Origin of the sequence: Streptomyces chilikensis (assembly GCF_001642695.1) — a bacterium.
GTDB classification, from domain to species: Bacteria; Actinomycetota; Actinomycetes; order Streptomycetales; family Streptomycetaceae; genus Streptomyces; species Streptomyces chilikensis.
Window position 1 is genome coordinate 4,169,917 of sequence record NZ_LWCC02000005.1, and the last position, 55,814, is coordinate 4,225,730.

At 74.6% G+C, this 55,814-nt stretch carries 48 protein-coding genes, 5 pseudogenes and 1 riboswitch; of the genes and pseudogenes, 24 read left to right on the plus strand and 29 right to left on the minus strand.

All coding sequences use genetic code 11. From position 1 onward, the window contains the following. Positions 1-70 precede the first annotated feature (70 nt). The 3 genes and pseudogenes from A2U95_RS18690 to A2U95_RS18700 all read right to left on the minus strand — a co-directional run bounded on the left by A2U95_RS18690 (position 71) and on the right by A2U95_RS18700 (position 4,795). A complete protein-coding gene (locus A2U95_RS18690) occupies positions 71-1,762 on the minus strand; it encodes a DUF885 domain-containing protein (RefSeq protein WP_166024004.1) in 1,692 nt (563 codons plus the stop codon). A gap of 102 nt (positions 1,763-1,864) precedes the next feature. After that, positions 1,865-3,154 (minus strand): annotated as a pseudogene (locus tag A2U95_RS18695) (N-acetyltransferase family protein); the annotation flags it as partial. Positions 3,155-3,202: 48 nt separating this feature from the next. Beyond that, entirely contained in the window at positions 3,203-4,795 is a 1,593-nt protein-coding gene (locus A2U95_RS18700; protein WP_166024008.1) for an alkaline phosphatase D family protein, read from the minus strand. Positions 4,796-5,121: 326 nt separating this feature from the next. On the opposite strand from A2U95_RS18700, the gene A2U95_RS18705 reads away from it, so the two are divergent. Next, the gene (locus A2U95_RS18705; protein ID WP_166024010.1) at positions 5,122-6,033 is read left to right on the plus strand and encodes an RNA polymerase sigma-70 factor; all 912 of its coding nucleotides are present in this window, start codon (positions 5,122-5,124) and stop codon (positions 6,031-6,033) included. 231 nt (positions 6,034-6,264) lie between these two features. After that, positions 6,265-7,026 carry a GntR family transcriptional regulator gene (locus A2U95_RS18710; protein WP_166024012.1) on the plus strand — a complete coding sequence of 254 codons (762 nt, stop codon included), beginning with the start codon at positions 6,265-6,267 and terminating at the stop codon, positions 7,024-7,026. A 61-nt stretch (positions 7,027-7,087) separates the two neighbouring features. Here the strand turns inward: A2U95_RS18710 and A2U95_RS18715 are convergent, their stop codons facing one another. The 8 genes from A2U95_RS18715 to A2U95_RS18750 form a co-directional block, all read right to left on the minus strand. Beyond that, entirely contained in the window at positions 7,088-8,245 is a 1,158-nt protein-coding gene (locus tag A2U95_RS18715) for an ROK family transcriptional regulator (protein ID WP_166024014.1), read from the minus strand. A gap of 391 nt (positions 8,246-8,636) precedes the next feature. Continuing rightward, positions 8,637-9,188, minus strand: a complete 552-nt coding sequence (gene mug / locus A2U95_RS18720; protein ID WP_166024016.1) for a G/U mismatch-specific DNA glycosylase — start codon at positions 9,186-9,188, stop codon at positions 8,637-8,639. A gap of 33 nt (positions 9,189-9,221) precedes the next feature. Continuing rightward, positions 9,222-10,661 (minus strand): adenylosuccinate lyase, encoded by a 1,440-nt coding sequence (purB, locus tag A2U95_RS18725; RefSeq protein WP_166024018.1) that lies wholly within the window; start codon positions 10,659-10,661, stop codon positions 9,222-9,224. A gap of 82 nt (positions 10,662-10,743) precedes the next feature. Continuing rightward, positions 10,744-11,730, minus strand: coding sequence for an aldo/keto reductase (locus tag A2U95_RS18730; protein WP_166024020.1), 987 nt, complete (start codon positions 11,728-11,730; stop codon positions 10,744-10,746). A gap of 142 nt (positions 11,731-11,872) precedes the next feature. Next, positions 11,873-12,655: an SGNH/GDSL hydrolase family protein gene (locus A2U95_RS18735; RefSeq protein ID WP_166024022.1), complete on the minus strand. Its 783-nt coding sequence runs from the start codon at positions 12,653-12,655 to the stop codon at positions 11,873-11,875. A gap of 68 nt (positions 12,656-12,723) precedes the next feature. Further along, positions 12,724-13,740 carry a hemolysin family protein gene (locus tag A2U95_RS18740; RefSeq protein ID WP_166024024.1) on the minus strand — a complete coding sequence of 339 codons (1,017 nt, stop codon included), beginning with the start codon at positions 13,738-13,740 and terminating at the stop codon, positions 12,724-12,726. Then, positions 13,737-15,086 (minus strand): hemolysin family protein, encoded by a 1,350-nt coding sequence (locus tag A2U95_RS18745; RefSeq protein ID WP_166024026.1) that lies wholly within the window; start codon positions 15,084-15,086, stop codon positions 13,737-13,739. The genes A2U95_RS18740 and A2U95_RS18745 overlap by 4 nt, the downstream gene beginning before the upstream one ends. Before the next feature lie 296 nt (positions 15,087-15,382). Next, positions 15,383-15,856, minus strand: a complete 474-nt coding sequence (locus A2U95_RS18750; protein WP_166024027.1) for a C40 family peptidase — start codon at positions 15,854-15,856, stop codon at positions 15,383-15,385. Positions 15,857-15,858: 2 nt separating this feature from the next. Continuing rightward, a riboswitch (cyclic di-AMP (ydaO/yuaA leader) is annotated at positions 15,859-16,059 on the minus strand. Between the two features lie 453 nt (positions 16,060-16,512). On the opposite strand from A2U95_RS18750, the gene A2U95_RS18755 reads away from it, so the two are divergent. The 6 genes and pseudogenes from A2U95_RS18755 to A2U95_RS18780 all read left to right on the plus strand — a co-directional run. Next, positions 16,513-16,815, plus strand: a complete 303-nt coding sequence (locus tag A2U95_RS18755) for an urease subunit gamma (RefSeq protein ID WP_166024029.1) — start codon at positions 16,513-16,515, stop codon at positions 16,813-16,815. Positions 16,816-16,829: 14 nt separating this feature from the next. Next, positions 16,830-17,141, plus strand: coding sequence for an urease subunit beta (locus tag A2U95_RS18760; RefSeq protein WP_166024032.1), 312 nt, complete (start codon positions 16,830-16,832; stop codon positions 17,139-17,141). Further along, on the plus strand, positions 17,134-18,876 hold the full coding sequence (locus A2U95_RS18765; protein ID WP_420857003.1) for an urease subunit alpha: 1,743 nt from the start codon (positions 17,134-17,136) through the stop codon (positions 18,874-18,876). Before A2U95_RS18760 ends, A2U95_RS18765 begins: the two co-directional genes overlap by 8 nt. A gap of 13 nt (positions 18,877-18,889) precedes the next feature. Further along, entirely contained in the window at positions 18,890-19,564 is a 675-nt protein-coding gene (locus A2U95_RS18770; RefSeq protein ID WP_166025372.1) for an urease accessory protein UreF, read from the plus strand. A 37-nt stretch (positions 19,565-19,601) separates the two neighbouring features. Next, a complete protein-coding gene (ureG, locus tag A2U95_RS18775) occupies positions 19,602-20,288 on the plus strand; it encodes an urease accessory protein UreG (protein WP_166024034.1) in 687 nt (228 codons plus the stop codon). Next, positions 20,276-20,992 (plus strand): annotated as a pseudogene (locus A2U95_RS18780) (urease accessory protein UreD); the annotation flags it as partial. The gene ureG and the pseudogene A2U95_RS18780, both read left to right, overlap by 13 nt. A 6-nt stretch (positions 20,993-20,998) precedes the next feature. On the opposite strand, the gene rocD reads toward A2U95_RS18780, so the two are convergent. Both rocD and ddaH read right to left on the minus strand, forming a co-directional pair. Beyond that, the gene (gene rocD, locus A2U95_RS18785) at positions 20,999-22,297 is read right to left on the minus strand and encodes an ornithine--oxo-acid transaminase (RefSeq protein ID WP_166024036.1); all 1,299 of its coding nucleotides are present in this window, start codon (positions 22,295-22,297) and stop codon (positions 20,999-21,001) included. After that, positions 22,294-23,106, minus strand: a complete 813-nt coding sequence (gene ddaH / locus A2U95_RS18790; protein ID WP_166024038.1) for a dimethylargininase — start codon at positions 23,104-23,106, stop codon at positions 22,294-22,296. Before ddaH ends, rocD begins: the two co-directional genes overlap by 4 nt. 146 nt (positions 23,107-23,252) lie before the next feature. On the opposite strand from ddaH, the gene A2U95_RS18795 reads away from it, so the two are divergent. The 5 genes from A2U95_RS18795 (at position 23,253) to A2U95_RS18815 (ending at position 27,702) form a co-directional block, all read left to right on the plus strand. Beyond that, positions 23,253-24,002, plus strand: a complete 750-nt coding sequence (locus tag A2U95_RS18795; RefSeq protein ID WP_166024040.1) for a LytR/AlgR family response regulator transcription factor — start codon at positions 23,253-23,255, stop codon at positions 24,000-24,002. Positions 24,003-24,015: 13 nt separating this feature from the next. Then, the gene (locus A2U95_RS18800) at positions 24,016-24,402 is read left to right on the plus strand and encodes a hypothetical protein (protein WP_166024042.1); all 387 of its coding nucleotides are present in this window, start codon (positions 24,016-24,018) and stop codon (positions 24,400-24,402) included. A 91-nt stretch (positions 24,403-24,493) separates the two neighbouring features. Beyond that, positions 24,494-26,224 carry a sodium/solute symporter gene (locus A2U95_RS18805; RefSeq protein WP_166024044.1) on the plus strand — a complete coding sequence of 577 codons (1,731 nt, stop codon included), beginning with the start codon at positions 24,494-24,496 and terminating at the stop codon, positions 26,222-26,224. Continuing rightward, positions 26,221-27,459 carry a sensor histidine kinase gene (locus A2U95_RS18810; RefSeq protein ID WP_166024046.1) on the plus strand — a complete coding sequence of 413 codons (1,239 nt, stop codon included), beginning with the start codon at positions 26,221-26,223 and terminating at the stop codon, positions 27,457-27,459. The genes A2U95_RS18805 and A2U95_RS18810 overlap by 4 nt, the downstream gene beginning before the upstream one ends. A gap of 51 nt (positions 27,460-27,510) precedes the next feature. Further along, a complete protein-coding gene (locus A2U95_RS18815; protein WP_166024048.1) occupies positions 27,511-27,702 on the plus strand; it encodes a hypothetical protein in 192 nt (63 codons plus the stop codon). 57 nt (positions 27,703-27,759) lie between these two features. Here A2U95_RS18815 and A2U95_RS18820 read toward each other — a convergent pair whose 3' ends face one another. The 4 genes from A2U95_RS18820 to A2U95_RS18835 form a co-directional block, all read right to left on the minus strand. Next, complete coding sequence (locus A2U95_RS18820) at positions 27,760-28,716, minus strand: cytochrome c oxidase assembly protein (protein ID WP_166024050.1); 957 nt, start codon at positions 28,714-28,716, stop codon at positions 27,760-27,762. A 133-nt stretch (positions 28,717-28,849) separates the two neighbouring features. Then, positions 28,850-29,875 (minus strand): 6-phosphofructokinase, encoded by a 1,026-nt coding sequence (locus A2U95_RS18825; protein ID WP_166024052.1) that lies wholly within the window; start codon positions 29,873-29,875, stop codon positions 28,850-28,852. A 225-nt stretch (positions 29,876-30,100) separates the two neighbouring features. Then, on the minus strand, positions 30,101-30,829 hold the full coding sequence (locus tag A2U95_RS18830; RefSeq protein ID WP_166024054.1) for a type 1 glutamine amidotransferase: 729 nt from the start codon (positions 30,827-30,829) through the stop codon (positions 30,101-30,103). 47 nt (positions 30,830-30,876) lie between these two features. Further along, on the minus strand, positions 30,877-32,118 hold the full coding sequence (locus A2U95_RS18835; RefSeq protein WP_166024056.1) for a MurT ligase domain-containing protein: 1,242 nt from the start codon (positions 32,116-32,118) through the stop codon (positions 30,877-30,879). 180 nt (positions 32,119-32,298) lie between these two features. On the opposite strand from A2U95_RS18835, the gene def reads away from it, so the two are divergent. Continuing rightward, the gene (gene def, locus A2U95_RS18840; RefSeq protein WP_206282908.1) at positions 32,299-32,844 is read left to right on the plus strand and encodes a peptide deformylase; all 546 of its coding nucleotides are present in this window, start codon (positions 32,299-32,301) and stop codon (positions 32,842-32,844) included. Positions 32,845-32,909: 65 nt separating this feature from the next. Here def and A2U95_RS18845 read toward each other — a convergent pair whose 3' ends face one another. After that, entirely contained in the window at positions 32,910-33,560 is a 651-nt protein-coding gene (locus tag A2U95_RS18845; RefSeq protein ID WP_166024059.1) for a TetR/AcrR family transcriptional regulator, read from the minus strand. A gap of 223 nt (positions 33,561-33,783) precedes the next feature. On the opposite strand from A2U95_RS18845, the gene A2U95_RS18850 reads away from it, so the two are divergent. After that, positions 33,784-35,016: an acyl-CoA dehydrogenase family protein gene (locus A2U95_RS18850; protein WP_166024061.1), complete on the plus strand. Its 1,233-nt coding sequence runs from the start codon at positions 33,784-33,786 to the stop codon at positions 35,014-35,016. A gap of 45 nt (positions 35,017-35,061) precedes the next feature. On the opposite strand, the gene A2U95_RS18855 is transcribed toward A2U95_RS18850, so the two are convergent. Genes A2U95_RS18855 through A2U95_RS18865 form a run of 3 tightly spaced genes read right to left on the minus strand, consistent with a single transcriptional unit; the run spans position 35,062 to position 37,991 of the window. Continuing rightward, a complete protein-coding gene (locus A2U95_RS18855; RefSeq protein WP_166024063.1) occupies positions 35,062-35,610 on the minus strand; it encodes a cupin domain-containing protein in 549 nt (182 codons plus the stop codon). Positions 35,611-35,617: 7 nt separating this feature from the next. Next, positions 35,618-36,841: a cytochrome P450 gene (locus A2U95_RS18860; protein WP_166024065.1), complete on the minus strand. Its 1,224-nt coding sequence runs from the start codon at positions 36,839-36,841 to the stop codon at positions 35,618-35,620. 49 nt (positions 36,842-36,890) lie between these two features. After that, positions 36,891-37,991: a type III polyketide synthase gene (locus A2U95_RS18865; RefSeq protein WP_166024067.1), complete on the minus strand. Its 1,101-nt coding sequence runs from the start codon at positions 37,989-37,991 to the stop codon at positions 36,891-36,893. Between the two features lie 128 nt (positions 37,992-38,119). Between A2U95_RS18865 and A2U95_RS18870 the strand changes: the two genes are divergently transcribed. Beyond that, a complete protein-coding gene (locus A2U95_RS18870; RefSeq protein WP_166024069.1) occupies positions 38,120-38,896 on the plus strand; it encodes a transcriptional regulator in 777 nt (258 codons plus the stop codon). Between the two features lie 87 nt (positions 38,897-38,983). Here A2U95_RS18870 and A2U95_RS18875 read toward each other — a convergent pair whose 3' ends face one another. The 4 genes and pseudogenes from A2U95_RS18875 to A2U95_RS18890 all read right to left on the minus strand — a co-directional run bounded on the left by A2U95_RS18875 (position 38,984) and on the right by A2U95_RS18890 (position 42,721). Next, complete coding sequence (locus A2U95_RS18875; RefSeq protein WP_166024071.1) at positions 38,984-39,217, minus strand: DUF6213 family protein; 234 nt, start codon at positions 39,215-39,217, stop codon at positions 38,984-38,986. Between the two features lie 25 nt (positions 39,218-39,242). Beyond that, on the minus strand, positions 39,243-40,628 hold the full coding sequence (locus A2U95_RS18880) for an NADP-dependent succinic semialdehyde dehydrogenase (RefSeq protein ID WP_166024073.1): 1,386 nt from the start codon (positions 40,626-40,628) through the stop codon (positions 39,243-39,245). Positions 40,629-40,642: 14 nt separating this feature from the next. Then, a pseudogene (locus A2U95_RS18885) lies at positions 40,643-41,183 on the minus strand (NUDIX hydrolase). Beyond that, complete coding sequence (locus A2U95_RS18890) at positions 41,180-42,721, minus strand: ATP-dependent DNA ligase (protein WP_166024077.1); 1,542 nt, start codon at positions 42,719-42,721, stop codon at positions 41,180-41,182. Before A2U95_RS18890 ends, A2U95_RS18885 begins: the two are co-directional and overlap by 4 nt. Positions 42,722-42,886: 165 nt before the next feature. Between A2U95_RS18890 and A2U95_RS18895 the strand changes: the two genes are divergently transcribed. The 4 genes from A2U95_RS18895 (at position 42,887) to A2U95_RS18910 (ending at position 46,526) form a co-directional block, all read left to right on the plus strand. Next, positions 42,887-43,864: an NADPH:quinone oxidoreductase family protein gene (locus tag A2U95_RS18895; RefSeq protein ID WP_166024080.1), complete on the plus strand. Its 978-nt coding sequence runs from the start codon at positions 42,887-42,889 to the stop codon at positions 43,862-43,864. Beyond that, a complete protein-coding gene (locus A2U95_RS18900) occupies positions 43,861-45,042 on the plus strand; it encodes an acyl-CoA dehydrogenase family protein (RefSeq protein WP_166024082.1) in 1,182 nt (393 codons plus the stop codon). Before A2U95_RS18895 ends, A2U95_RS18900 begins: the two co-directional genes overlap by 4 nt. Continuing rightward, a complete protein-coding gene (locus tag A2U95_RS18905) occupies positions 45,039-46,169 on the plus strand; it encodes an acyl-CoA dehydrogenase family protein (RefSeq protein WP_166024083.1) in 1,131 nt (376 codons plus the stop codon). Before A2U95_RS18900 ends, A2U95_RS18905 begins: the two co-directional genes overlap by 4 nt. A gap of 162 nt (positions 46,170-46,331) precedes the next feature. Further along, positions 46,332-46,526, plus strand: coding sequence for a hypothetical protein (locus tag A2U95_RS18910; protein WP_166024085.1), 195 nt, complete (start codon positions 46,332-46,334; stop codon positions 46,524-46,526). A 48-nt stretch (positions 46,527-46,574) separates the two neighbouring features. On the opposite strand, the gene ppdK is transcribed toward A2U95_RS18910, so the two are convergent. Further along, on the minus strand, positions 46,575-49,280 hold the full coding sequence (gene ppdK, locus A2U95_RS18915; RefSeq protein WP_166024087.1) for a pyruvate, phosphate dikinase: 2,706 nt from the start codon (positions 49,278-49,280) through the stop codon (positions 46,575-46,577). A 137-nt stretch (positions 49,281-49,417) separates the two neighbouring features. Here ppdK and A2U95_RS18920 point away from each other — a divergent pair, with 137 nt between their 5' ends. After that, entirely contained in the window at positions 49,418-50,098 is a 681-nt protein-coding gene (locus A2U95_RS18920) for a response regulator (protein ID WP_166024089.1), read from the plus strand. 171 nt (positions 50,099-50,269) lie between these two features. Beyond that, positions 50,270-51,310 carry an alcohol dehydrogenase catalytic domain-containing protein gene (locus tag A2U95_RS18925; protein WP_166024091.1) on the plus strand — a complete coding sequence of 347 codons (1,041 nt, stop codon included), beginning with the start codon at positions 50,270-50,272 and terminating at the stop codon, positions 51,308-51,310. Between the two features lie 16 nt (positions 51,311-51,326). Here A2U95_RS18925 and A2U95_RS18930 read toward each other — a convergent pair. The 3 genes and pseudogenes from A2U95_RS18930 to A2U95_RS18940 form a co-directional block, all read right to left on the minus strand. Next, positions 51,327-52,016 (minus strand): annotated as a pseudogene (locus A2U95_RS18930) (hypothetical protein); the annotation flags it as partial. A gap of 77 nt (positions 52,017-52,093) precedes the next feature. Beyond that, a complete protein-coding gene (locus tag A2U95_RS18935; protein WP_420857027.1) occupies positions 52,094-52,378 on the minus strand; it encodes a hypothetical protein in 285 nt (94 codons plus the stop codon). A gap of 104 nt (positions 52,379-52,482) precedes the next feature. Further along, positions 52,483-53,136 carry a class I SAM-dependent methyltransferase gene (locus tag A2U95_RS18940; RefSeq protein WP_166024093.1) on the minus strand — a complete coding sequence of 218 codons (654 nt, stop codon included), beginning with the start codon at positions 53,134-53,136 and terminating at the stop codon, positions 52,483-52,485. Positions 53,137-53,274: 138 nt separating this feature from the next. Between A2U95_RS18940 and A2U95_RS18945 the strand changes: the two are divergent. Both A2U95_RS18945 and A2U95_RS18950 read left to right on the plus strand, forming a co-directional pair. After that, positions 53,275-54,021, plus strand: a pseudogene (locus A2U95_RS18945) (MHYT domain-containing protein); the annotation flags it as partial. Between the two features lie 166 nt (positions 54,022-54,187). Further along, positions 54,188-55,814, plus strand: a 1,627-nt coding sequence (locus A2U95_RS18950; RefSeq protein ID WP_206282909.1) for a nitrate- and nitrite sensing domain-containing protein, incomplete at its 3' end; no start/stop codon positions are given.

Genomic DNA, 55,814 nt, shown 5'->3' on the forward strand with positions numbered 1-55,814 from the left:
CCCACCCGCCCGCCCGCCCGCCGGCCGGCGGGCGGGCGGGCGGGCGGCGGCGGGCGCCGCCGGCCCGGGGTCACAGCTGGGACAGCTCGTCCACCAGGTCGTCCAGCCCCAGCGAGCCCTGGGAGAGGGCGGCCATGTGCCAGGCCTTGGCGTCGAAGGCCTCGCCGTGCCGCTCGCGGGCCTTCTCCCGGCCCAGCAGCCAGGCCCGCTCGCCCAGCTTGTAGCCGATGGCCTGGGCGGGCATCGACAGGTAGCGCGTCAGCTCGCTCTCCACGAAGTCCGCGGGACGGCTGCTGTGCGCGCCGAAGAACTCCTGGGCCAGGTCCGGCGTCCACCGCTCGCCCGGGCGGAAGGGCGAGTCCGCCGGGATCTCCAGCCCCAGGTGCATGCCGATGTCGACGATGACCCGCGCCGCGCGCATCATCTGGGCGTCGAGGTAGCCGAGCCGCTCCTCCGGGTCCGTCAGGAAACCCAGTTCGTCCATCAGCCGCTCCGCGTACAGCGCCCAGCCCTCCATGTTGGCGCTGACACCGCCCACCGTGGCCTGGTAGCGGGAGAGGTCCTTGGCCACGTACGTCCACTGCGCGAGCTGGAGGTGGTGGCCGGGAACGCCCTCGTGGTACCAGGTGGAGACCAGGTCGTAGACCGGGAACCGGGTCAGTCCCATGGTGGGCAGCCAGGTCCGGCCCGGCCGGGAGAAGTCCTCCGACGGGTTGGTGTAGTACGGCGCGGCGGCGCTGCCGGGCGGGGCGATGCAGGACTCCACCCGCTTCACCGGCTCGGCCAGCTCGAAGTGGGTGCCGTCCAGCTCGGAGACGGCACGGTCCATCAGGCCCTGGAGCCACTCCCGCACCTCGTCGACACCCTCGATGTGCCGGCCGTGCTCGTCCAGGTGGGCCAGCGCGACCCAGGGGGTGGCGGCGCCGGGGAGGATCCGCTCCGCCTCGGTCCGCATCTCGCCCAGGATGCGGTGGTACTCCGCCCAGCCGTACGCGTACGCCTCGTCGAGGTCCAGGTCGGTGCCGTTGAAGTAGCGGGCCCAACGGGCGTACCGCTCCCGGCCCACCGTGTCCGGGGCGCCGGCGACGGCCGCCGCGTACACGTCCCGCATCCAGTCCCGCAGCTCCACCAGGGCCGCGGTGGCACCGCGGGCGGCCTCGTCCAGCTCGGCCCGCAGCTTCTCCGGGCCGTCCGCCGCGAAGTCCTCGAACCAGCCGCGGCCGGTGCCGTGCGGGTCCGCCCACTCGGTGAGCTGTCCCACGAACGTCGCGGTGGGGCGCGGCCCGCCGTACAGCTTCCGCTCCAGACCCAGCGCCAGCGACTCCCGGTACCCGGCCAGCGCCGCCGGCACGGCCCGCAGCCGCCCGGCGATCGCCGCCCAGTCCTCCTCCGTCTCCGCCGGGGTGACGGTGAAGACCTCACGGATCGAGTGGACCGGGCTGTGGATGTTGCTGACCGCCCGCAGGCCCTCCTGCGCCTCGTGGACGGCGAGTTCGGCGGTCAGGCGCTCCCGCAGCAGGCGGGCGCAACGCCGTTCGATGCCGGCGTCCGCGCCGGGACGGCGCTCGGCCTCGTCGAGCCGGGCCAAGGTGGCCCGCTGCAGTCCGGCAAGGGCCTCCTGCCCGGCCGGCGAGGTGTCCGGCAGCCTGCTCGAACTCTCCTTGACGCCGAGGTAGGTGCCGGTGATCGGGTCGAGGGCGATCAGGTCGTCGACGTAGGCGTCGGCGACCTGACGGGGCAGCGCGTGGTTGATGTCTGACATGGGGGCCATCCTTTCCCAGGACGAGGGCCCGCGTCAGCACCGTCCGGACGTCCGGCGGTGACGGCGGCCGGAAAGCGCCCCCGCCGTCACCGCCGCCCTCCGTCAACTCCCGTCCACGTGCCCCTGACCGGGCACGGCGCCGCACTGCGGCAGGGCGGTCGGCAGGGGCTCCACCCGGGCGGTGATCACCAGGGTGCCCTCCTCGACCTGGTACTCCAGCGGCAGTTCCAGGCCGCGCATCGCCGCGAGCATCGCGGTGTTGGACGCCTGGGTCACCGCGTAGACGGCGCCGCAGCCAGCCTCGGCGGCCATCCGCACCAGCCGGTACAGCAGTTCCCCGCCGATGCCGCGCCGCTGCCAGGCGTCCTCGACCAGCAGCGCGACCTCGGTCTCGTCGCCGTCCCACAGGAGGTGGCCGAGTCCGACGACGTGACCGCGGCCGGTCTCCACCACCAGCGTGCGGCCGAAGTTGGGGCTGAGCAGGTGACGCAGGTAGCGGTCGGCGTCGCCCACCGGGCCGTGGTAGCGCCGCCGCAGGGTCTCCGCCGAGCAACGCGCGTGCAGCGCCTTCGCGGCCTCCAGGTCACGCGGCCCGGCCCGGCGGACCGTGAAGTGGCCGGCTCCCGGCACCGTCAGCAGGTCCTCCGACCTCGGCAGCCGCGGCCCCAGCCGGCCGTCCAGCTCCACCAGGGCGCGCGCCCGGGCGAACTCGGCGGGTGTGAAGGGAAGATGGGGCCGGTCCACGGTGATCACACCGCCCTCCGGCGTGCGCAGACGCATCACGGTGCCGGACGCCTCGTCGAGTTCCGCCGTCCCGGCCGGCCCCTCCCCGTACCCGCCGTCCGGCCGGGCCGGGACCTGGCGGATCGCGCAGCGTCCCAGCAACTGACGCAGGGCGAGCGGCAGCTCCGCGGGATCCAGGGCGGTGCGGGTGGCCAGGGCCACCGCGCGGGTCGGGGCGTCCACCAGGTCGTGCGCGTCGCCGCGCTCCGTCCAGACGTCCCGGCCGCCGGCCCCCTCCACCGCGGCGGTCAGCCCGGCGGCGGCCAGCCCGGCCGGTGCGCGGAGCAGGAACTCGTCCACCACGCCGTCGGCCAGCGGGTGGGTCTGCAGGCTGACGATGTCCACGCCGAGCCCGGCGAGCCGGGTGCAGAGCGCGGCCAGCGAGCCCGGCTCGTCGCGCACCGTGGCGCGCATCCGCCAGAGCTCGGACGGCGTCCCGCCCGCCGGCGCCAGAGGGTCGGGACCGGGCTGCCCGGTGGCTCCGCCGGCCGGTCCCCGGCGGAGCGGGCGCCGGGCCCGTAGGCCACGGACAGGCGCGGCGCCGGGCCCGCGGCGCCGCCCGTCCCGGCCGGCAGGGGCAGCGGCCGCGTGACGCGGGGGCGGCCACCGACGGCGGCCGTCACCCTCCCCCGCCTTTCCGGCCCCTTCCCGCGATCCCTACTGCCCGACGAGACCCGGCTGCAGGACCTTCGTGAAGAGCACCGCCCCGTCCTGCTCGCGCAGCCGCACCGTCATCTCCCCGCTGCCGCCGTCGATCTCCACCTCGCCGAAGAACTGGTACCCCTCGGCCGGCGAGACGTTGGAGGCGGTGGGCGCCTTCACGAACACCCGCTCCGGGCCGAAGGTGCCGTCCAGCGCGCTCGCCGGGAAGGCGCCCGCGTTGAGGGGGCCGGAGACGAACTCCCAGAACGGCTCGAAGTCGGCGAACGCCGCCCGCGACGGCTGGTAGTGCTGCGCCGAGGTGTGGTGGACGTCGGCGGTCAGCCAGACCGTGCCGGTGATCCGGCGGTGCTTGACGAACCGCAGCAGCTCCGCGATCTGCAGCTCACGGCCCAGCGGCGCGCCGGGATCGCCCTGGGCCACCGCCTCCACGTTGCGCCGGCCCTCGGTGGTGTCCGTCACCACCAGGCCCAGCGGCATGTCCGCGGCGATCACCTTCCACGTCGCGGTGGAACGGGACAATTCGCGCTTCAGCCAGTCCAGTTGTTCGCGGCCCAGGATGCCCTGCGGGTCGGTGGTCTGGGTGCCCGGCGAGTTGGCGTTGCGGTAGGTGCGCATGTCGAGCACGAACACGTCGAGCAGCGGACCGTGCCGCACCACCCGGTACATCCGGCCCTCTCGCCGGCCGGCCGTCAGGGTGGAGACGGGGTAGTACTCGCCGAGCGCCCGGCGGGCCCGCTCGACCAGCACGTCGACGCGCTTCTCGGTGTAGCGGGCGTCCGTGTCGGCGATCACCTGGCCGGGGTACCAGTTGTTGCGGACCTCGTGGTCGTCCCACTGCACGACCGTCGGCACCCGCGCGTTGAAGCGGCGCAGGTTCTCGTCGAGCAGGTTGTAGCGGAAGTTCCCGCGGAACTCGGCGAGCGTCTCCGCGACCTTCGACTTCTCCTCGGTCACCACGTTCCGGTAGACCCGCCCGTCGGGCAGCGCGGCGGTGGCGGCGATGGGGCCGTCGGCGTAGACGCTGTCACCGCTGAGCAGGAAGAAGTCCGGGTCGAGCCGGGCCATCGCGTCGTAGATCCGGTAGCCGCCGAGGTCCGGGTTGATGCCCCAGCCCTGCCCCGCGAGGTCGCCCGACCACAGGAACCGCACCCCGCCGCGCCGGCGGGCGGAGGCGGTGCGGAAGGTGCCGGTGACCGGTTCGCCGGTGCGGCGCGGGTCGTCCGGGTCGGCCAGCACCACCCGGTAGTGGATCTGCTCCCCGGCCGGCAGCCCGCGCAGCCGCGTGGTGCCGGTGAAGTCGGTGCCCTCGCCCAGCAGCGGGCCGGGCACCCGGCGGACCCTGCGGAACGACTCCGTCGGCGAGACCTCGACGACCATCCGGGCCGGACGGTCCGAACGGACCCACACCAGGCCCGAGTCGGAGGTCACGTCACCGGTCTGGACGCCCCACCCGGCCCGGGGGCGCCCGGAGAGGGCGAACGCCGGCGCGGCGGAGCCCAGCCCCACGGGCAGTGCGAGGGCCGCCGAGGCGGCCAGGGAACCCCGCAGCACGCTGCGGCGTGCCGGAACGGACGGCTGGTCGGACATGACTGCGCCTCCAGGGCGGCGAAGGGAACAGGACAGGACGGGAACGGAATCCGGCCGGTGTGCGCAGTCACACCTACTCCGGCCGCACGGCCCGCACGGAAACCCGAGGTGAACAACGCGCTCCCCGGTCACCCGGCCGGCCGGTCCGGTGACCCGCTCCGCCCCGCCGCCGTCCCGCGGGACACGGGCCACGGACGGTGTCGGTCATGGGCCGCTCCTCGTCCCGGGAGGGGGCGGGGCGCGGGGCGCGGACGCGTGCGGGAGCCACCGGACGCCGCGCCAACTACCGTGCACTGTAAGGGAATACGGGGTGGAATGATGGGGTGGTGACCACCGACCCCTCCACCGAGGCCGCGGCCCGCCAGTTCGAGGAACACCGGGGCCTGCTCACCGGCGTCGCCTACCGGATGCTGGGCCGGGTCGCCGACGCGGAGGACGTGGTGCAGGACGCCTGGCTGCGCTGGGAGGGCGCCGACCGCTCCGCGGTGCGCGAGCCGCGCGCCTATCTGGTCCGCGTGGTCACCCGGCTCGCCGTCGACCGGCTGCGGCAGATCAAGGCGCGCAACGAGTCCTACGTCGGGCCGTGGCTCCCGGAGCCCTACGTCACCGACCTCGGCGCGTTCGCGGCCGAGCCGGCGGACACCGCCCGGCGCGCCGAGCTCGCCGACTCGGTCTCCTTCGCCGTGCTGGTCGTCCTGGAGACGCTCTCGCCCCTGGAACGCGCGGTCTTCGTGCTGCGCGAGGCGTTCGGCTTCCCCCATGCGGAGATCGCCGCCATGCTCGGCCGCGAGGAGCCCGCCGTGCGCAGGATGGCCGTCCGGGCCCGCCGTCACGTGGAGGAGGGCCGCCCCCGCTACAGGGCGGGAGCGGGGGAGCGCCGGGACCTCACCGAGCGCTTCCTCGCCGCGGCTGCCGGGGGAGACCTGGAACGGCTGCTCGAGGTCCTCGCCCCCGACGTCCGCCTGGTGGCCGACACGGGCGGCAGGGCCAAGGCGCCGCTGCGCGAACTGTTCTCCGCGGACAAGGTGGCGCGCTTCCTCCAGGGCGTCAGGAAGCGGGCCGCGAACACCTGGACGGTCCGGCCGGTCGAGGTCAACGGCGGCCCCGCCTACCTGCTCCTGGACGACGGCAGGCCGGACACCCTGGTCCAGGCCGACGTGGCCGACGGCCTGATCCGCACCGTCTTCCTGGTGCGCAACCCCGACAAGCTGAGGGCGCTGACCGGGCCCCGGGCCTGACCGGGCCCCGGGCCTGGTCGAACCGCATGCGTGATCGCGAGCGTCCGGCCGTCTCCCTTCACGAACATCGCGTGAACGATATGCGGCCATCCCCGCCCGTTTTCTCCCCAAGTCCCAGGATTGGTCTTGACCAGGCATGGGGGGCGTCCTATGGTCGCAGGAAAGTTCAACAACCTTTAATAAACAAGGGCGTCAAAAGCGTCGCCTGCCACGCGCACCGTGGAGGACAGGGTGGGGACCACGCAGCTGGAATCGGTGTCGGAGCCGAAGTACTGGCACCTGAGGACGGTGCTCAGCCAGGCACTGGACTCCGAGTTCTCGGTGGGCGAGGTGCTGCCCAACGAGCGGGAGCTCGCCGCCCGCTTCGGCGTCGCGAGGGCGACGCTCCGGCAGGCTCTGGAACAGCTCGAGCTGGAGGGCCGGCTCCAGCGCCGCCGGGGGGTCGGCACCACCGTGGCGCCGCCCCGCGTGGGGGTGGCCGTCGAGACCGAGCGGCCGCTCTGGCCGGGGGCGCCGGGGGACGCCTGGCAGCCGGCCGACTGCGCGCAGGGCGCCGCCCCCGCCCCCGTGGCCGCCACGCTGGGCGTCGCCGAGACCGAGCCCGTGCACATCCTGCGGCGCTCGCTGACGGCACACGGACAGATCGTGGCCGCCGACCTCCTCTACGTCCCGGCCGCCTCGGTGCCCGAGCTCACGGCCATCGACGCGCCCGCCGGCCCGGCCCGGGCCCGCTCGGTGCTGCGCGAACTCCAGCGGCTGACGCTGGACGGCCAGGACCGCGCCGTCGAACTCGGCACGGTCCGCGCCGAGGACGCCAAGGACCTCGACCGGCTTCCCGGGGCCCCGATGCTGATGGTCACCACCCGGTTCTTCGCCGAGGGGCGGACGGCCGCGGTGTCGGTGGCCACCTACCGGGCGGACACCTGCCGGCTCACCTTCGGCGCCTCCGGCGACGTGCGCATCGTCCACGAGACGGAGCGGCGGGTCTCCTGACCGCTCCGGCCCCGCCGCCACCACCGCCGGGCGCCGCGCGGCGCCCGGCCGGCCGGTTCCGTCAGCTGCGGGCGGTCACCGTGCCGTCCACCGCGAAGAGCTCCTCCTCGACGTGGTCGAGGGCCAGCCGCAGCGCACCCGTGGCCACCGCCGCCTCGCCCAGCACGGAGAGCGTCACCCGCGGGGTGCGCAGGCAGTAGCGGGACAGTTCCTGACGGAGCGGTTCCAGCACGTCGTCCAGCCCGGCGGCCCATCCGCCGACCACGACCAGCTCCGGGTCCATCGCCAGCACCAGCGCCGCCACGTCGTGCACCAGCCGCTGGATGAACCGCTCCACCGCGGCCCGGGACCGGGCGTCGCCGTCCCGGGCCTGCTGGAACACCTGGGCCACCGCCTGCTCGTCCAGCGGACGCAACGGCTCGTCCTGGGTGGACAGCAGACTCTCCGGGGTCTTCTCACGGCCCAGCAGGTGCAGGGCCCCGATCTCCCCCGCGGCCCCGCCGAAACCGCGGTGCAGCCGGCCCCCGATCAGCGATCCCGCACCGGGGCTGAGGCCCGCCAGGACGAAGACCACGTCGTCCGAGTCGACGGCCGCGCCCTTCCAGTGCTCGGCCACCGCCGCCGCGTTGGCGTCGTTCTCGACGAGGACCGGGCACTTGAAGGAGCGGCTGAGCCGCTCGCCGAGCCGCAGCCCGGTCCACTCGGGCAGCGCCGTGCCCAGCCGGACCGTGCCGTCCGCCTCCACGATGCCGGGCGTTCCGACGCCCACCGCCCGCAGCGAGCCGCGCGGCACCCCCGCCCGGCGCAGGAGTTCGCCGACCCCGGAGCGCAGGCGCTCGATGCGGTCGTCCGCCGGGGCGGCCTCCTCGACCTCCTTGGTGACGCCGTCCAGCACGCGCCCGTCGAGGTCGGCGAGGAGCGCGGTCACCCGGTGCGCGCCGATCTCCAGCCCCATCAGGTGGCCCGCCTCGGCGCGGAACCGGAAGCGGCGGGCCGGGCGGCCCTGGCGGCGCGTCGCGCTCTCGTCGGCGGCGGCCTCCGTCACCAGGCCCGCCTGGATCAGCCCCTCGACCACGCCCTCCACGGTGGGACGGGAGAGGCCGGTGACACGCGTGATCTCGGTCAGCGTCGCGCAGTCGATCCCGCGCAACGCGTGCAGCACCACGGCGGAGTTGATCCGCCGCAGCAACGAAGGGTCACCGCCGGTCAGGCGTCCCACGGGTCCGTCCTCCCAGCTCGCGGGGGTGTTGGGCGGATGCTACTCGGCGTTCCGGATCCCGGCGAGGGTGGGGATCCGGTTGCCGTGCGTTCCGGCGGAGCGGCGGTCGCCGGTGGCGGCGGGCCCACCGGAACGCGCGGGCGCCGCACGCCGTCCCGCCGTGACCGGACGGCCGCCGGCCCGCCGTCGGACCACGGGCCGCCGTTCGCTCCCCCTGCGGCGGTCACCTCCGGGGACCCGCCCCCGCCGCGTGCCCCGGCGACGGCTCGTGCCGCGGACGGCCGGGGGAGCGGGCGCCGCCACCCGTCCGTCACGGCGACGCCGCGACTCCGGGCCGCCCCGGCGGTCCGACCGCGGCGCGAACCGCGGGCGGCCGGCCGGGGACCGGGATTCAGTCCGCCGCGGCCTCACGCAGCCGGGCGTACTCCTCGGCCATGGTCGTCAGGGTCCAGTGGGCGTTCAGACCGCTCGGGTTGGGCAGCACCCACACCCTGGTGCCGCCGCCCATCACCCGCTCCTGCGGGCCCACCGCCGCCTTCCGGTCGCCGAACGCGGCCCGGTACGCCGTGATGCCCAGGACGGCCAGCCAGCGCGGCCGCAGCAGCTCCGTCTTGGCCTCGAGGATCCGGCCGCCCTCCAGGTACTCCTCACCGGTCAGCTCGTCGGCCCGCGCGGTCGCCCGCTCCACCACGTTGGTGATGCCGAGCCCGAACGACAGCAGCTCCCGCTGCTCCGAGGGGTCGAGCTGCCGGGGGGTGAAGCCGGACCGGTGCAGCACGGGCCAGAAGCGGTTGCCGGGCCGGGCGAAGTGGTGCCCGGTGGCGGCCGTCATCAGCCCCGGGTTGATCCCGCAGAACAGCACGCGCAGACCGTCCGCGACCACATCGGGGACGATGCGGTCGCGAGCGGCCTCCAGCTCCTCACGGGTGAAGCGCGGTGTCATCGCCGTCGTGTCGTCCTCGTGCCCGTCGCCGGGTCAGAGGATCGCCCCGGGGGTGTACGCCGCGGCCTGCGGGTGCCGCTTCACGATCTCCTCCACCCGGGCGACCACCGCACCGACCTGGTCGGCGGCCGCGCCCGTGAAGGACAGCTTGTCCGCCATCAGGGCGTCCAGCGCCGCGCGGTCCAGCGGAACGCGCTCGTCGGCGGCCAGCCTGTCCAGCAGTTCGTTGCGCCCGGCCCCCTGCTCGCGCATGGCGAGGGCGCAGGCCACCGCGTTCTCCTTGATGGCCTCGTGCGCCTCCTCGCGGCCCACCCCGGCGCGCACCGAGGCCATCAGCACCTTGGTGGTCGCCAGGAACGGCAGGTAGCGGTCCAGCTCGCGGGCGATCACGGCCGGGAACGCGCCGAACTCGTCGAGCACGGTCAGGAAGGTCTCCAGCAGGCCGTCCAGCGCGAAGAACGCGTCCGGCAGCGCGACCCGGCGGACCACGGAGCAGGAGACGTCGCCCTCGTTCCACTGGTCGCCGGCCAGCTCGCCGGTCATCGAGGCGTACCCGCGCAGGATGACCATCAGGCCGTTCACGCGCTCGCAGGAGCGGGTGTTCATCTTGTGCGGCATCGCCGAGGAGCCGACCTGGCCCGGCTTGAAGCCCTCGGTCACCAGCTCGTGGCCCGCCATCAGGCGGATGGTCTTCGCGAGCGAGGACGGGGCGGCCGCGAGCTGGACGAGGGCGGTGACGACCTCGTAGTCCAGGGAGCGCGGGTAGACCTGGCCGACCGAGGTGAAGGCCTGGCCGAAGCCCAGGTGGGCGGCGATGCGGTCCTCGAGTTCGGCGAGCTTGCCGGCGTCGCCGCCGAGCAGGTCCAGCATGTCCTGGGCGGTGCCGACCGGGCCCTTGATGCCGCGCAGCGGGTAGCGGCCGAGCAGCTCCTCCAGGCGGGAGTACGCCACCAGCATCTCGTCCGCGGCGGTGGCGAAGCGCTTGCCGAGGGTGGTGGCCTGGGCGGCCACGTTGTGCGAACGGCCGGCCATCACCAGCTCGCCGTACTCGGCGGAGAGCCGGCCGAGGCGGGCCAGCACCGCGACGACGCGGTCGCGGACCAGCTCCAGGGAGAGGCGGATCTGGAGCTGCTCGACGTTCTCCGTCAGGTCCCGGGAGGTCATCCCCTTGTGGACCTGCTCGTGGCCGGCGAGGTCGTTGAACTCCTCGATGCGGGCCTTCACGTCGTGCCGGGTGACCTTCTCGCGCTCGGCGACGGAACCGAGGTCGACCTGGTCGAGCACGCGCTCGTAGTCGGCGAGGGCCGCCTCCGGCACCTCGATCCCGAGGTCCTTCTGGGCCCGGAGCACGGCGAGCCAGAGCCGGCGCTCCAGCTTGACCTTTTCCTCGGGGGACCAGAGCGTGGCGAGCTCGGTGGAGGCGTAGCGTCCGGCGAGGACGTTCGGAATGCGGGGCTTGGCGGGAGAAGTCACGTGACCGGATTCTACTGTTCGTTCGTGCAGGTCGACGCCGCGGCCCCGTTCGTCGGATCCTCCAGGCGGCCGCCCGGGGCCGTCACGCCCGCTCCACCGGAGTGCGCGGATCGATCAGTCCCTCGCCGAGCAGATCGGACCAGAGCCCCTCCGGGACCCGCTTCCCGAACGCGGCCACGTCGGCGCGCACCTCGTCCGCGGAGCGCATGCCCACCACGATGCCCGCGACCGCCGGGTGGAGCAGCGGGAAGGCCATCGCGGCCTCCGGGAGGGTCACGCCGTGGGACTCGCAGACGTCGGCGAGGCGGTGGGCGCGGCGCAGGACCTCCGGAGAGGCGACGGCGTAGTCGAAGAAGGCCCCGGGAGCGGGGCGCGGGGTCGAGAGCAGGCCGGAGTTGAAGACGGAGGCGGCCAGGAGGGAGACGCCGCGTTCGGTGCAGGCGGGCAGCAGGCCGTCCAGCGCGCGCTGGTCGAGGAGGGTGTAGCGGCCGGAGAGCATCACCACGTCGACCTCGTGCTCCCGGACCAGCCGGGTGAGCAGGGCGGTGTCGTGCATCCCGGCCCCGACGGCGCCCACCACGCCCTGCGCGCGCAGTTCGGCCAGCGCGGGGAAACCGGTGCGCAGAGCGGCCTCGAAGTGGTTCTCGGCGTCGTGCAGGAACAGCACGTCGACGCGGTCGACGCCCATCCGCGCGAGCGACTCCTCGACGCAGCGCAGCACGCCGTCGCGGGAGAAGTCCCACTGCCGGCGGTGCGTGGCCGGCACCTCGAAGCTCTCGTCGACCCGGCCGGCCGGGTCCTGGGGCGTCAGGAGCCGGCCGACCTTGGTGGAGAGGGTGAAGCCGTCGCGGGGGCGGCCGCGGAGGAAGTCGCCCAGGCGGCGCTCGGCGTGGCCGATGCCGTAGTGCGGGGCGGTGTCGAAGAAGCGGATCCCGTGGTCCCAGGCGGCGGCCAGGGCGCCGGCGGCGGTCTCGTCGTCCAGCGGCCGGTAGAGCCCGCCGAGCGGCCCGCTCCCGAAGCCGAGTTCGGTCACCTCGACGGTGGTGCGTCCGAGCCGACGGGTCCTCATGCGGCTGCTCCCCTCCGTGCGCCCGGTGCTGTTCCCGCGCTGCGGACAACCGTACCCGGCGGATCCCCCCGCGATGCCGGGCCGGACGCGCCGCCCGCACCGGCCCTCGGCCCGGCGCGGTGCCGGCGGCCGGGCGCGGGGACTACTCGAACGGCAGCAGGTCCGCGCGCTTGGGGAGCAGGCCGTCGCCGGAGGAGCGGCCGGTGAGGCGGCGGACGATCCAGGGCAGGAGGTGGACGCGGGCGAAGCGGGCGTCCGCGATCCGGCGGCGCAGCCACGGGTCCGGCGGCGTCGCCGGCATCGGCACGTGCCAGTGGTGGTCCTCCGGGTCGTACCCGAGCCCCTGCCACACCGCCTCGGCCACCCGCCGGTGCCCTTCGTGCGCCAGGTGGATCCGGTCCACGTCCCACACCCGCGGGTCGGCCAGCGACGGCGCCCCGTACAGGTCGATCAGCACCGCCCCGTGCCGCGCCGCCAGCGAGTCGAGGCTCTCGAAGAGGGCCTCCATCCGCGGCCGGAAGCGTTCCATCACCGGCCCCTGCCGCCCGGGGCTGCGCATCAGCACCAGCTGCTTGCAGGCCGGGGCGAGCCGCTCGACGGCCTCCTCCAGCAGACCCGTCACGCGCCCCATGTCGCAGTTGGGGCGCATCGCGTCGTTGAGCCCGCCGACGAGGGTGATCACGTCGGCGCCCATCTCCGCGGCGAGCCCCACCTGTTCGTCGACGATCTGGCCGATCAGCTTGCCGCGGATCGCCAGGTTGGCGTACCGGAAACCGGGGGCGCGGGCGGCCATCCGGGCCGCGAGGAGGTCGGCCCAGCCGCGGTAGGTGCCGTCGGGGAGGAGGTCCGACATGCCCTCGGTGAAGGAGTCGCCGAGGGCGACCAGGCTGCTGTACGTGGGAGCGGAATTCTTCTGCGTCTGCATGGCGGGAAGAATCGTATCGCCGTCACATACCGCTCAGTCGGTCGCCCTCGGTGGGAACGGCGGCGTCCTCAGGGCGCGGGCTGGCCGAACAGCTCCCGCAGCACGTCCTCCATGGTGACCAGCCCCGTCAGCCGCCCGTCGGAGCCCAGCACCGCCGCGAGGTGGGTGCGGCTGCCGCGCAGCGCGGTCAGCACGTCGTCCAGCGGGGTGTTCTCCCGGACCCGGGCGATGGGCCGCATGTTCTGCACCCGGAACGGCAGGTCGCGCGGCATGACGTCCAGCGCATCCTTGACGTGCAGGTAGCCGATGATGCGCCGCTCGTCGTCCACCACCGGGAACCGGGAGAACCCGGTCTCCGCGGAGAGGGCCTCCAGCTGGGCCGGGGTGACGCCCAGGGAGACGTAGCGCACCTTCTCCAGGGGCAGCAGGACCTCGCCCACCGGGCGGCGGCCCAGCTCCAGCGCGTCGTTGAGCCGCTCCCGGGCCCGGTCGTCGATGAGTCCGGCCTCCCCGGAGTCCTTCACCATCTGCGCCAGTTCGGCGTCCGAGAAGGACGCCGTGACCTCGTCCTTCGGCTCCACCTTGATCAGCTTCAGCAGGGCGTTGGCGAAGGCGTTGACGGTGAAGATCACCGGCCGGAACGCCTTGGCGAAGGCCACCAGCGGCGGGCCGAGCAGCAGCGCGGTCCGCACCGGTTCCGCCAGCGCCACGTTCTTCGGCACCATCTCGCCCAGCAGCATGTGCAGGTAGGTGGCCAGGCCCAGCGCGATCACGAAGGAGATCGCGTGGCCCGCGCCGGACGGCACGCCCACGGCGTGGAACAGCGGCTCCAGCAGGTGGGCGATGGCCGGCTCGGCGACCACGCCGAGGACCAGGGTCGACAGCGTGATGCCGAGCTGCGCGGCGGCCATCAGGGCGGAGACGTGCTCCAGACCCCACAGCACGCGGCCGGCGCGGCGGTCGCCCTCCTCGGCGTGCGGCTCGATCTGACTGCGGCGGACCGAGATCATGGCGAACTCGGCACCGACGAAGAACGCGTTGAGCACCAGCGTCAGCAGACCGATCAGCAGTTGTACGGCGGTCATCGGGTCGCTCCCCGTCCCTTCTCGGCCTCCGCGGCGACACCGGCCGGCGGGGCGGTCAGCAGGACGCGGGCGGCCCGGTGGCCGGAGGCGTCCAGCACTTCGACCCGCCAGCCGGCGATCTCCACGACGTCCCCGACGGCCGGTATCCGGCCCAGGGCGGTGGCGACCAGGCCGGCCATCGTCTCGTACGGGCCGTCCGGGGCGCGCAGGCCGATCCGGGCGAGCCGGTCGGTGCGGGCGGCGCCGTCGGCGTTGTAGACCGCGCGGCCGTCGGCGTCGGTGCCGGCCGGCGCGAGATCGGGCGTCTCGAACGGGTCGTGCTCGTCGTGGACCTCGCCCACGACCTCCTCGACGATGTCCTCGAGCGTCACCACGCCCGCGGTGCCGCCGTACTCGTCGATCACCACGGCCATGGTGCGCCCGCCGGACAGCCGGTCCAGCAGCCGTTCGACGGTCAGCGACTCGGGCACCAGCAGCGGCTCGCGCAGCAGCTCGGCGACGTGCACCCGGGCCCGCCGCTCGGCGGGCAGCGCCAGCACGTCCTTGATGTGCACCGTGCCGACCACCCGGTCCAGGTTCCCCCGGTACACCGGGAAACGGGACAGGCCGGTGGCGCGCGTCGCGTTGGCGACGTCCTCGCAGGTCGCCTGGGCGTCCAGGGCGACCACCTGGACGCGCGGGGTCATCACGTTCTCCGCGGTCAGCTCGGCCAGGTTGAGCGTGCGGACGAACAGCTCGGCGGTGTCCGGCTCCAGCGCCCCCTGCTTGGCGGAGTGGCGGGCCAGCGCCGCGAGCTCCTGCGGGCCGCGCGCGGAGGCCAGCTCCTCGGCGGGCTCCAGCCCCATCCGGCGCACCACCCGGTTGGCGGTGTTGTTGAGGTGGGTGATGAACGGCCCGAAGACCGCGCTGAACACGCGTTGCGGCGTGGCCACCTTCCGGGCCACCGCCAGCGGCGCGCTGATCGCCCAGTTCTTCGGGACCAGCTCGCCGACGACCATCAGGAAGACCGTCGACAGGGCGGTGCCGAGCACCAGGGCCACCGAACTCGCGGTGGTCTCCGACAGGCCGATCGCGCCCAGCGGGCCGGAGATCAGGGAGGCGATGGACGGCTCGGCGAGCATGCCGACCACCAGGTTGGTGACGGTGATGCCGAGCTGGGCGCCGGAGAGCTGGAAGGTCAGGCCGCGGACGGCCTTCAGGGCGCTCTCCGCGCCCCGGTCGCCCTTCTCGGCCGCGCGCTCCAGCTCGGCGCGTTCGACCGTGGTCAGGGAGAACTCCGCCGCCACGAACGCGCCGCAGCACAGCGACAGCAGAACGGCGAGCAGCAGGAGGAGCAGCTCGGTCATCGGGTCGCCTCCCGCTGACCGGGAGGGGCGGAGGACACGGAGGAGGAGCTGCTACTGGGAGGCTCGCCCATGGGCGGACGCTCACACACCTTTCGAGAGAATGCCAGGATCACCGTGGTCGGTGACACCCCCAGAGTAAAGGACGGGCAAAGTGGCCCGCGGACGGGGCCGTGACCCGGAAACGAGTACCCCCTGGGCGGCGCGGCATGGGGTGCGCGAGGAGGGAAAAGCCGCCCCGGTGCCGCCGGCGGACGGGCCGGCGGCACCGGGGCGGACGGACGTCGGGCCGCCGCGGGTCAGCGCACCCGCCCGTACCAGACGCTCCGGGTCCAGATCCTCTGCAGCCGCACCACGTCACCGCTCTTGGGCGCGTGCCAGAGCTTCCCCGAGCCGGCGTAGATCCCCACGTGGTACACCCGGGACCCCGAGTGGAAGAAGACCAGGTCGCCCGGCCTGCGCTTGGCCGCGGAGACGCGGGTGGTCCGGTTGTACTGCTGCGCCGCCGTGCGGGGCAGGGCCTTGCCGGCCTTCCTGAACGAGTAGAGGGTCAGTCCCGAGCAGTCGAACGCGTGGGGACCGGTGGCGCCGTACCGGTAGGGGGTCCCCTTCTTGGAGGCCGCCACCTTGAGGGCCTTGGAGCCCGCGGTGGCCGCCTGGGCCTCGGCGGCGAGGCCGGGGACCACGATGCCGCCTCCGAACGCGGCGAAGGTCAGGACCGAGGCCGTGCCGGCCCGGGTCAGCAGGGACGGGACGCGATTGAGCACGGTCATGCACAACCCTTCGACAGCCGCCTGTGAAGGATGACCTGTCGGATTCGGGCCGCGAAGTAGCCCGGCCGCCGTGCGGCGGCTTCACCCCAAGGACCGTCCGGAACGAGTTCCGGCGGCCCGCCGTGCTCGGGTCCTCCACTCCTGCCGATCCACTCCTGTCGACCCGTCGCCCGGCCGGCGGCAGGATTCGGCGTCCGCCCGGGCCGCCCCGCCGCGGCGGCGAGGGCTTGTCGTCGGGAGGATCTTCACGCATCCGGTGCCCGGGATCATCCGCTGACGGCGTGTTGTGGATTTCGTCACCACTGCGCCGTTCGGGTGGACAGGGCGGACGGTGTCCCTCGGTAACCACTGCCCGCGAGGCGCTCACCAGGGCAGGAGCGGCCGGCTCCGCCGACCGTCCACACGGCGTGGGCAAATCGGGAGGTCCGGAGGCAGGAGGAGCGTCTACGCCGAACGACGGTACGCCGTTCGGCCGTCCGGTCCGTTCGGACGGCGGCGCACCGGGGTGGCGGCGGTGCCACGACCGGGGGCACGCGGTGCGCGCGCCGCCGCACGGCGCGGGCGCGCCCGCCCGCCGCGGCGCCGTTAACGCCACCGAAACCCGGCGGCACTAGCCTCCTGGGACGCCGCAGGGGGCGAGGGATGGAGGGGGCGCCGTGCAACTGACTCCGCACGAGCAGGAGAAACTGCTGATCCACGTGGCGGCGGACGTCGCCGGGAGGCGCCGGGCCCGCGGGCTGCGGCTGAACCACCCGGAGGCCGTCGCCCTGATCGCCTCCCACATCCTCGAGGGTGCCCGCGACGGCCGCACCGTCGCCGAGCTGATGCGGTCCGGCCGCACCGTCCTCACCCGCGACGACGTCATGGAAGGCGTCCCCGAGATGATCCACGACGTCCAGGTGGAGGCCACCTTCCCGGACGGGACCAAGCTGGTCACCGTCCACGACCCGATCGTCTGACGAAGGAGGCCGCCGTGATTCCCGGAGAGATCCTCTTCGACGACGCGCCCGTGATCGTGAACGAGGGCCGCGAGGTCACCCGGATCACCGTGCTGAACGCCGCCGACCGCCCGGTGCAGGTCGGCTCCCACTACCACTTCGCCGAGGCCAACCCGGGGCTGGAGTTCGACCGGGCCGCCGCGCGCGGCCGGCGGCTCCACGTCGCGGCGGGCACCGCCGTGCGGTTCGAGCCCGGCATCCCGGTGGAGGTGGAACTCGTGCCGCTGGCCGGGCGCCGCGTGGTGCCGGGCCTGCGCGGGGAGACCGGAGGTCCGCTCGATGCCTGAGGAGACGCCCCGCCCGCCGGCGATGCGGCGCGCCGAGTACGCCGATCTGTTCGGCCCCACCACCGGCGACCGGATCCGGCTCGCCGACACCGACCTGTTGGTGGAGATCGAGGAGGACCGCTGCGGAGGCCCTGGCCGGGCCGGGGACGAGGCGGTCTTCGGCGGCGGCAAGGTGATCCGCGAGTCGATGGGCCAGTCCCGGGCCACCCGGGCCGAGGGCGCCCCCGACACCGTCGTCACCGGCGCGGTGATCCTCGACCACTGGGGGATCGTCAAGGCGGACGTCGGCATCCGGGACGGCAGGATCACCGGGATCGGCAAGGCCGGCAACCCGGACACCATGGACGGCGTCCACCCCGACCTGGTGATCGGACCGGAGACCGAGATCATCGCGGGCAACGGCAGGATCCTCACCGCCGGGGCGGTCGACGCGCACGTCCACTTCATCTGCCCGCAGATCGCCGACGAGGCGCTGGCCTCCGGCGTCACCACCCTCGTCGGCGGCGGCACCGGACCCGCCGAGGGCTCCAAGGCCACCACCGTCACCCCGGGGCCGTGGCACCTGGCCCGGATGCTGGAGGCGATGGAGGCGTACCCGCTCAACATCGGCCTGCTGGGCAAGGGCAACACCGTCTCCCACGAGGCGATGCTCTCCCAGATCCGCGGCGGCGCCGTCGGCCTCAAGCTCCACGAGGACTGGGGGTCCACCCCGGCGGCCGTCGACGCCGCGCTCACCGTCGCCGACCGCACCGGCATCCAGGTCGCCATCCACACCGACACCCTCAACGAGGCCGGATTCGTCGGCGACACCCTCGCCGCGATCGGCGGCCGGGGCATCCACGCCTACCACACCGAGGGCGCGGGCGGCGGGCACGCACCGGACATCATGACCGTGGTCTCGCAGCCCAACGTGCTGCCCAGCTCCACCAACCCGACCCGGCCGTTCACCGTCAACACCGCCGAGGAACACCTCGACATGCTGATGGTCTGCCACCACCTCAACCCGGCCGTCCCCGAGGACCTCGCCTTCGCCGAGTCACGGATCCGGCCCTCCACCATCGGCGCCGAGGACGTCCTGCACGACCTGGGCGCCATCTCGATCATCTCCTCCGACTCCCAGGCGATGGGCCGGGCCGGGGAGGTGATCCTGCGGACCTGGCAGACCGCCCACGTCATGAAGCGGCGGCGCGGCCCCCTGCCCGGGGACGGGCGCGCCGACAACCTGCGGGCCCGCCGCTACGTCGCCAAGTACACGATCAACCCGGCCGTGGCGCAGGGACTCTCGCGCGAGGTCGGCTCGGTGGAGAGCGGCAAGCTCGCCGACCTGGTGCTCTGGGAACCGGCGTTCTTCGGCGTCAAGCCCCTTCTGGTCGTCAAGGGCGGGCAGATCGCCTACGCGCAGATGGGCGACGCGAACGCGTCCATCCCCACGCCCCAGCCGGTGCTGCCCCGCCCGATGTACGGGGCCTCCGGGCGTGCCCCGGCCGCCAACTCGGTCAACTTCGTGGCCCCGGCCGCCCTCGAGGACGGCCTGCCCGACCGCCTGGGGCTCGGCAAGCGGTGGGCCGCCATCGAGTCGACGCGCGGCGTCACCAAGGCCGACATGCGGCAGAACGACGCCCGGCCGGACGTCCGGATCGACCCCGACAGCTTCGCCGTGCACATCGACGGCGACCTGGTCGAGGCCACACCGGCCGCCGAACTGCCCATGGCCCAGCGTTACTTCCTCTTCTGAGCCGGTGCCGCCGATGACCCGCGCCGCGCTGCTGCTGCTGGCCGACGGCCGCTTCCCCGCCGGAGGGCACGCCCACTCCGGCGGGGCCGAGGCCGCGGTCCGGGCGGGCAGGATCACCGACGCCGCCTCGCTGGAGGAGTTCTGCCGGGGCCGGCTGCACACCTCCGGCCTGGTGGCCGCGTCGCTCGCCGCGGCGGCGGCGCTCGGCGCGGACCCCGGGGAACTCGACGCCGCCGCCGACGCCCGCACCCCGTCCCCGGCCCTGCGCGCCGCCGCCCGCAGGCTCGGGCGACAGCTCCTGCGGGCCGGCCGCGCGACCTGGCCGTGCGGCGAACTCGACCTGCTGGCGCGGCGGTTCCCCAAGGGCGTCCACCAGCCGGTGGTGCTCGGCGCCGTCGCCCGGGCCGCCGGGCTGGAGCCGTCGGACGCCGCCCACTGCGCCGCCTACGAGAGCGTGGGCGGCCCCGCCACCGCCACCGTCCGGCTGCTGGGCCTGGACCCGTTCGACGCCACCGGGGTGCTGGCGCGCCTCGCCCCGGCGACGGACCGGGTCGCCGCCCGCGCCGTGCGGGCGGCCCGCGAGGCGCTGACCGAGGGCGTGGACGCCCTCCCCGCCGCCTCCGCGCCCCTGCTGGAGATCTCGGCCGAGGCCCACGCCGCCGGCGCCGGCCGCCTGTTCGCCACCTGACGCCCCGCCGCCCGCCCCCGCAGAAGGAGCCCCGCCCATGCACCTGCGTCACCCCCACGACGGCCCCGGCCACGGGTCGGCCGCCGGCGCGGCCGCCCGCCGCCCCGACGGGACGCGGCGCGCGCTGCGCCTCGGGCTCGGCGGCCCCGTCGGCTCGGGCAAGACCGCCACCGTGGCCGCCCTCTGCCGCGAACTGCGGTCCGAGCTGTCGCTGGCCGTCGTCACCAACGACATCTACACCCGGGAGGACGCCGAGTTCCTCCTGCGCGAGGCGGTCCTGCCGCCGGAGCGGATCACCGCCGTGGAGACCGGCGCGTGCCCGCACACCGCGATCCGCGACGACATCTCCGCCAACCTCGAGGCGGTGGAGGAGCTGGAGGACGCGGTCGGGCCGCTGGACCTGATCCTGGTCGAGTCCGGCGGCGACAACCTCACCGCCACCTTCTCCCGGGGACTGGTGGACGCCCAGATCTTCGTGATCGACGTGGCGGGCGGCGACGACATCCCGCGCAAGGGCGGCCCCGGCGTCACCACCGCGGACCTGCTGGTCGTCAACAAGACCGACCTGGCCCCCCACGTGGGCTCCGACCTGTCCCGGATGGCCGCCGACGCCAAGGCGCAGCGGGGCCCGCTGCCGGTGGTGTTCCAGTCCCTGCGGGAGGAGGCCGGGGTCGCCCCGGTCGCCGCCTGGGTGCGGGAGCGGCTGGCCGCGTGGCGGGCGTGACCACGGCCGTGGGCGGCACCGCCGGGGTCCGCGCGCACGCCCGGATCGAGGCGCGGCCCGACGGGCGCGGCTCCACCGCCCTGCCGGTGCTGGCAGGCGAGGGACCGCTCGCCCTGCGGCGGACCCGCGGCAGCACGGCGGGCGAGGCACGGGTGACGGTCGTGGGCGCCATGAGCGGGCCGCTGGGCGGCGACCGGTTCCTGCTGGAGGCGGACGTCGCCGCCCACGCCCGGCTGCGCGTCGGCTCGGCCGCCGCCACGATCGCCCTGCCCGGCCAGGGGAAGGACCCCGCGCGCCACGAGACCCGGCTGCGGGTCGCCGCCGACGCGGCGCTGCGCTGGGAGCCCGAGCCGCTGATCTCGGTCCGCGGGAGCGACCTCGAGGTCCGCACCCGCGCCGAGGTCGCGGAGGGCGGCCGGCTGCTGCTCCGGGAGGAACAGGTGCTGGGCCGCCACGGCGAGCCGTCCGGCTCGCTCACCTCACGGCTGACGCTCCGCGTGGGCGGACGGCTCGTCCTCGACCAGGAGCTGGCCTGCGGCCCCGGCGCGCCCGGCGGCTGGGACGGGCCCGCCGTGCTGGGGGGCCACCGCGCTGTCGGCCAGCTGCTGCTGGTGCGCCCCGAGTTCGCCACGCGTCCCCCCGAGCCGCGCCCGGGCGGACGGGACGGCGTCCCGGGTCCGCCGCCCGGCGCCGCCGGCCCGGCCGCCGCCTCAGGGACGGGCCGGCCGGCGCGCGGTGGTGAGCACCCGCTCGAGGGCCGACAACGCCCCGCGCAGCTGGTCCTCGGTGATGGTCAGCGGCGGGGCGATGCGGAGGGTGGACCCGTGGGTGTCCTTCACCAGGACGCCCTCCGCGAGGAGCCGCTCGCCCACCTCGCGGCCCGTGCCCAGCGCGGGGTCGACGTCGACGCCCGCCCACAGGCCCCGCGTGCGGAAGCCCAGCACGCCGCGCCCCACCAGCGGCGCGAGGCCGTCCCGCAGCACGATGCCCAGCTCGGCCGCCCGCCGCTGGTACTCCCCGGTCTCCAGCAGCCCCACCACCGCGGAGCCGACCGCCGCCGCCAGCGGATTGCCGCCGAACGTCGAGCCGTGCGTCCCCGGTCCCAGCACGCCCAGCACGTCCCGCCGCCCCACCACCGCGGACACCGGGACGATGCCGCCGCCCAGCGCCTTGCCCAGCAGCACCAGGTCGGGCGTGACGTCCTCCAGGTCCACGGCCAGCGTGGACCCCGTCCGGCCCAGCCCGGACTGGATCTCGTCGGCGACGAACAGGCACCCGGCCCGCCGGGTGATCTCCCGGACGGCCGTCAGGTAACCGTCGTCCGGGACGATCACCCCCGCCTCGCCCTGCACCGGCTCCAGCAGCACCGCCGCCGTGGTCGCGTCCATGGCCGCCTCCAGGGCGGGCAGGTCGTTGTACGGCACGATCCGGAACCCCGGCGCGAACGGCCCGAAGCCGGCCCGCGCCGTCCCGTCCGTGGAGAAGCCCACGATCGTCGTCGTCCGCCCGTGGAAGTTGTCGGCGGCCACCACGATCGTCGCCTGCCCGTCGGGCACGCCCTTGACCTCGTAGGCCCACTTGCGGGCCACCTTGACCGCGCTCTCCACGGCCTCGGCCCCGGTGTTCATGGGCAGCACCATCTCCTGCCCGGTCAGCGCGGCCAGCCGCTCGGCGAAGCCGGCCAGCCGGTCGTTGTGGAAGGCGCGCGAGGTCAGCGTGAGACGGTCGAGCTGGCGGTGGGCGGCCTCCACCAGCACCGGGTGGCGGTGGCCGAAGTTGAGGGCGGAGTAGCCGGCCAGCAGGTCGAGGTAGCGGCGGCCCTCCACGTCCTCCACCCAGGCGCCCTCCGCCCGCGCCACCACCACCGGCAGCGGACGGTAGTTGGGCGCGAGGACGGCCTCCTCGGCGCGGATCAGGCCGGCGGAGTCCCGGGAACCCCCGGGGAAGCCGCCGGAGGCGGCACGGTCGGGGCCACCGGAATGGCCGGAGGGAACGGTCGGTGCGGTCATGCGCGGACCTCCAGGGTGCAGCACTTGATGCCCCCGCCTGCCTTGCGGAACTCCGACAGGTCGACGGGGACCGGGACGTAGCCGCGGCGCGCCAGTTCCTCGGTCAGCGCCACCGCTCCGGGGGCGATGAACACATGGCGTCCGTCCGAGACGGAGTTCAGGCCGAAGGCCAGCGCGTCACCCAGCGTGGCGATCACCGCGTGGGGGAAGAGCCGCTCCAGGACCGCGCGGCTCTCGGGCGCGAAGGCGTCCGGGTAGTAGGCGACGTTCTCGTCGTCGAGGGCGAACAACGCGGTGTCCAGGTGGTAGAAGAACGGGTTCACCAGCCGGAGCCCCACGACCGGGACCCCGAAGTGCTCCTGCGCCTCCCGGTGCGCCTCGGGCGTGGTGCGGAAGCCCGTTCCGGCCAGCACCCGCCCGCCCACCGGCACGAGATCGCCCTCGCCCTCGCAGACCGCCCGGGCCCGCCGCACCGGGACGCCGGCCTCCTTGAGCCACAACTCGTAGTGGTCCGACTCGTCCCGCCGCTCCGCGGCGTGGAAGAGCGACCCCAGCGCGCGGCCGCCCAGCACCAGCGCGGCGTTGGCCGCGAAGACCATGTCGGGCAGCCCCGGCACCGGCGGAAGCGTCTCGACCACATGACCGTGCGCCCGGTAGGCGGCGGCCAGCGCCTCCCACTGCCGGTGCGCGCGCCGGACGTCGACCTCCTCGTCCGGGTGCATCCAGGGATTGATCGCGTAGGACACGTCGAAATGACGGGGCTCGCACAGCAGGAAGCGCCGACGCCGCGGCGAACGTCTCTCGGACATGCCCCTACGTTAGGAAGCGGGCAAAGCGCCGACAAGGGACCAAGCGGGGTGTTCCGTCGCGGATCGTGCCGATGCCGCCGCGGGTCCGTCCCGGCAGGCCAGGCAGACGTGTTCATACGTGCGAATACCTCCTAGACTCCACCCTCATGCTGCGCGCCCTCGCCGTCGACGACGAACGCCCCTCCCTGGGCGAACTCCTCTACCTGCTGGACGCCGACCCCCGGATCGGCAGGGCCGAGGGCGCGTCGGACGCCACCGAGGCGCTGCGCCGCATCAACCGCGCCCTGGAGTCCGGCCCCGACGGCCCCGAGGCCATCGACGTGGTCTTCCTCGACATCCAGATGCCGGGCCTCGACGGCCTGGACCTGGCCCGCCTGCTGACCGGCTTCGCCAGCCCGCCCCTGGTCGTCTTCGTCACCGCGCACGAGGACTTCGCCGTGCGCGCCTTCGACCTCAAGGCGGTGGACTACGTCCTCAAGCCCGTCCGCCGGGAACGGCTCGCCGAAGCCGTCCGCCGCGCCCACGAACTGCGCGCCGCCCGCATACCCGTGCACGAACCCGAGCCGGACGCCATCACCGTGGACCTCGGAGGCGTCCGCCGGCTGGTCCAGGTCGAGGACATCACCCACGTCGAGGCCCAGGGCGACTACGCCCGGCTGCACACCGCCGCCGGCAGCCACCTGGTCCGCGTCCCGCTCTCCACGCTGGAGGAGCGCTGGCGGCCGCACGGCTTCGTCCGCATCCACCGGCGCCACCTGGTCGCCCTCCGCCACATAGGCGAGCTCCGCCTCGCCGCCGGAACCGTGAGCGTCCTGGTCGGCGACGAGGAACTCCAGGTCAGCCGCCGTCACGCCCGCGAACTGCGCGACCTGCTGATGCGCCGCGGCGCCGCGTAGGAGGCCGCCGCCCATGTCCCACGAACCAGGACAGACCGCGGAGCGGCCCGCCCGCGTGGTGGTCACCGGACCGCCCCGCCGCCACCACGGCCGCGGCCGCGGAGCCCCCTACCGGCCCCGCACCGAGATCCACGAACAGACCACCCTCGGCCACACCTACGTCCGCTCCCTGATGCGCACCCAGCTCCGCACCGCGCTGGCCGTCTTCGCCGTCCTCGCCGCGCTGGTCGCCCCGCTGCCGCTGCTCTTCGCCGCCGCGCCGCACGGCCGCGTCCTGGAGTGGGCGGTGCTCGGCTTCTGCCTCTACCCGCCGCTGGTGCTGCTCGCCCGGTGGCACGTGCGCCGCGCCGAACGCCACGAGCGGGACTTCGTGCGCCTCGTCGAGGACCAGGACCGCTGAGCGGACACGCGAGGAACGAGAGCCGCGCGCGAGGGACGGGCGCCGCGCGGGACGAACGGGAGCTGCGCGCGATGAACGGGAGCCACACGGCATGAACGAGAGCCACGCCGTGGCCGCCGTCGCCCTGGTGGTGGTCGCCACCGCCCTGGTCGGCGCCTTCGGCCTGCGGGTCTCCCGCACCACCTCCGACTTCTACGTCGCCTCCCGCACCGTCGGCCCCCGGCTCAACGCGGCCGCCATCAGCGGCGAGTACCTCTCCGCCGCCTCCTTCCTGGGCATCGCCGGGCTGGTCCTCGTCCAGGGACCCGACATGCTCTGGTACCCGGTCGGCTACACCGCCGGATACCTGCTCCTGCTGATCTTCGTCGCCGCCCCGCTGCGCCGCTCCGGCGCCTACACCCTGCCCGACTTCGCCGAGGCCCGGCTCGCCTCGCCCGGGGTGCGGAAGCTGGCGAGCGGCTTCGTGGTCGGGATCGGCTGGCTCTACCTGATGCCCCAGCTCCAGGGCGCCGGGCTCACCCTCAAGGTCCTCACCGGGGCGCCGGGCACGCTCGGCTCGGTGATCGTCGCGGTGGTGGTGGTCGCCAACGTCGCCGCCGGCGGAATGCGCTCCATCACCTTCGTCCAGGCCTTCCAGTACTGGCTCAAGCTGACCGCCCTGCTCGTCCCCGCCCTCTTCCTGGTCCTCGCCTGGCGGGGCGACGGCGCGCCCACCCGGGCGTTCGACGAACCCGCCGCCTTCCGCGAGCAGCGCACCGTGCGGGTGCAGGACACCGTGGAGATCCGCCTCGCCGGGCCCCTCGCCGTCACCGTCCACGGCCGCGTCGACGGACGCCCGTACGACGGCGACCGGATCTCCCTGACCGCCGGCGTCCACACGGTGGAGGCGGGCTCCCGGCTCCGCCTGCCGGCCGGAGCGCCCGTCCCGGCCGCCCGGGGCGCCGGCGACACCGCCCTCTCCGACAGCGCGTCCGCGCCCCAGGGCGAACGCCCGCTGCACGCCACCTACGGCCTGATCATCGCCACCTTCCTCGGCACCATGGGCCTGCCCCACGTGGTCGTCCGCTTCTACACCAGCCCCAACGGGGTGGCCGCCCGCCGCACCACCGTCGTGGTCCTCGGCCTGATCGGCGCCTTCTACCTGCTGCCCCCGGTGTACGGGGCGCTCGCCCGGATGTACGCCCCCGAACTGGTCCTCACCGGCAACACCGACGCCGCGGTGCTGCTGCTCCCGGACCGCATGATCGGCGGCGTCGGCGGCGACCTGCTGGGCGCCCTGGTGGCCGGCGGCGCCTTCGCCGCGTTCCTGTCCACCGCCTCCGGACTCACCGTCGCGCTCGCCGGGGTGATCGCCCAGGACGCGCTGCCCTCCCGCGGCATCCGCCACTTCCGGGTGGGCGCCGTCACCGCCATGGCCGTGCCGCTGGCCGCGAGCGTGCTGGCCGGGCGGCTGCCCATCGCCGACGCCGTCGGCCTCGCCTTCGCGGTGTCCGCCTCGTCCTTCTGCCCCCTGCTGGTGCTCGGCATCTGGTGGCGGCGGCTCACCCCGCCCGGCGCGGCCGCCGGCATGCTGGTCGGCGGGGGGTCCGCGCTCGCCGCCGTGTCGGTCACCCTCGTCGGCCCCCACCCGGCGACCGGCGTCCCCCACTCCCTGCTGGCCTGGCCCGCCCTGTGGTCCGTGCCGCTGGCCTTCCTCACCATGATCCTGGTCTCCCTGGCCACCCCCGGCCGGGTGCCCCCGGACACCGACGCCGTCCTCGCCCGCTTCCACCTGCCCGAGGAGATCGGCGGCGGTCCGGGCCGGAAGGAGAACACGGCATGAGCACCCTGGGCGCCCTCCTGACGGGGTTCTGCGCGGCCGTGCCGCCGCTGCTGGCCGCCGGCTTCTGGCTCGGCCGCCGCACCGCCCGCCCGTCCGCCCGGCCGTTCCGCCGGGCCGGACTGGGCACGCCCGTCGAGCACGCCACCTTCCAGACCCTGCACACCGCCTCGCTGGCCGCCCCGCCGCTGCGCGCCGGGCTGACCGAGGAGACCGCCCGCCGCGCCTCGCGCAGACTGCGCTCCCTGCTCGGCACCGAGGCGCTCTGCCTCACCGACACGGACCGGGTCCTCGTCTGGGACGGCGCCGGGTCCCACCACCGGGCCGAGATCATGGAGCGCCTCGCCGGCCCGCTGGAGACCGGCCGCGGCGAGGCCTTCCGGCTGAGCTGCGGGACCCCGGACTGCTCCCTGCGCTGGGCCGTGGTCGCCCCGCTCACCGTGGACGACCGGGTGCACGGCGCGCTGGTCGCCTGCGCGCCGGGGGAGTCCGCCGTCCTGGTGCGGGCCGCGGCGGAGGTCGCCCGCTGGGTCTCCGTCCAGCTCGAACTCGCCGACCTCGACCGCTCCCGCACCCGCCTCATCGAGGCGGAGATCCGGGCGCTACGGGCGCAGATCTCCCCGCACTTCGTCTTCAACTCGCTCGCGGTGATCGCCTCCTTCGTCCGCACCGATCCGGAGCGGGCCAGGGAGCTGCTGCTGGAGTTCGCCGACTTCACCCGCTACTCGTTCCGGCGGCACGGCGACTTCACCACCCTCGCCGACGAGCTGCACGCCATCGACCACTACCTGGCGCTGGTCCGCGCCCGCTTCGGCGACCGGCTGGCGGTGACGCTGCAGATCGCGCCCGAGGTGCTGCCCGTCACCCTGCCGTTCCTGTGCCTGCAGCCGCTGGTGGAGAACGCCGTCAAGCACGGGCTGGAGGGGCGCGGCGAGAAGTGCGGCATCGCCATCACCGCCCGCGACGAGGGCGCCGAGGCGGTCGTCGTCATCGAGGACGACGGCGTCGGCATGGACCCCGGGCTGCTGCGCCGGATCCTGGCCGGCGAGGCCGGGCCGTCCGGGGGCATCGGCCTGTCCAACGTCGACGACCGGCTCCGCCAGGTCTACGGCGACGACTACGGGCTGGTCATCGAGACGGCCCGGGGCGCCGGGATGAAGGTCACCGTGCGGCTGCCGAAGTACCGGCCGGGCGTGCACCCTGCGGCCCCGGGAACGGGCGGGCTCCGCAGGGGGTGAGAAGCGGGGCGGGCGGGGCACCATGGGGGTAACGGACCTGAGGAGGGCGCCATGCCTGACACGCCCGGGACATCCGGAACGAAGACGCACGGCTCGGCCAAGGCGATGGGAGCGCTCACCGCGGGCGGCCTCGTCGTCGTGACGGCCTACTCGGTGGCGCTCGGCAGCAACGGCTGGCTCTGGTTCGGGTGGGTGGTCCTCGGGGCCCTCTTCCTGACCCTGGTGGCGCTGCGCGACACCTGACCCGCGCCGCGGATCCGGGACGGACCCGCGGCGGTGGGCCCCGGGCGGCGGGCCCGGTCAGCCCTGGCGGGCCGAGCCCGCCCGCAGGGAGGCGAGGTAGGCGTTGTACGCCTCCAGCTCCGCGTCGCCGTCCCGGTCGGCCGCGCGGTCCTTGCGCCTGGCCTGCCGCTGCTCCGAGCCGTACCACTGGAACAGCAGGGCGATCAGCACCAGCACCGACGGGATCTCGCTGAACGCCCAGGCGATGCCGCCCGCCGCGTTGAGGTCCTCCATCGGGTCGATGCCCAGCGAGGCCGGCGGGTGGGCGAACGCCCCGATCATCGGGGTGGACGCCATCATCAGCGCGATGCCGAAGAACGCGTGGAACGGCATGCCGGCGAAGAGCTCCAGCATCCGCATCAGGTGGCCCGGGCGGTGCGGACCGGGGTCCACGCCCATGATCGGCCAGAAGAAGACCACGCCCACCGCGAAGAAGTGCACCATCATCGCGATGTGCCCCGGGTAGGAGCCCATCAGGAGGTCGACCAGCGGCGTGAAGTACAGCGCGTAGAGGCTGGCGATGAACATGGGGATGGTGAACAGCGGGTGGGTGATCACCCGCATGTACCGGCTGTGCAGCAGCTTGAGCAGCAGCTCGCGCGGGCCCAGGCTGCCCCGCGCGGCCACCGGGAGGGCGCGCAGCGCCAGGGTGACCGGGGCGCCCAGCAGGATCATGATCGGTGAGAGCATGCTCAGCACCATGTGCTGCACCATGTGCACGCTGAACATGACCATGCCGTAGTCGTTCAGCCCGGTGCACATCACCAGCAGCACGCTCAGCACGCCGGCGACGAAGGAGACCGTCCGGCCGACCGGCCACCGGTCGCCGCGCCGGGTCAGCCTGACGACGCCCCAGCCGTAGAGCAGCAGCCCCAGCAGGCAGGCGACGAGGAAGAAGGGGTCCGGGGACCACGCGAGCCCCCGGCCGAGGGTGAACGGGGGCAGATCCATGGCGCCGTGACCGCTGTGGTCCATCCGCCGGCTCCTGTTTCGTGGGGGTTGTGCAAATCCGTCCGCACCAGACTAGAACCGCCCCCGGCCGTGCCGGCGGCCGGGGGCGGTCCACCTGCGATTCACGGAAGGTTCGCAGGCGCGGGGGAGGCGCGGGTCACACCACCGTGGGAGCCTCGGCGTAGCGCTCCTCGGGGACCGTCTTGAGCGAGGCGACGGCCTCGGCCAGCGGCACGGTGACGATGTCGGTGCCGCGCAGCGCGGTCATCCTCCCGAACTCGCCGCGGTGCACGGCCTCCACCGCGTGCCATCCGAAACGGGTCGCCAGCACCCGGTCGTAGGCGGTGGGGGTGCCGCCGCGCTGGACGTGCCCGAGGATCACCGGGCGGGCCTCCTTGCCGAGGCGGTGCTCGAGCTCGGCCGCCAGCAGGTTGGCGATGCCGGCGAACCGCTCGTGGCCGTAGATGTCCTTGCCGCCCTCGTCGAAGTCCATGGTGCCCGGGAGCGGCTTGGCGCCCTCGGCCACCACGACTATCGCGAACCGCTTGCCGGCCTCGAACCGCGCGCCGACCCGCTCGGTCAGCTCCTTGACGTCGAAGGGCCGCTCGGGCACCACGATCGCGTGGGCCCCGGCCGCCATGCCGGAGTGCAGGGCGATCCAGCCGGTGTGGCGGCCCATGACCTCGACGATCAGGACCCGCTGGTGGGACTCGGCGGTGGTCTTCAGCCGGTCCAGGGCGTCGGTGGCCACGCCCACGGCGGTGTCGAAGCCGAAGGTGACGTCGGTGACCGCGATGTCGTTGTCGATGGTCTTGGGCACGCCCACGATGGGCAGCCCGTTGTCGGAGAGGAGGCGGGCGGCCTTCAGGGTGCCCTCGCCGCCGATCGGGATGACGGCGTCGAGGCCGAGCTCCTTCAGGTGCCCCTTGGCCCGCTCCACGCCGTCCCGCAGGTCCTCGGGGCGGACGCGGGAGGAGCCGAGGATGGTGCCGCCGCGGGCCAGGATGCCGCTGACGGCGTCCAGGTCCAGCGGGAGGTGGTCGCCCTCCAGGAGGCCCCTCCAGCCGTCGCGGAAACCGATCACCTCGTCGCCGTGGGCGTCGACGGCGCGGTGCACGACGGAGCGGATGACGGCGTTCAGGCCGGGGCAGTCGCCGCCGGAGGTGAGCACACCAATGCGCATGGCGCGAATAACCTTCTCGATGGGGGACGGCACCGGACCGCTTCGTCCGGGCTTGACGACCGTCACCCTACCGGCGTCGGGGCCCCCTGCCGAACCCGGCGTCCGACAGCCGGACACCCCCGCTCACCTGTGCGGATGCCCCGTCAAACGGGCTCCCGGAAGGCGGGTTCGGGGGTGTCTCGGGGGTGCTGCCGGGGCCGGCCGGAGGGCGGTTCCCGGCGCTCGTCAGGCCGGCTGGGTGGCCGCCGCGATGCGCTCCTGGCGCAGCGCCTCGTACCACCGGTCGTCGACCGGCGGCAGGGCGTTGACGTCGAGGGCCAGCTTCAGCAGGTGGTCCGCGATGTGCGGGTTGCGCGCCAGCACGGGGCCATGCATGTAGGTGCCGAAGACCGTGTCGTTGTACGCGCCCTCGGTGCCGTCCCCGGTGCCGTTGCCGTTGCCGAACCGCACGCTGGCCAGCGGCTTGGCGTTCGGGCCGACGTGCGTCACGCCCTGGTGGTTCTCGAAGCCGGTCAGCGGGGGCAGGCCGAGCCGCGGGTCGATGTCGGCGAGGACGTCGCCGACGCAGCGGGCGCCCTCGCCGCGCACCGAGACCACGTCGAGCAGGCCGAGGCCCGCCTCGCGCTGCCCGAGGTCGTTGATGAACTCGTGGCCGAGGATCTGGTAGCCGGCGCAGACCGAGAAGACGATCGCGCCGTTGCCGACCGCGCGGTGCAGGCCGCCGTCGCGGCGCAGCCGCTCCGCGGCGAGGCGCTGCGGACGGTCCTCGCCGCCGCCGATCAGGTAGATGTCGCCGGAGGTCGGCACGGGCTGGTCGCTGCGCACGTCGACGCGGGCCACGTCCAGGCCGCGCTGACGCGCCCGGCGCTCGACGACGAGGGCGTTGCCCTGGTCGCCGTAGGTGCTGAGCAGATCCGGGTAGATCCACACCAGCCGGAGTTGGCTGTCACTCATGAGTCGGTCCTCGAACTGTGAGTCGCTGGTCAGTCGCTGGTCGGGGTTCAGTTGCCGACGCGGCGGCGCAGGTCCTGGAAGGCGGTGTAGTTGGCGATGACCTCGATGCGCCCCGGAGGGGCGAGGCGGACCGCCTCGTCGAGGTTCTCGCAGACCTGGAAGTTCTGGTTCGCGACCTCCAGGCGCACCGCCAGGTCCAGCTTGCGGTCACCGAGCACGAAGATCGGGTGGCCGTTGAGCCGGGAGTAGTCGACGTCCCACAGCCAGGAGGTGTCGGTGCCGTCGGCGCCCCGGGCGTTCACCGACAGGATCACCGGGGTCGGCGGCGGGTCGATCAGCGAGAACGTCTCCAGCCAGCCCGCCGGGTTCTTGGCGAGCAGCAGGCGCAGGTCGCGCCCCTGGAACTGGACGGTGTCGTACCGGCCGGCCACCGCCTGCACGTGGTACATGCGCTCCAGCGCCACCTGCGGGGGCACGCCGAAGACGGCGGCCACGGCGGCGGAGGAGGTGGCGTTGGCGCGGTTGGCGCGGCCCGGGAGCTGGAGGTGGATCGGCCAGGCGGAACCGTGCGGGTCCAGGACGTGGTCGCCGGAGAGCGCCCAGCTCGGCGTCGGACGGCGGAAGCCGCACTCGCCGCAGAACCAGTCGTCGCCCGGGCGCTGCAGCACGCCGCCGCAGGACGGGCAGGACCAGGCGTCGTCCTTCCACATCTGGCCGGCCGCCACCCAGATCACGTTGGGGGAGGACGAGGCCGCCCACACGATCAGCGGGTCGTCGGCGTTGGCCACCACCACGGCCTTGGTGCCGGCCAGGCCCTCGCGCCAGTTCTCCGCGACCATGCGGGTCTCGGCGGCGCGGTCGAGCTGGTCGCGCGAGAGGTTCAGCAGCGCGACGCACTTGGGGTCGGTCTCGCGGGCGACGGCGATCAGGTACTTCTCGTCGACCTCGATGACGCCGAAGCGCGCCTCGTCACCGCGCTCGGCCAGGGCCGAGGTGATGCCCGCGGGCATGTTGGCGCCCAGCGCGTTGGAGACCACCGGGCCGGCCGCGCGCAGCGCCTCGGCGATCAGCCGGGTCGTGGTGGTCTTGCCGTTGGTCGCCGAGACGAGCGTGACGTCCAGGCCCTGCGCGAGCCGGGCCAGGAGCTCGGGGTCCAGCTTCAGCGCGACCCGGCCGCCGATCACCGAGCCGCTGCCGCGTCCGGCTGCCCGGGAGACGGCCGCGGCGGTCTTGCCCGCCGTCACGGCCAGCTTGGCCCGCGGCGTCAGCGGGTCCGAGGTGCCTGCCATCAGTTCTCGATCCTCCTTGCGTACGCGCCGCGCGTGAGTCCCGGCAGCGTGTGGTGGCCTCAGCCTATCGAGATCCGCTCACCCGGCCGAATATCGGAACCGCACCGTGATCGGCCGCGGCGGGAGAGCCCGAGGGCTCACGGAACCGTCATGGCCTGGAAGGACCGTACCCTGACCGGCATGCGACACGGTTCGATCCCCGGCGCCGACGGGCGCGTGAGACCCCTCACCCTGCACGGAGCCCCCGTGCTGCACAGCCCTTGCGCGGAGGTGACGGAATTCGGGCCGGAGCTCGAACGACTGGTCGAGGACATGTTCGCCACCATGTACGCGGCGGGCGGTGTGGGGCTCGCGGCCAACCAGGTGGGGGAGGGGGTGCGGGTCTTCGTGTACGACTGTCCGGACGACGAGGACGTCCGCCATCTCGGTCATCTGGTGAATCCCCGGCTGGTGGAGGCCGACGGAGTGACGGTGCGCGGGCCGGAGGGGTGTCTGTCCCTGCCCGGCCTGGAGGCGGGGACGCCGCGGTTCGACCGGGCGGTGGTGCGGGGCCTCTCCGTCTCGGGCGAGCCGGTGGAGGTCCACGGCACCGGGTTCTTCGCGCGGTGCCTGCAGCACGAGTGCGACCACCTCGACGGGCTGGTCTACGCGGACCGCCTCACGGGGCTGCGGCAGCGGCGGCTGCTGCGGAAGGCCGCGCGGGCGCAGTGGGCCGCCGAGGGGTGACCGCCGCTCCCCGGCCCGTGGCTCCGCCGCGGAGCGCGTGCGCACGCGCTCCGCGGCGGAGCCGGTCAGAACGCCGGGCCGTCCTCGCGGTCGCCCGCCTCGGCGAGGCGGCCCCAGAGCAGGTCGGCCAGGCTGCGGACCAGTTCCTCGCGCGGGCACGGACGCTCACCCAGCCACCAGTCGCCGGCCGCGTGCATCATGCCCACGATCCCGTGGCCCCAGACCCGCGCGAGCAGCCGCCCCTTCGGGCCGAGGTCGAGCCGCTCCTCGATGACCTGGGCCAGCTCCTCGCCCATCCGGCGCAGCAGCGGCGCCGAGTGGCGCCCCACGTCGAACCCCGGCTCGCCCGAGGAGCCGCCGTCGGACGGGTGCATCAGGAACCGGTACACCTGCGGCCGCGCCTCGATCGCCGTCAGGTAGGTGTCGAGCGTCGCCTCCACCCGCTGCCGCCGCCGGTCGGCCGGCGCGTCCAGCGCGGCCCGCAGCGAGGCCAGGAGCGCGTCGGTGTGCCGCTGGGCGAGCGCGGCGTACAGTCCGCCCTTGTCGCCGAAGTGCCGGTACAGGATCGGCTTGGTGATCCCGGCCTCGGCCGCGATCGCGTTCATGGAGGCGCCCGGGCCGTCACGGAGCACCACCCGGTCCGCGGCTTCCAGCAGTTCGCGGCGGCGCCGCTCGGTGGACCTCTGCTGCGCGGTCCCCTGCTGCGTCGTCTCCATGGTCGGTGCTCTCCCCACCCGTGCGTATTCGGTGATGCTCGCGCAAAGTAACACTGATCGGCCCGCGGCGGCCCCGTGGCTCGGAAGTCGTGGCGTCGCCCACACCTCGGACAGGGGTTCCCTCCTGCGGAAACGGGCGGAAAACAGGTGGGTTGACTTTCCTACCGGCCAGTAACAGACTGCGGTTACCGCAAGTAACACATACGGTCGCACTGGAGGGGTCATGGCCGAGTTCACCATGGAGCTCAACGACGAGCAGAAGGAGGTCCGGGACTGGCTCCACGGGTTCGCCACCGACGTGATGCGCCCGGCGGCCGCCGAGTGGGACGAGCGCGAGGAGACTCCCTGGCCCATCATCCAGGAAGCCGCCAAGCTCGGCATCTATTCCCTGGACTTCTACGCCCAGCAGTACTTCGACCAGACCGGTCTCGGCCTCCCGATGGCCACCGAGGAGCTCTTCTGGGGCGACGCCGGCATCGCCCTGTCGATCATGGGCACCGGCCTCGCCGCGGTCGGCGTGCTGGCCAACGGGACCGACGAGCAGATCGGCACCTGGATCCCCCAGATGTACGGCACCCCGGACGACGTGAAGGTCGCCGCCTTCTGCTCCTCCGAGCCCGACGCCGGCTCCGACGTGGCCGCCATGCGCACCCGCGCGGTCTACGACGAGGCCAAGGACGAGTGGGTGATCAACGGCACCAAGACCTGGGCGACCAACGGCGGGATCGCCAACGTCCACGTGGTGGTCGCGGTGGTCGACCCGGAGCTCGGCTCCAAGGGCCACGCCTCGTTCATCGTCCCGCCGGGCACCGAGGGCCTCTCGCAGGGCCAGAAGTTCCAGAAGCACGGCATCCGCGCCTCGCACACCGCCGAGGTCATCCTGGACAACGTGCGCGTCCCCGGCTCCTGCCTGCTCGGCGGCAAGGAGAAGCTGGACGAGCGCCTCGCCCGCGCCCGGGAGAGGGCGAGGAAGGCGTCGGGCGGCGAGCGGGTGAAGAACGCGGCCATGGCGACCTTCGAGGCGTCCCGCCCGGTCGTCGGCGCGATGGCCGTCGGCACCGCGCGGGCGGCGTACGACTACGCCCTGGAGTACGCCAAGACGCGCGAGCAGTTCGGCCGCCCGATCATCGACAACCAGGGCGTGGCCTTCCAGCTCGCCGACATGCGCACCTCCGTGGACGCCGCGCGTCTGCTGGTCTGGCGCGCCTCCTGGATGGCGGTCAACGGCAAGCCGTTCAACGGCGCCGAGGGTTCGCAGTCCAAGCTCTTCGCCAGCGAGACGGCCAAGAAGGTCACCGCCCAGGCGGTCCAGATCCTGGGCGGCAACGGCTTCACCCGCGAGTACCCGGTCGAGCGCATGCACCGCGACGCGGCCATCTACACGATCTTCGAAGGGACGAGCGAGATCCAGCGCCTGGTCATCGCCCGCACCATCTCGGGCGTCCACGTCCGCTAGCCGAAGAGGCCCCCTCCCGGTCCCCGGGAGGAGGCCGCCCCGGTCCTACCCGGTGACGAGCCGCTCCGGTGAGGCGTCGTGCCGGAGCGGGGTGAGCTGCTGGATGTCGTAGCGGGCCCGCAGCGCCTCGATCGCCGCCTCGTCGGGCGGACCGCCAGAGGAGAGGATCTCCAGCAGTTCCTCGAAGTACCGCTCGTGGTCCGGCGGCGGCGCGGCCTGGAAGAACATCCGGGCCGGGGTGTCCGTCGGGTTGGCGAAGGCGTGCGGACAGCCCGGGGGCACGGCGATGACCGTGCCCGGGCCGGCGCGCACCACGCGGCTCCCGGAGGTGGACTCCCAGCGGCGCCAGTTGTCCGGCGTCCGCACCCGCGGTTCGAAGGCGAGCACGTCCAGCTCGCCCTCCAGGACGTAGAACAGCTCCTCGCTGCGGGTGTGGACGTGCGCGCCCACGTCGAAACCGGGCGGCACGACCACCTCGAAGCTGGACGCCGTCCGCGAGTGCGCCCCGGTGACCTTGAACGTCACGTGCTGGGCGGGCGTGGCCACCGTGCGGCCGTGGCCCGGCGGCACCAGCAGCCCCTCCGTCATGGACATCGGCGGCTCACCAGGTGACCGGAAGGGACTCGGGACCGCGGATCAGCGCGCCCTTGCGGAACGGCACCTCCTCGGCCGGCACCGCCAGCCGCAGCCCCGGCACCCGGTCCAGCAGCGCGTCGACCAGCAGCTGGGACTCCATCCGGGCCAGCATGCCGCCCACGCAGTAGTGCGGGCCGAAGCCGAAGGCGACGTGCGGGTTGGGGCTGCGGTCGAGGTCGATCCGGTCCGGATCGGGGAAGACCTCGGGGTCCCGGTTGGCGGCGAGGTAGGAGTTGTACACCACGTCGCCCGCGCGGATCCGCACGCCCTGGATCTCGACGTCCTCGGTGGCGATCCGGGACAGCCCCACCGCGTTGCGGTGCGGGATGTACCGGAGCAGCTCCTCCACCGCCTTCGGACGCGCCTCGGGCTCGGCGCGCAGCCGTTCGGCCAGTTCGGGGCGGGTGAGCAGCAGGTAGAACATCTGCCCGCTGTTGTTGGTGACCGCCTCGCCGCCGATCTGCACCAGCACCGCCAGGCCGACGGCCTCCCGCACGGTGATCTCGTCGCGGCCGACGGCGGCGCCCAGCAGCGAGGTGACGTCCTCGCCGTCGGCGCCGCGCCGCTCCTCGATCAGCCGGGTGAAGTAGGCGGACATGTCCTCGCGCGCCCGCTCGCTGACCTCGGCGCCGTGCGACTGGGAGAGGATCCGCTGGGTCCAGTCGTGCATCAGGCCGCGGTCCGAGGCCGGGACGCCCATCAGCTCGCAGACCACGGCGATGGGGAAGGGGCTGAGCACCGCCTCGGTGAGGTCGGCGGGCGGACCCCCGGCGAGCAGGCCGTCCACCAGCTCGTCCAGCATCCGCCGGGACCGCTCCCGCACCCGTTCCACGCCCCGCGCGGTGAACGCCGCCGCGACCGAGCGGCGCAGCCGGGTGTGGTCCGGCGGATCGAGGAAGCCGATCGCGTCCGAGCCGGGGATGAAGTGCGGGGCCAGCCGGGTGACCGGGCGGCCCATCACCAGGGCACGGCTGAACCGGGGGTCGTTGGTCACCGCGCGGACGTCGTCGTAGCGGGTGACCAGCCAGGCCCAGCCCTCGCCGTTGGGCAGCCGGATCCGGGTGACCGGACCCTCGCGCATCAGTTCGGTGAGGACCGGGTCGAAGTCGGCGCCGTGCAGGTCGATCGCCGGCCAGTCCCGCACCGGGGGCAGGGACGAGGCGGTGGCCTCGTCGGTGGTGGAGGTCATGTCAGGTGTCGTCTCCGTCCGCGTCTCGGGCGGCGCCTCGGGCCGCGCCTCATGCCGGGGTCCGCACCGCGCGGGCCGCCGCGTCGCGCGCCCGGCTGCCGCCGCCGGTCTGCCAGGTGCCCACCGACATCTCGGCCGTGATGCCGGGTCCGAAGCCGGCGAGCATGCCGCGGGCCCCTTCCTCGACCCCGCCCTCGTCGAACAGGCGGCGCAGGGCGTCCAGCACCACGGCGCTGGCGATGTTGCCGTACTCGGTCAGCGTCGCACGGCTGAACCGGAAGGCGTGCGGTTCGACGCGCAGGTACTTGGTCAGGTCGTCGAGGATGCGCGGGCCGCCGGCGTGGATGATGTAGAAGTCCAGCTCGGAGGCGTTCCACGCGTGGGCGCGGGCCAGGTCGTGGAGGGCGGGGGCCAGCGGCTCCATGGTGCCCGGCACGCGCTTGTCCAGCAGGAAGTGGAAGCCGGTCGCCCGGACGTCGTACGAGATCCAGTCCTCGGTCTTGGGGATCAGGTACGAGCTGTTGCGCTCCAGCCGCATGCCGGTGCCGCCCTGGCCGCGGACCACGGCGGCGGCGATGCCGTCGCCGAAGAGGCCGTTGGAGAGCAGCGAGCCGACGCCGAGGTCGGTGGGCTGGTAGCAGAGCGAGCAGAACTCGCACGCCACGATCAGCGCGTTGGCCTCCGGGTAGGCGGTGCAGAAGTCGTGTGCCCGGTTCACGGCGGCTCCGCCGGCCGCACAGCCGAGCTGCGCGATCGGTATCTGCCGCGTCGTGGAGGGGAAGCCCATCTCGTTGATCAGCCAGGCGGTCATCGAGGGCATCATGAAGCCCGTGCAGGAGACGTAGAGGATGACGTCGATGTCGCCCGGCAGGATCTCCGCGTGGTCCAGCGCCTGCCGCACCACGGCGGGGACGCGGGCCTTGGCCTCGGCTTCGTAGATCTTGTTGCGGTCCTCGAAACCGGGGTGCTTCAGGGTCTCCTCGATGGGCTGCACGATGCGCCGGGTGCGGACCCCGGTGTTCTCGATCAGTCGCAGCGCGAGGGGGAGCTGGGGGTGGTCGTGGTGTCGGGAGCGCGCCAGTTCCAGCGTCTCCTCCATGGTGATCACGTGCTCGGGCACGGACACCGAGGGCTTGCACAACGTGGCCATGTGGGTGCACCTGCTTTCGTGGGGATGTGTCGGTGCATCACTCAGCCTCACCCGGCGGGGCGCGGATATCGCGCGGGAGTGCTCCAACCGGGGAAGGGTGACGTCAGGAACGAGGACGGGAGACCGCTGTGGGGCGGACGGAAGCGCGTGACCTGCTCGAACGGGCGAGGGCCGAGTTCGCCCCCGACCCCGGCGCCAACCGGACCGTGCCGCTGATCGAGCGGGGCGAGGCCGGCGCCGGGGTGCTGCGGGCGCTGGCGCTGGAGGAACGGGCGGTGGTCGCGGCCGACCGGCGCGCCTTCCTGCGGCTCGCGGAACGGGCTGCGGCGATGCCCCGGTGCGCGGCGTACTACGCCGAACTGGCGCGCGGCGAGGAGGTGGCGGCGGAGCGGCTGGAGGACTTCGCCCGGGCGGTCGGGGCGGTGGCCGACGCGGCGGAGGGCGCGCGGGGGCGGGAGGACGGGCCCGGGGGCGGCGGACACGGCCACGGGCCGGGGGGCGGCGGGCACGGCTACGAGCCGCGCCCCGGCTGCCAGGCGTACCCCGCCTTCGTGGCCTGGCTGGCGCTCAACGCCGCGCCGGCCGGCACCGTGCTCGCGCTGGCCGCCAACTTCTCGGCCTGGGGCGGCTACTGCGCCCGCATCGCCAAGGGCCTGCGGGAGCACTACGGCCTGGACGACACGGCGTGCGGCTTCTTCGACCTGTTCGCCACCCCCTCGCCGGAGTACGAGGAGACGGTCCTGGCCGCCGTCCAGGAGTGGGCCGACGCCGGCCGGATCGACGAGGCGGCCGTGCGCCGGCACGGCCGCCTGCTCCGCTCGTACGAGGCCGGGTTCTGGGACGCGCTGCTCGAGGGGCAGGAGGACCAGGAGGGGCAGGGGGCCCGGAAGGGCCGGGAGCGCTGACGGGCCGGCGGGCGGTGGACCGGAGGGCGGCGGGCGGTGGGGGGGTGGGGGGAGGGACGGGGGCGGGACGAGGGGCCGCGGACGGGGTCAGGGACGGTCGCTGCTGTGGGCGATGCAGGCCACGTCGATCCGGTCGGCCAGCTTGGCGAGTTCGATGGTGAGCGTCGCCACGGTGTCCTCGTCCAGGTCGTCGCGGCCGTCCTCCACCAGCCGCAGCCACCGCCCGCCGACCGCCCGCAGCAACCTGCTGACGTCGGCGGCCGCCACCTGCAGCGTGCCGCCGCTGTCGACGATCAGGGGGAGAGTCACTTCGCGGTTCACAAAGGGGATGGTAGACCCGTAAGGGTCACGCTCCGTGCCAAACGGTCGTGATGTTGCAGAACTCCCGGATGCCGTGGCCGGAAAGCTCCCGTCCGTAGCCGGACCGCTTCACTCCGCCGAACGGGAACGCCGGGTGGGAGGCGGTCATCCCGTTGACGTACACCCCGCCCGCCTCCAGGTCGCGGGCGAACCGTTCGACCTCCTCCTCGTCGTCCGTCCAGACGTTGGAACTCAGCCCGAACGACGTGTCGTTGGCGATCGCCACCGCCTCCTCCAGGCCGGCCGCCCGGTACAGCGTGGCGACCGGGCCGAAGGTCTCCTCGTGGTGCACGCGCATCTTCGGGGTGATGCCGGCCAGCACCGTCGGCTCGTAGAACCAGCCCGGCCCCTCGGGGCGCCGGCCCCCGCAGAGCACCTCGGCGCCCTGCGCCACCGCGTCGTCGACCAACTCCTCCAGGTCGGCGCGGCCCTTCTCGGAGGAGAGCGGGCCGACGTCGGTGGACTCGTCCATCGGGTCGCCGGTCCGCAGCGCCCGGACGCCGGCGACGAACCGCTCGGCGAAGGCGTCGTAGACGTCGGCGTGCACGATGAACCGCTTGGCGGCGATGCAGGACTGGCCGGTGTTCTGGGTGCGCGCGGTGACGGCGACCTGGGCGGCCCGGTCCAGGTCGGCGGAGGGCATCACCACGAACGGGTCGCTGCCGCCCAGCTCCAGCACCGTGTGCTTGATCTCGTCCCCGGCCGCGGCGGCCACCGCGCGCCCGGCGGGCTCGCTGCCGGTCAGGGTGGCGGCCCGGACCCGCGGGTCCCGCACGACCTTCTCCACCTCGGCCGAGCCGATCAGCAGCGTCTGGAAACAGCCCTCCGGGAAGCCCGCGCGCCGGAACAGCCCGTCCAGGTACAGCGCGGTCTGCGGCACGTTCGAGGCGTGCTTGAGCAGGCCCACGTTGCCGGCCATCAGGGCGGGCGCGGCGAACCGCACGACCTGCCAGAGCGGGAAGTTCCACGGCATCACCGCCAGCACCGGACCCATCGGCCGGTAGCGCACCACGGCCCGGGAACCGCCGGAGTCCGCCACGTCGGCCGGGTCGGGGTGCTCGTCGGCCAGCAGCGCCTCGGCCCGGTCGGCGTACCAGCGCATCGCCTTGACGCACTTGGCGGCCTCCGCGCGGGCCTGCTTCAGCGGCTTGCCCATCTCGGTGGTGAGGGTCCGGGCGACCTCCTCGCTCTCCCGCTCCAGCAGGTCGGCGGCCCGGCGCAGCAGCCGGGAACGCTCCGCGAACGGGGTGGTCCGGTACGACCGGAACGCCGCGTCCGCGGCCGCGAGCCGGCGCTCGACCTCCTCCGCGCCGATGGCCTCGAACGTCCGGACCGTCTCACCGGTCGCCGGGTTCACGGTGGCGATGGGCATGCCCCACCAACTCCTCACTCGTCCTGCGGTTCGCCCGCGTGTGGTGCGCCGGGGGCCGAGTGCTCAGCGAGGCGGCGGAGAAACTCGGCCTGCGCCTTCACGATCACCTCGGCCGCCCGGCCGAGGGGCAGCCAGGCGACGCGGTCCAGCTCCGGGAAGACCCGGATCCGCCCGGAGCCGCGGGGCCACTCCATCTCGAAGGTCCCCGGAACGGCGGCGGGGTCCAGGTCCGCCCCGACCGCCCACGCGGTGACCGTCTTGCCGCCGGCCTGGCGCACCTCCCCGAGCGGCACGGCGGGGCCGTCGGGCGGCTCCAGCCCCAGCTCCTCGCGGAACTCGCGCAGCGCCGCCGCCCAGGGCTCCTCGTCCGCGTCGTACTCGCCCTTGGGGATCGTCCACGCGCCCGCGTCGCGGCGGGCGAAGAACGGACCCCCCTCCCCCAAGCTCCCGGCTTCGCTCGAGCAGGGGGGACCCCCCACGACCCAGCAGCACCTCCACGCCGCCGTCCGCGCCGCGGCGGTGCAGCAGCAGGCCGGCGCTGCGCCCGCCGCTCACGGGGCGACCGCGGGGTGCGCGGCGAGCAGGGTCTCCACGGTGTCCGCCTCGGCGGCGGGCTTGTCCTCGCGGTACCGCAGCACCCGGGCGAAGCGCAGGGCGACCCCGGCCGGGTAGCGGGTGGAGCGCTGGAGGCCGTCGTAGGCGATCTCCACCACGAGTTCCGGACGGACGGTGACACCCCAGGAGTGCTGTTCCACGGCCAGCTCCCGCAGCCGTTCGGTCTGCCACCGCAGCAGCTCGTCGGTCATGCCCTTGAACGTCTTGCCGAGCATCGCGAACCCGCCGTCCGCCGTGCGGGCGCCCAGGTGCAGGTTGGACAGCTTCCCGGAGCGCCGCCCGCTGCCCCACTCGGCGGCCAGCACCACCAGGTCCAGGGTGTGCACCGGTTTCACCTTCAGCCAGCCCGCGCCGCGGCGGCCCGCGCTGTACGGGGTGTCCAGCGCCTTCACCACCACGCCCTCGTGGCCCCGCTCCAGTGTCGCGGCGAGGAAGCGCTCCGCCTCGGCGGCACCCCCGGGCCCGTCCACCACCGCGCGCCGTACCCGCCGGGGTTCGGGCACCAGGCGGGCCAGCTCGGCGTGGCGTTCGGTGAACGGCAGGTCCATGAGGTCGCGGCCGTCCACGTGGAGGACGTCGAAGAAGACGGGGGAGACGGGCACCGCGCGGGCCGCGGTGGCCACGTCGGTGCGGGAGCCGATCCGGCCGGCGGTCTCCTGGAAGGGCCGGGGGCGGCCGTCCCCGTCCAGGGCGATCACCTCGCCGTCCAGGATCAGGCGCTCGCCGCCCAGCTCCCGGGCGGCGGCGACCACCTCGGGCAGGCGATCGGTGATGTCGTCCAGGGTGCGGGTGTGGATCCGGATCTCGTCGCCGTCGCGGTGGACCTGGACCCGGATGCCGTCCAGTTTCTCCTCGACGGCGGCCGCGCCACCCAGCCGTTCCACCGCCTCGGCCGCCGAGGCGGCGCTCTGCGCCAGCATCGGCAGCACCGGACGGCCCACCGTGAGGCGGAAGCGCTCCAGGGCGCCCGGCCCCTCGGCCAGCAGTGCCTCGGCGACCGGTGCCAGCCCGCCGGCCAGCATCACGGCGCGGCGGACGTCGTCCGGGGCGGCACCGGAGGCCTCCGCGAGGCCGTCCGCGGCGGCCGCGTCGAGGGCGCCCTGCCGGACCTCGCCGGTGAGCAGGGCGATCAGGAAGGCCTGCTCCTCCTCGGTGGCCCGGGACATCAGGCCGGTCACCAGCCGGACGCGCTCGGCCTGCGAGCCGGGGCCCGAGACGGCCTTCAGCGCGGTCAGGACCCGGTCGGTCTCCAGGACGGAGAGCGAGGCCCCGTCCGCCGCGGGGACGGGGCCGCGGAGGGTCTTCCAGCCGACGCCCAGCCGCCCCTGGGGAAGCCGGCCCGCCAGGTAGGGGATCACCACGGGCACGTCCGCCGGCTCCGCCTCCCGGAACAGTCCGGCGAGCAGCGCCTTCTTGCGGGACCGCGACGAGGTGGCGGCGACCTCACGCGACACGGTGGCAACACGCACCAGCAACATGCCGTCCAGGTTCCCCACCGGGGCACGCTCATCCCGTCGGAGGGTTCCCTCGGGGCAAGCGACCGCTTAGTATGCGGCGCGGGCGACCGTCGCGTCACCGTCGCGTCATGGACAGCGACGCGGGCGGCGTCCCGCAAGGACAACGGCAGCCGCGGGAGGCGCACCATGCAGGCTTGGCACGTGCACGAGAACGGCGCACCCCGCGAGGTGATGCGCTCCGTGGAGACCGGCCCGCCCGAGCCCGGCGAGAACCAGGTCCTCCTCAAGGTGCGCGCCGCCAACGTCAACTTCCCCGACGGCCTGATGTGCCGGGGCGAGTACCAGGTGCGGCCCCCGCTCCCGTTCACGCCGGGCGTGGAGATCTGCGGCGAGACCGAGGACGGCCGCCGGGTGCTGGCCACCCCGGTCCTGCCCCACGGCGGGTTCGCCGAGTACGCCCTCGCCGACGCGCGCGCCCTGCTGCCCGCCCCCGAGGCGCTGGACGACGCCGAGGCCGCCGCCCTGCACATCGGCTACCAGACCAGCTGGTTCGCCCTCCACCGCCGCGCGGCGCTCCGGGCGGGCGAGACCCTGCTGGTGCACGCCGCCGCCGGCGGGGTCGGCAGCGCCGCCGTGCAGCTCGGCAAGGCCGCCGGCGCCACCGTGATCGGTGTGGCCGGCGGCGGGGAGAAGGCCGCCGTCGCCCGCTCGCTGGGGTGCGACGTGGTGATCGACCGCAAGGCCGAGGACGTGATCGCCGCCGTCAAGGAGGCCACCGGCGGCCGCGGCGCCGACGTGATCTACGACCCGGTCGGCGGCGAGGCGTTCCGGCAGTCCACCAAGGTGGTCGCCTTCGAGGGCCGCATCGTGGTCGTCGGCTTCGCCAGCGGCACCATCCCGAGCGCCGCGCTCAACCACGCGCTGGTGAAGAACTACTCGATCCTCGGCCTGCACTGGGGCCTGTACAACACCAAGAACCCGAAGCTGGTCCAGCACTGCCACGAGCAGCTCACCGAGCTGGCCGCCCGGGGCGCCGTCAGGCCGCTGGTGAGCGAGCGGGTGCCGCTGAGCGGCGCCGCCGACGCCGTGCAGCGGGTCTGGGAAGGCGCCACCACCGGCCGTGTCGTGGTGGTCCCCTCGCTGGAGAACGGAGCCGCCGCATGACCGACGCAAGCGACCTGCGCCGCCGGACCCAGGAACTCCTGGCCGCGCACCCGCCCGCCACCACCGACCGCAAGGCCTTCCTGGAGGCCCGCTTCGACGCCGGCCTCGCCTGGGTGCACTTCCCCGAGGGGCTCGGCGGCCTCGGCCTGCCGCGCACCCTGCAGTCCGTGGTGGAGGCCGAACTCGCCGCCGCCGGCGCCCCGGACAACGACCCGCGCCGCATCGGCATCGGCCTCGGCATGGCCGCGCCCACCATCCTCCAGTACGGCACCGAGGAGCAGAAGCACCGCTTCCTGCGCCCGCTGTGGCTCGGCGAGGAGGTCTGGTGCCAGCTCTTCAGCGAGCCCGGCGCCGGCTCCGACCTGGCCGCCCTCGGCACCCGCGCGGTCAAGGACGGCGACGACTGGGTGGTCAACGGCCAGAAGGTGTGGACCTCCAGCGCCCACATCGCCCGCTGGGCCATCCTGATCGCCCGCACCGACCCCGACGTGCCCAAGCACCGCGGCATCACCTACTTCGTCTGCGACATGACCGACCCCGGCGTCGAGGTCCGCCCGCTGCGGCAGATCACCGGCGAGGCCGAGTTCAACGAGGTCTTCATCAGCGACGTCCGCATCCCCGACGACCGCCGCCTCGGCGAGGTCGGCGACGGCTGGCGGGTCGCGCAGACCACCCTGAACAACGAGCGCGTCGCCATCGGCGGGACCCCGGTCCCGCGCGAGGGCGGCATGATCGGCAAGGTCGCCGCCACCTGGCGCGACCGCCCCGAGCTGCGCACCCACGACCTCCACCAGCGGCTGCTGGACCTGTGGGTGGAGGCCGAGGCGGCCCGCCTCGCCGGCGCGCGGCTGCGCCAGCAGCTGGTCGCCGGACAGCCCGGTCCCGAGGGCGCGGGGATGAAGCTGGGCTTCGCCCGCCTCAACCAGCGGATCAGCGGTCTGGAGGTCGAACTCCTCGGTGAGGAAGGCCTGCTGTACGAGGACTGGACGATGGTCCGCCCCGAGCAGGTCGACTTCACCGGCCGGGACGCCGGGTACCGCTACCTGCGCTCCAAGGGCAACAGCATCGAGGGCGGGACCAGCGAGATCCTGCTCAACATCGTCGCCGAGCGCGTGCTGGGCCTGCCCGCCGAGCCGCGCACCGACAAGGACGTCGCCTGGAAGGACCTGGCCCGATGACCGCCCCCGCCACCACCCCCGCCACCACCCCCGACCTGCTCTACTCGCAGGAGGAGGAGGACCTCCGCGCCGCCGTCCGCGACCTGCTCGCCGACCGGTGCGACGCCGCCTCCGTGCTCGCCCGCGCAGAGTCCGGCGAGCCCCACGACCGGACGCTGTGGAAGAGCCTCGCCGAGGACATGGGCCTGGCCGGCCTGCTGGTCCCCGAGGAGCGCGGCGGCCAGGGCGCCGGGCACCGGGAGGCCGCCGTGGTGCTGGAGGAACTGGGCCGCGCGGTCGCGCCGGTGCCGTACCTGACCAGCGCGGTCGTCGCCACCGAGGCCCTGCTGGCCTGCACCGGCGAGGAGGCCGGCCGGCTGCTCACCGGCCTCGCCTCCGGCCGGACCGTGGGCGTCCTCGCCGTCTCCCTCACCACCGCCCCCGGCGACACCCCGCGCACGGCGCGGGTGGAGGACGGCGCGCTGCACGGCGAGTTCACCGGCGTCGCCGACGCCCGGGCCGCCGACGTGCTGCTGGTGCCCGGCGAGGACGGCGCGCTGTACGCCGTCGACGCGACGGCCGCCGGTGTCGCCGTCACGCCGCGGGTCTCCCTCGACCTGACCCGCCCCGTGGACACCGTCACCCTCGACGCGGCGCCCGCCCGGCGGGTCGCCGACGACGCCTCCGGGCCCGTCGGGCGTGCCCTGCTGGCGGGCGCCGGACTGCTCGCCTCCGAGCAGCTGGGAGTGGCCGAACAGGCGCTGACCGGGACGGTCGGCTACCTCAAGGAGCGCAAGCAGTTCAACCGGCAGGTCGGCGGGTTCCAGGCGCTCAAGCACAGGCTGGCGAGGATCTGGCTGGACGTGGTCAACCTCCGCGCCGCCGCGCGGAGCGCCGCCGACGCGCTGGCCACGGGCAGCCGGGACGCCGACGTCGCGGTCGCCGTCGCCCAGACGTACGCGAGCCGGGTCGCCGTCCACGCGACGGAGGAGGCGGTGCAGCTGCACGGCGGCATCGGCATGACCTGGGAGCACCCGGCACACCTGTACCTGAAGCGGGCCAAGGCCGACTCCCTCGCCTGCGGAACCCCCGGACGGCACAAGGAGCGGCTGGCCGAACTGGTCGACCTGCGCGGGCCGTCCGCCTAGGAAGCGCCCCCGGGGCGGCGGTCCGTCCGCACGGACCGCCGCCTCCCGCACACCGGAACACCACACGTTCGGCGGACACGTCAACCACTCGGACGTTCCTCCCATTGCGCCACACTTGCGGCCGAAAGCCGTGAAACGGGCGCGCAGTGGAGGAGATTCCCGATGGCCATTTCCCTCTCCGTGGTGATTCTTCTGCTGATCTTCGCCACCATCCTGCTGCGCTGCGGATCGCTCAAGCTCTCGCACGCCACGATCTGCGTCCTGCTCGGGTTCTGCCTCGCCGGCACCAGCATGGCCCCCACCATCCACAACGGCCTCGCGGCGACCACGGAGATCGTGAGCAGCCTCAACCCGTGAGGGGCCCCGCGGGACGGGCCGGCCCCTCGGCCGGCGCCGCCGTCCGTCTCACCCGCCGTCACCGCCGTCGCCCAGGGCCGCCCGGCCCGCCTCCAGCCGCGCCACCGGGACCCGGAAGGGCGAGCAGGACACGTAGTCCAGCCCGGCGGAGTGGAAGAAGTGGACCGACGCCGGGTCGCCGCCGTGCTCGCCGCAGACCCCGACCTGCAGCCCCGGGCGGACGGCCCGTCCCTCCTCGACGGCGATCCGCACCAGCCGCCCCACCCCGTCCTCGTCCAGCGTCTCGAAGGGCGAGGCGGCGAAGACGCCGCGGTCGATGTAGGCGGGGAAGAACTCGGCCTCCACGTCGTCGCGGGAGAAGCCCCAGGTGGTCTGGGTGAGGTCGTTGGTGCCGAAGGAGAAGAAGGCGGCCTCCTCGGCGATCGGGCCGGCGGTCAGCGCGGCGCGCGGCAACTCGATCATCGTGCCGACGGGGCAGTCCACCGGCGCCCCGGACTCCTCGCCCACCTCCGCCAGCACCCGCGCCACCTCGGCCTTGACCAGCCTCAGCTCCTCCACGTCGCCCACCAGCGGCACCATGATCTCCGCCCGGGGGCGGCCGCCGGCCCGCCGGCGCGCGACCACCGCCGACGCCACCGCCCGCACCTGCATGCCCACCAGACCGGGCACCGCCAGGCCCAGCCGGACGCCGCGCAGGCCCATCATCGGGTTCTCCTCGTGCATCCGGTCGACGGCCTCCAGGAGCTCCAGGTCGCGCCGCCCGGGCCGCTCGCCGCGCGCCTCGGCGGTGGCCACGCGGACCGCCAGCTCCACGCGGTCGGGCAGGAACTCGTGGAGCGGCGGGTCCAGCAGCCGGATGGTGACCGGCAGCCCGTCCATCGCCTCCAGGATCCCGGTGAAGTCGGCCGTCTGGAGCGGCAGCAGGGCGGCCAGCGCCCGCTCGCGCTCCTCGGGGGAGCGGGCCAGGATCATCTCCTCCACCAGCCGCCGGCGGTCACCCAGGAACATGTGCTCGGTGCGGCACAGGCCGATGCCCTGCGCGCCGAAGCGGCGGGCCCGCTCCGCGTCCTGCGGGGTGTCCGCGTTGGCCCGCACCTCCAGCCGCCGCACGGAGTCCGCCTGCTCCAGGGCGCGCGTCACCGCCGCCACCAGACCGCCCCCCGCGGCAGGGTCCCCCGCCGCGGGGTCCGTGCCGGTCTCCAGGTGCCGCATCACCTCGGACGGCACCAGCGGCACCTCGCCCAGGTGGACGGCGCCGGACGAGCCGTCCACCGAGATCACCCGCCCCTCCTCGACCACGGTGCCGTCCGCCGCGGTGAAGCGGCGGCCCGCCGTGTCCACCACCAGTTCCTCGGCGCCGCACACGCACACCTTGCCCATGCCGCGCGCCACCACCGCCGCGTGGCTGGTCTTGCCGCCCCGGCTGGTCAGGATCGCCTGCGCGGCCACCATGCCCGGCAGGTCGTCCGGGTTGGTCTCCTGGCGGACCAGCACCACCCTCTCGCCGGCCGCCGCCCGCCGCGCCGCCTCCACCGAATCGAACACCGCCGCCCCGACCGCGGCGCCCGGCGAGGCGGCCACCCCGCGGGCCAGCGGCTCGTCGGCACGGCTCGCGTCGAACCGGGGGAACATCAGCCGGGCCAGACCCTCGCCGCCCACCCGGGACAACGCCTCCCGGCGGTCGATCAGCCCCTCCTCCGCCAGCGCGTCCGCGATGGCGAACGCCGCCTCGGCGGTCCGCTTGCCGACCCGGGTCTGCAGCATCCACAGGCGGCCGCGCTCGACGGTGAACTCGATGTCGCAGAGGTCCCTGTAGTGGCGCTCCAGCGTCCGCATGATCTCCAGCAGCCGCCGGTAGGAGGCCGGGTCCAGCTCCGCCAGGCCGGCCAGCGGCACCGTGTTGCGGATGCCGGACACCACGTCCTCGCCCTGCGCGTTCGGCAGGTAGTCCCCGTAGACGCCCGGGCGTCCGGTCGCCGGGTCGCGGGTGAAGGCCACCCCGCTGCCGGAGTCCGCGCCCAGGTTGCCGAAGACCATCCGCTGCACGGTGACCGCCGTCCCCAGGTCCTCCGGGATGTGCTCGCGCCGCCGGTAGAGCCGCGCGCGCCCGCCGTTCCACGACCCGAAGACCGCGAGGACGGCCCGCCGCAACTGCTCCGCGGGGTCCTGCGGGAACTCCTCGCCGGTCTCCCGCAGGATCAGGTCCTTGTAGGCGCCGGTGAGCGCCGACATGTCGTCCGCGTCCAGCGCCAGGTCGTCCGAGGCCCCGCGGCGCCGCTTGAGGGCGTCCAGGACCTCCTCGAAACGGGCCGCGGGCACGCCCATCACCGTCGTGCCGAACATCTGCAGCAGCCGCCGGTAGGAGTCCCAGGCGAACCGGTCGCTGCCCGAGGCCCGCGCCAGACCCCGCACCGACCCGTCGTGGAGACCGACGTTCAGGACCGTCTCCATCATCCCCGGCATCGAGATCCGGGCCCCGGAGCGGACCGACAGCAGCAGCGGGTCGTCCGCGCCGCCCAGGGACCGCCCCGCGGACTCCTCCACCGCCGCCAGGTGGCGCGCCACCTCCTCGGCCATCCCCTCCGGGGGCGACCCGGTGGCCAGGAACGCGCGGCAGGCCTCGGTGGTGATGACGAACCCCGGGGGCACCGGCAGGCCCAACCGGGTCATCTCGGCCAGGTTCGCCCCCTTGCCGCCGAGCAGGCCGGCCATCTCCCGGCCGCCCTCCGTGAAGTCGTACACGTAACGGACCATGGCACCGCTCCCTCGACGTCGTACGGGCTGCGCGGGCCCTGCGGGCCCCTGGCCAGGGCCGACAGGCCCTGGTCGAAGGTCCGGGACCGAGGCATGATCGTCGGCGGGACACCCTGCCGAACGACAAGGAGCAACCGATGGCGGACAGCCGGCCGGCCGGCCCCGCGAGCCCGATCCGGGTCTTTCTTCTCGACGACCACGAGGTGGTCAGGCGCGGGGTGCACGACCTCCTGGACGACGAGCCGGACGTCACCGTGGTGGGTGAGGCCGCCACGGTGGCCCAGGCCCTCGTCCGGGCTCCCGCGCTGCGCCCGGACGTGGCCGTGCTGGACGTCCGGCTGCCCGACGGCGACGGGGTGAGCGTATGCCGCGAACTGCGCTCCCGCATGCCGGACCTGGCCTGCCTGATGCTCACCTCCTTCGACGACGACGAGGCGCTGCTGGACTCCGTGATGGCCGGCGCCGCGGGATACGTGCTCAAGCAGATCCAGGGCTCCGACCTGGTCGCCGCGGTCCGCGCGGTGGCGGCGGGCCGCTCGCTGCTCGACCCGGCGGCGACCGCCCGGCTGATGCGCCGCCTGCGCGGCGAGGAGACCCGGCGGCCCGCCGCCGGCCGGCTCCCCGACCTCACCGAGCGCGAGCGCGAGATCCTGACGCTGATCGGGGAAGGGCTGACCAACCGGCAGATCGGCGAGCGGCTGTTCCTGGCGGAGAAGACGGTCAAGAACCACATGTCCCGGCTGCTGGCCAAGCTCGGCGTGGAGCGGCGGGTGCAGGCCGCGGTCATCGCCACCCAGATGCGGGAGGGCCACCGGTAGGTCCCGTCCCGGCGGCGGCGCCGCTGCTCCGCGGCCCGCCGGCCGGCCGCGCCGCCGGTCCGCCCGCCCGGCGCGTGCCGTGCGGGGTGCGCCGTCCGCGGGTGCGGGCGGGGGGAACCCTCCCTAGCCTGGGTCGGGGGGCGTTCCCGCCCGAGACCAGGAGGCCGCACCATGAAGGCGCTCGTGTTCCACGGACCCGGCAGGCGTTCCTGGGAGGACGTCCCCGACCCCGTCGTCCAGGACCCCACCGACGCGGTGGTCAAGGTCGACGCGGTCACCATCTGCGGCACCGACCTGCACATCCTCAAAGGCGACGTGCCCGCGGTGAAGCCCGGACGGATCCTCGGTCACGAGGCCGTCGGCACCGTGCGGAGCGTCGGCGAGTCCGTCACCAACGTCGCCCCGGGCGACCGGGTGCTGATCTCCTGCATCACCTCCTGCGGCCGCTGCCGCTTCTGCCGGGAGGCCCGCTACAGCCTCTGCACCGGCGGCGGCAGCTGGATCCTCGGGCACCTCGTCGACGGGGTGCAGGCCGAGTACGTGCGGGTGCCGTTCGCGGACACCTCCACCTACAAGCTCCCCGACGGCGTCCCGGACGAGGACGCCCTGCTGCTCGCCGACATCCTGCCGACCTCCTACGAGATCGGTGTCCTCAACGGCGGGGTCTCGCCGGGCGACGTGGTCGTGGTCGTGGGCGCCGGACCGGTCGGCCTGGCCGCCATGACCACCGCCAGGCTCTTCGGACCGCGCCAGGTGATCGCCGTCGACCCCGCCGCGCAGCGGCGGGAGGCCGCGCTGCGGCACGGCGCGGACCTGGCCGTCCCGCCGGACGGGGAGGTCAGGGCGAGGGTCCTCGAACTCACCGACGGCCTGGGCGCGGACGTCACCATCGAGGCGGTGGGCATCCCGGAGACCTTCGAGCAGTGCGCGGACCTGGTCCGGCCCGGGGGCCGCATCGCCAACGCGGGGGTGCACGGGGCGCCGGTGACCCTGCACCTCGAGGACCTGTGGATCAAGGGCATCACCCTCACCACGGGCCTGGTCGACACCAGCACCACGCCCACCCTGCTCAAGATGGTCGCCTCGGGCGGGCTGGACGTGAGCGGCTTCGTCACCCACCGGTTCGGTCTGCAGGAGATGGACGAGGCGTACGACGTCTTCGGGCGCGCGGGGGAGACGGGCGCGCTCAAGGTCGCCCTCGCCGCGGGCTGACGCCGCGGTGGCGCGGCCGGTGCGGCCCCGCAGGCGGCGCGGGCCGCGCACCCTCGCCGCCGGGGGCGGCACGGGCGGGGTGCGGGGGCCGCCCGGCACCGGCGGGCGCGGCCGGCGCCGCACCCGCACCCGCGCCGGCGGCCTCGGGCGCCGCCGCGAAGTCCGCGTCGCCCAGCTGGGTCCTCCAGTGGGCCCAGTGGGCGGCGATCTCGTCGGCGCCCAGCCGCCGCTGGGCGGGTCCCCACACCGTGGTGTCCGGCGGGACCAGCGCGGGTCCGGCCTCCTGCGGGTCCGGGTCGTGCGGCGCGGGCAGCCCCGGAGCCTTCACGGCCACCGACAGCGGCCACCCCGGCAGCGCGACCACCATGGAGCGCTCGTCGGGGGAGAGGTCGTACTCCATGCCGCAGTCCCACGAGGCGACGGCCGTGGCGACCAGCGGGACGTCGTCCACCACCACGGTCCAGCGCGCGCCGCCGCCGTCCTGGCCGAACAGCAGCCCGTACCCGCCCCGCGTCGGTTCCAGCCCCAGCGCGGCGCAGGCCTGCGGATAGTCGTCGCCCAGCACGCCGGGGAACCGTCCGGGCGTGAGCAGGACCGCGGTCAGCACGGACAGCGCGTCGTCGTCCGCCGCACCGTCCGCGACCGCCCCCGCGGCCCTGTCCTCCGCGCCCCGGGCGCCGACGGCGGGCCCATCCGTTCCGGCCATGCCGGCAGCCTCCTTCTCACAGGTCGTCGGCGCACCCTAGACCGGCGGCGGCCTTGTCACCGGGGGAGCCGCCTGTTTCAGGGCCGGGAGGCGGGCAGACCGAGCAGTTCCCGGGCCACCACGTCCGGACCCACGCCCCGCTCCCTGGAGAGGGTGAGCACCGCACGGCACGCGAGTTCGTTCACGCCGAAGGACAGCGCCTCGGGGGAGACCCAGGAGGAGGCCTCGTCCATCGCGTCCTCGTCGTCCGCCGCCGAGGCCGCCACGTAGGCGGCGGCCGCGTCGAAGACGTTGTGGGGACGGGGCCTGGGCCCCGCCGGGGCCGGGGCCGGCTCCGCGGAGCCGATCAGCCGGGCGAGCACCGTGCGCAGCTTGCCGAGCACTGCGAGCCACCTACTTCCGGTCTGTCCGTGACGTTGCCTGGAGTTCGGCCTTCCGTCACCAACGTAGGCATGGAACCGCCTGATCAGTAGAGGGCGTCGGGTGCCTCCGGCGCCGCCTCGCGCACCGCGAGCGCGAGGAAACGCGACGGCTCGTCGACGTACCCGGTCAGCCGCCACCCCGCCGCCCGGAGCAACGGCCGGAGGTTCGGCTCCGCTCGCAGGTCGTCCGCCGTGAGCTCGCGTCCCTGCCGGGCGGCCAGCGCCGCCCGCCCCACCGGGTGGAAGAGCGCCAGCACGCCTCCGGTCCGCACCGCCCGCCCCAGCGCCGCCAGGTCCCGCCCCGGCTCGGGCAGATGAGCCACCAGCCCCGCCGCGAGCACGGCGTCCAGCGTCCCCGTGCGCACCGGAGGGGCGGCGGCGTCCGCCAGCACCAGGGACCCGTCCCCGCCGCGTCCGGCCCGCGCCGCCTCCCGCAGCATCTCCTCGGTGAGGTCCACGCCCAGCACCACCCCCGACGGCCCCACCGCCGCCCGCAGCGCGGGCAGCGCGCGGCCCGTGCCGCAGCCCGCGTCCAGCACCCGGTCGCCCGGCCGCAGCCCCATGGCGGCCACGGCGGCGGCGAAGGCGGGTCCGTCGTCGGGGAACTTCCGGTCCCACTCCGCCGCCCGCGCGGCGAAGAACCCCCGTACACGGTCACGGTCATACACGCGTGTGCGACGCTCGCTCATGCTCCGCATGATCTCCCGGAATCGCCGTAACGGACGGTGCATGTTCGTTCACGCGGCGATCCGTCCGGTAAGGCGAAGCGTCATGTTCCGTCACCTTCCGAAAGGCGGGAGGCCGCGCGCCGGGTGCCTGACTAGCGTCCCCGTCTCATGGGACACCTGGACCACGCAGCCTTCGGCTGGCTGACCCCACTGCTGTCGTACGCGATGGCCTGCACCGGAGCCGCCCTCGGGCTGCGCTGCACCGTCCGCGCGCTGGAGACCACCGGCAGCTCGCGCCGCAACTGGCTGCTCACCGCCGCCTCCGCGATCGGCACCGGCATCTGGACGATGCACTTCACCGCCATGCTCGGCTTCGCCGTCCGCGGCACCGACCTCCGGTACGACGTCCCGCTGACCGTGCTCAGCCTGGTCGTCGCCATGATCGTGGTCTGCGCCGGCGTCTTCGCCGTCGGATACGGCCGCGACCGCACCCGCGCCCTGGTCCTCGGCGGACTCACCACCGGCCTGGGCGTCGCCTCCATGCACTACCTCGGGATGGCCGCCCTGCGCCTGCACGGCGACATCTCCTTCGACCCGGTGATGGTCGCCGTCTCCGTGGTGATCGCCGTCGTCGCGGCCACCGCGGCCCTCTGGGCGGCCCTCCACATCACCTCGCCGCTCGCGGTGACCGCGGCCTCCCTGGTCATGGGACTGGCGGTGAGCAGCATGCACTACACCGGCATGTCCGCCGTGCGGGTGTGGGTCGTCCCCTCCGCCGAACCCCTCGCCGGGGCCACCGCGACGCAGTTCGTCTTCCCGCTGGCCGTGGGCCTCGGCTCCTGGCTCTTCCTGACCTCGGCCTTCGTCGCGCTCTCCCCGACGGCGGGCGAGCGGGCCGCCGAGGACGCGGCCCGGCTGGCCTGGCGCAGCACACCGGCCCCCGGCGGGCGGCCCCCCGCCACGGAGGGACCTCCCCCCGGACGAGGAACCCCCCTCGGGCGCGGGACCTCCGCCGGACGAGGAACCCCCCTCGGGCGCGGGACCTCCGCCGGACGAGGGAACCACGTCGAGCGAGGGAGCCATGCGTACACCCCCTAGGACCCCCCGCGCCGGCGGCCCCGTCACCCCGCCCCCGGTACGGGGCCGGAGGGCCCACGCCGGGCCCCCGGCCGACGAGACCGCGGAGGAGCTCGCCGCCGCAGCCGCCGCCGCGCGACGCACGGCCCCGGCCGGCGGCGGTCTGCGGCTGCGGCCCCGCACGGTCCGCGCCAAGGTCGTCAGCCTGCTGATCGTCCCTGTGATGTCGCTGCTGGCGCTGTGGGGCCACGCCACCGTCACCGCCGCCCGGGACGTCGCCGCCATGCGGCAGTCGGAGCGCGTGGACTCCCAGGTCCGCGTGCCCATGGCCGAGGCCGTCACCGCCCTCCAGGCCGAACGCGCCTCCGCGGTGCGGCTCGCCGCCGGCGGCGACGGGGTGCCGCGCGCGGAGTTCCGCGCCCTCACCACCGCCACCGACCGGGCCGTCGGACGACTGCGGGTGGGCGGCACGGGCACCGTCGCCGACAGCGGGGAGCTCCCGCCCGAGGTGCCGGAACGCCTGCGCGCCTTCCTGGCCGGCGCCGACTCCCTGCGCCCGGTGCGCTCCGACCTGCTCGACGAGGACGCCCGCTGGGAGAGGACCTACCGGGCGTACACCGGCGTCATCGCGGACGCCCTCGCCGTGGACGGCGCCCTCACCTTTGTCCCGCACGTGCGGGAGGGCACCGACGCACGCGTCATGCTGGAACTGAGCCGGGCCGGCGAGGCGCTCGCCCAGGAGGACGCCCTGCTCGCCTCCGCACGGCTCGACGGTTCGCTCGACGGCGAACGGCGCGCCCTCTTCGCCGCCTCCACCGCCGCCCGCCGGGCACTCGTCGCATCCGCCGCCCCCGACCTGCGCGAACCCCAGCGCGGCGTCTGGCGGGCACTCGTGCACGACGGCGGTCACGAGGCGCTCGACCGGGCCGAGGACACCGTGCTGCGGGCCGAGCCCGGCGAGGCGGCCGCCCGTGCCGTGCCGGCCGACGTGTGGGAGGCCGCCCACGACCGGGTCCGGACGCCCCTGCGCGCGGTCACCGACCACGCCTCCCACACCGACCCGGACGGTTCCGGCCCGCTGACGCGCGCGCTGTTCACCCCCGCCGGGGCCGCCGTGCTCCTGGGCCTCCTCGCGGTGGCCGCCTCCCTGGTGGTCTCGGTGCGCATCGGCCGCGGGATCGTCGCCGACCTGGTCGGCCTGCGCAACAGCGCCCTGGAGATCGCCCGCCGCAAACTCCCGCAGGCCATGCGCAAGTTGCGGGCCGGCGAGGAGATCGACGTCCACGCCGAGGCCCCGCACGGCCCGCCCGCCGAGGACGAGACCGGACAGGTCGCCGAAGCCCTCGGCACCGTGCACCGCGCCGCCCTGCGCGCCGCCGTGGAGCGCGCCGAACTGGCCGGCGGCATCTCCGGCGTCTTCGTCAACCTGGCACGACGCAGCCAGGTGCTGGTCCACCGCCAACTGGCCCTTCTGGACGGCATGGAACGCCGCGCCGAGGACCCGGACGAGCTGAGCGACCTGTTCCGCCTCGACCACCTCACCACCCGCATGCGGCGGCACGCCGAGTCGCTGATCATCCTCTCCGGCGCGGCCCCGGGCCGGGCCTGGAGCAGGCCGGTCTCGCTCACCA

Coding starts and splice junctions, on each gene's coding strand:
- A2U95_RS18880 (WP_166024073.1), bottom strand. CDS start 40,628: ATGCCCATCGCCACCGTGAACCCGGCGACCGGTGAGACGGTCCGGACG.
- A2U95_RS18765 (WP_420857003.1), top strand. CDS start 17,134: ATGCCTGAGGAGACGCCCCGCCCGCCGGCGATGCGGCGCGCCGAGTAC.
- A2U95_RS18750 (WP_166024027.1), bottom strand. CDS start 15,856: ATGACCGTGCTCAATCGCGTCCCGTCCCTGCTGACCCGGGCCGGCACG.
- A2U95_RS18735 (WP_166024022.1), bottom strand. CDS start 12,655: ATGCAGACGCAGAAGAATTCCGCTCCCACGTACAGCAGCCTGGTCGCC.
- A2U95_RS18865 (WP_166024067.1), bottom strand. CDS start 37,991: ATGGCCACGTTGTGCAAGCCCTCGGTGTCCGTGCCCGAGCACGTGATC.
- A2U95_RS18855 (WP_166024063.1), bottom strand. CDS start 35,610: ATGTCCATGACGGAGGGGCTGCTGGTGCCGCCGGGCCACGGCCGCACG.
- A2U95_RS18815 (WP_166024048.1), top strand. CDS start 27,511: ATGCCTGACACGCCCGGGACATCCGGAACGAAGACGCACGGCTCGGCC.
- A2U95_RS18800 (WP_166024042.1), top strand. CDS start 24,016: ATGTCCCACGAACCAGGACAGACCGCGGAGCGGCCCGCCCGCGTGGTG.
- A2U95_RS18825 (WP_166024052.1), bottom strand. CDS start 29,875: ATGCGCATTGGTGTGCTCACCTCCGGCGGCGACTGCCCCGGCCTGAAC.
- A2U95_RS18805 (WP_166024044.1), top strand. CDS start 24,494: ATGAACGAGAGCCACGCCGTGGCCGCCGTCGCCCTGGTGGTGGTCGCC.
- rocD (WP_166024036.1), bottom strand. CDS start 22,297: ATGACCGCACCGACCGTTCCCTCCGGCCATTCCGGTGGCCCCGACCGT.
- A2U95_RS18920 (WP_166024089.1), top strand. CDS start 49,418: ATGGCGGACAGCCGGCCGGCCGGCCCCGCGAGCCCGATCCGGGTCTTT.
- A2U95_RS18850 (WP_166024061.1), top strand. CDS start 33,784: ATGGCCGAGTTCACCATGGAGCTCAACGACGAGCAGAAGGAGGTCCGG.
- mug (WP_166024016.1), bottom strand. CDS start 9,188: ATGACACCGCGCTTCACCCGTGAGGAGCTGGAGGCCGCTCGCGACCGC.
- A2U95_RS18700 (WP_166024008.1), bottom strand. CDS start 4,795: ATGTCCGACCAGCCGTCCGTTCCGGCACGCCGCAGCGTGCTGCGGGGT.
- A2U95_RS18730 (WP_166024020.1), bottom strand. CDS start 11,730: ATGAGGACCCGTCGGCTCGGACGCACCACCGTCGAGGTGACCGAACTC.
- A2U95_RS18835 (WP_166024056.1), bottom strand. CDS start 32,118: ATGGCAGGCACCTCGGACCCGCTGACGCCGCGGGCCAAGCTGGCCGTG.
- A2U95_RS18940 (WP_166024093.1), bottom strand. CDS start 53,136: ATGCGGAGCATGAGCGAGCGTCGCACACGCGTGTATGACCGTGACCGT.
- A2U95_RS18830 (WP_166024054.1), bottom strand. CDS start 30,829: ATGAGTGACAGCCAACTCCGGCTGGTGTGGATCTACCCGGATCTGCTC.
- A2U95_RS18795 (WP_166024040.1), top strand. CDS start 23,253: ATGCTGCGCGCCCTCGCCGTCGACGACGAACGCCCCTCCCTGGGCGAA.
- A2U95_RS18890 (WP_166024077.1), bottom strand. CDS start 42,721: ATGTTGCTGGTGCGTGTTGCCACCGTGTCGCGTGAGGTCGCCGCCACC.
- A2U95_RS18910 (WP_166024085.1), top strand. CDS start 46,332: ATGGCCATTTCCCTCTCCGTGGTGATTCTTCTGCTGATCTTCGCCACC.
- ureG (WP_166024034.1), top strand. CDS start 19,602: ATGCACCTGCGTCACCCCCACGACGGCCCCGGCCACGGGTCGGCCGCC.
- A2U95_RS18900 (WP_166024082.1), top strand. CDS start 43,861: ATGACCGACGCAAGCGACCTGCGCCGCCGGACCCAGGAACTCCTGGCC.
- A2U95_RS18810 (WP_166024046.1), top strand. CDS start 26,221: ATGAGCACCCTGGGCGCCCTCCTGACGGGGTTCTGCGCGGCCGTGCCG.
- A2U95_RS18845 (WP_166024059.1), bottom strand. CDS start 33,560: ATGGAGACGACGCAGCAGGGGACCGCGCAGCAGAGGTCCACCGAGCGG.
- A2U95_RS18820 (WP_166024050.1), bottom strand. CDS start 28,716: ATGGACCACAGCGGTCACGGCGCCATGGATCTGCCCCCGTTCACCCTC.
- A2U95_RS18690 (WP_166024004.1), bottom strand. CDS start 1,762: ATGTCAGACATCAACCACGCGCTGCCCCGTCAGGTCGCCGACGCCTAC.
- A2U95_RS18925 (WP_166024091.1), top strand. CDS start 50,270: ATGAAGGCGCTCGTGTTCCACGGACCCGGCAGGCGTTCCTGGGAGGAC.
- A2U95_RS18860 (WP_166024065.1), bottom strand. CDS start 36,841: ATGACCTCCACCACCGACGAGGCCACCGCCTCGTCCCTGCCCCCGGTG.
- def (WP_206282908.1), top strand. CDS start 32,299: ATGCGACACGGTTCGATCCCCGGCGCCGACGGGCGCGTGAGACCCCTC.
- ppdK (WP_166024087.1), bottom strand. CDS start 49,280: ATGGTCCGTTACGTGTACGACTTCACGGAGGGCGGCCGGGAGATGGCC.
- A2U95_RS18895 (WP_166024080.1), top strand. CDS start 42,887: ATGCAGGCTTGGCACGTGCACGAGAACGGCGCACCCCGCGAGGTGATG.
- A2U95_RS18905 (WP_166024083.1), top strand. CDS start 45,039: ATGACCGCCCCCGCCACCACCCCCGCCACCACCCCCGACCTGCTCTAC.
- ddaH (WP_166024038.1), bottom strand. CDS start 23,106: ATGTCCGAGAGACGTTCGCCGCGGCGTCGGCGCTTCCTGCTGTGCGAG.
- A2U95_RS18745 (WP_166024026.1), bottom strand. CDS start 15,086: ATGACCGAGCTGCTCCTCCTGCTGCTCGCCGTTCTGCTGTCGCTGTGC.
- A2U95_RS18740 (WP_166024024.1), bottom strand. CDS start 13,740: ATGACCGCCGTACAACTGCTGATCGGTCTGCTGACGCTGGTGCTCAAC.
- A2U95_RS18770 (WP_166025372.1), top strand. CDS start 18,890: ATGACCCGCGCCGCGCTGCTGCTGCTGGCCGACGGCCGCTTCCCCGCC.